The organism is Pedococcus sp. P5_B7, assembly GCF_054049895.1.
On record NZ_JBFULM010000003.1, the window covers coordinates 56,733 to 111,084 of the forward strand.

The 54,352-nt window shown below is 70.0% G+C and carries 60 protein-coding genes (2 of these 60 only partly in view); 28 read left to right on the top strand and 32 right to left on the bottom strand.

The window, feature by feature from the left end:
* Together ACXJKD_RS09300 and ACXJKD_RS09305 are read right to left on the bottom strand one after the other, a co-directional pair.
* Window positions 1-926 carry the 5' end (the start) of an Ig-like domain repeat protein gene (locus ACXJKD_RS09300; RefSeq protein WP_457254229.1) on the bottom strand. The gene continues 2,203 nt to the left of window position 1, outside the view, so 926 of the gene's 3,129 nt are visible here — the first part of the coding sequence; the start codon lies at window positions 924-926; the stop codon falls past the left edge of the window.
* Window positions 927-1,084: 158 nt separating this feature from the next.
* Window positions 1,085-1,741, bottom strand: coding sequence for a hypothetical protein (locus ACXJKD_RS09305; protein WP_457254230.1), 657 nt, complete (start codon window positions 1,739-1,741; stop codon window positions 1,085-1,087).
* 183 nt (window positions 1,742-1,924) lie between these two features.
* Between ACXJKD_RS09305 and ACXJKD_RS09310 the strand changes: the two genes are divergently transcribed.
* Complete coding sequence (locus ACXJKD_RS09310) at window positions 1,925-2,914, top strand: universal stress protein (RefSeq protein WP_457254231.1); 990 nt, start codon at window positions 1,925-1,927, stop codon at window positions 2,912-2,914.
* Window positions 2,915-2,980: 66 nt separating this feature from the next.
* Here ACXJKD_RS09310 and ACXJKD_RS09315 read toward each other — a convergent pair whose 3' ends face one another.
* The 4 genes from ACXJKD_RS09315 to ACXJKD_RS09330 form a co-directional block, all read right to left on the bottom strand.
* Window positions 2,981-3,748, bottom strand: coding sequence for a PIG-L deacetylase family protein (locus ACXJKD_RS09315; protein WP_457254232.1), 768 nt, complete (start codon window positions 3,746-3,748; stop codon window positions 2,981-2,983).
* 756 nt (window positions 3,749-4,504) lie between these two features.
* Window positions 4,505-4,975: a hypothetical protein gene (locus ACXJKD_RS09320; protein WP_457254233.1), complete on the bottom strand. Its 471-nt coding sequence runs from the start codon at window positions 4,973-4,975 to the stop codon at window positions 4,505-4,507.
* Between the two features lie 132 nt (window positions 4,976-5,107).
* Window positions 5,108-5,362 (bottom strand): DUF3303 domain-containing protein, encoded by a 255-nt coding sequence (locus tag ACXJKD_RS09325; RefSeq protein WP_056921920.1) that lies wholly within the window; start codon window positions 5,360-5,362, stop codon window positions 5,108-5,110.
* Between the two features lie 94 nt (window positions 5,363-5,456).
* Window positions 5,457-5,939 (bottom strand): nitroreductase/quinone reductase family protein, encoded by a 483-nt coding sequence (locus ACXJKD_RS09330; protein ID WP_457254234.1) that lies wholly within the window; start codon window positions 5,937-5,939, stop codon window positions 5,457-5,459.
* A 225-nt stretch (window positions 5,940-6,164) separates the two neighbouring features.
* Here ACXJKD_RS09330 and ACXJKD_RS09335 point away from each other — a divergent pair, with 225 nt between their 5' ends.
* Window positions 6,165-8,105 carry a hypothetical protein gene (locus ACXJKD_RS09335; RefSeq protein WP_457254235.1) on the top strand — a complete coding sequence of 647 codons (1,941 nt, stop codon included), beginning with the start codon at window positions 6,165-6,167 and terminating at the stop codon, window positions 8,103-8,105.
* Window positions 8,106-8,262: 157 nt separating this feature from the next.
* On the opposite strand, the gene ACXJKD_RS09340 is transcribed toward ACXJKD_RS09335, so the two are convergent.
* From ACXJKD_RS09340 to ACXJKD_RS09355, 4 genes are all read right to left on the bottom strand, one after another.
* Window positions 8,263-8,910: a response regulator gene (locus ACXJKD_RS09340; protein WP_457254236.1), complete on the bottom strand. Its 648-nt coding sequence runs from the start codon at window positions 8,908-8,910 to the stop codon at window positions 8,263-8,265.
* Complete coding sequence (locus ACXJKD_RS09345) at window positions 8,907-9,815, bottom strand: sensor histidine kinase (protein ID WP_457254237.1); 909 nt, start codon at window positions 9,813-9,815, stop codon at window positions 8,907-8,909. Before ACXJKD_RS09345 ends, ACXJKD_RS09340 begins: the two co-directional genes overlap by 4 nt.
* 308 nt (window positions 9,816-10,123) lie before the next feature.
* Window positions 10,124-11,092, bottom strand: a complete 969-nt coding sequence (locus ACXJKD_RS09350) for a hypothetical protein (protein WP_457254238.1) — start codon at window positions 11,090-11,092, stop codon at window positions 10,124-10,126.
* Window positions 11,082-11,576 (bottom strand): RNA polymerase sigma factor, encoded by a 495-nt coding sequence (locus tag ACXJKD_RS09355; protein ID WP_457254239.1) that lies wholly within the window; start codon window positions 11,574-11,576, stop codon window positions 11,082-11,084. The genes ACXJKD_RS09350 and ACXJKD_RS09355 overlap by 11 nt, the downstream gene beginning before the upstream one ends.
* Window positions 11,577-11,974: 398 nt before the next feature.
* Here ACXJKD_RS09355 and ACXJKD_RS09360 point away from each other — a divergent pair, with 398 nt between their 5' ends.
* On the top strand, window positions 11,975-13,438 hold the full coding sequence (locus tag ACXJKD_RS09360) for a phospholipase D-like domain-containing protein (protein WP_457254240.1): 1,464 nt from the start codon (window positions 11,975-11,977) through the stop codon (window positions 13,436-13,438).
* A 64-nt stretch (window positions 13,439-13,502) separates the two neighbouring features.
* Here the strand turns inward: ACXJKD_RS09360 and ACXJKD_RS09365 are convergent, their stop codons facing one another.
* Window positions 13,503-14,030 carry a TetR/AcrR family transcriptional regulator gene (locus ACXJKD_RS09365; RefSeq protein WP_457254241.1) on the bottom strand — a complete coding sequence of 176 codons (528 nt, stop codon included), beginning with the start codon at window positions 14,028-14,030 and terminating at the stop codon, window positions 13,503-13,505.
* A gap of 136 nt (window positions 14,031-14,166) precedes the next feature.
* Here ACXJKD_RS09365 and ACXJKD_RS09370 point away from each other — a divergent pair, with 136 nt between their 5' ends.
* Both ACXJKD_RS09370 and ACXJKD_RS09375 read left to right on the top strand, forming a co-directional pair.
* On the top strand, window positions 14,167-14,394 hold the full coding sequence (locus tag ACXJKD_RS09370) for a hypothetical protein (RefSeq protein ID WP_457254242.1): 228 nt from the start codon (window positions 14,167-14,169) through the stop codon (window positions 14,392-14,394).
* 60 nt (window positions 14,395-14,454) lie between these two features.
* A complete protein-coding gene (locus ACXJKD_RS09375) occupies window positions 14,455-15,144 on the top strand; it encodes a DUF981 family protein (protein WP_457254243.1) in 690 nt (229 codons plus the stop codon).
* Between the two features lie 99 nt (window positions 15,145-15,243).
* Here ACXJKD_RS09375 and ACXJKD_RS09380 read toward each other — a convergent pair whose 3' ends face one another.
* Window positions 15,244-15,519 (bottom strand): hypothetical protein, encoded by a 276-nt coding sequence (locus ACXJKD_RS09380; protein ID WP_457254244.1) that lies wholly within the window; start codon window positions 15,517-15,519, stop codon window positions 15,244-15,246.
* Between the two features lie 238 nt (window positions 15,520-15,757).
* A complete protein-coding gene (locus tag ACXJKD_RS09385; protein ID WP_457254245.1) occupies window positions 15,758-16,693 on the bottom strand; it encodes an acyl-ACP desaturase in 936 nt (311 codons plus the stop codon).
* A gap of 181 nt (window positions 16,694-16,874) precedes the next feature.
* Here ACXJKD_RS09385 and ACXJKD_RS09390 point away from each other — a divergent pair, with 181 nt between their 5' ends.
* On the top strand, window positions 16,875-17,918 hold the full coding sequence (locus tag ACXJKD_RS09390; RefSeq protein WP_457254246.1) for an NADPH:quinone reductase: 1,044 nt from the start codon (window positions 16,875-16,877) through the stop codon (window positions 17,916-17,918).
* Window positions 17,919-18,010: 92 nt separating this feature from the next.
* Here the strand turns inward: ACXJKD_RS09390 and ACXJKD_RS09395 are convergent, their stop codons facing one another.
* On the bottom strand, window positions 18,011-18,526 hold the full coding sequence (locus ACXJKD_RS09395) for a nitroreductase family protein (RefSeq protein WP_457254247.1): 516 nt from the start codon (window positions 18,524-18,526) through the stop codon (window positions 18,011-18,013).
* A 215-nt stretch (window positions 18,527-18,741) separates the two neighbouring features.
* Between ACXJKD_RS09395 and ACXJKD_RS09400 the strand changes: the two genes are divergently transcribed.
* A complete protein-coding gene (locus tag ACXJKD_RS09400; RefSeq protein WP_457254248.1) occupies window positions 18,742-19,266 on the top strand; it encodes a hypothetical protein in 525 nt (174 codons plus the stop codon).
* Between the two features lie 170 nt (window positions 19,267-19,436).
* Here ACXJKD_RS09400 and ACXJKD_RS09405 read toward each other — a convergent pair whose 3' ends face one another.
* The gene (locus tag ACXJKD_RS09405) at window positions 19,437-20,171 is read right to left on the bottom strand and encodes a hypothetical protein (RefSeq protein WP_457254249.1); all 735 of its coding nucleotides are present in this window, start codon (window positions 20,169-20,171) and stop codon (window positions 19,437-19,439) included.
* 456 nt (window positions 20,172-20,627) lie between these two features.
* On the opposite strand from ACXJKD_RS09405, the gene ACXJKD_RS09410 reads away from it, so the two are divergent.
* On the top strand, window positions 20,628-21,002 hold the full coding sequence (locus ACXJKD_RS09410) for a DivIVA domain-containing protein (RefSeq protein WP_457254251.1): 375 nt from the start codon (window positions 20,628-20,630) through the stop codon (window positions 21,000-21,002).
* Window positions 21,003-21,204: 202 nt separating this feature from the next.
* On the opposite strand, the gene ACXJKD_RS09415 is transcribed toward ACXJKD_RS09410, so the two are convergent.
* A complete protein-coding gene (locus ACXJKD_RS09415) occupies window positions 21,205-22,026 on the bottom strand; it encodes an ABC transporter permease (RefSeq protein ID WP_457254252.1) in 822 nt (273 codons plus the stop codon).
* Window positions 22,023-22,925: an ABC transporter ATP-binding protein gene (locus ACXJKD_RS09420; RefSeq protein WP_457254253.1), complete on the bottom strand. Its 903-nt coding sequence runs from the start codon at window positions 22,923-22,925 to the stop codon at window positions 22,023-22,025. The genes ACXJKD_RS09415 and ACXJKD_RS09420 overlap by 4 nt, the downstream gene beginning before the upstream one ends.
* A 260-nt stretch (window positions 22,926-23,185) precedes the next feature.
* Between ACXJKD_RS09420 and ACXJKD_RS09425 the strand changes: the two genes are divergently transcribed.
* The 5 genes from ACXJKD_RS09425 to ACXJKD_RS09445 all read left to right on the top strand — a co-directional run bounded on the left by ACXJKD_RS09425 (window position 23,186) and on the right by ACXJKD_RS09445 (window position 25,975).
* The gene (locus ACXJKD_RS09425; RefSeq protein ID WP_457254255.1) at window positions 23,186-24,001 is read left to right on the top strand and encodes an NAD(P)-dependent alcohol dehydrogenase; all 816 of its coding nucleotides are present in this window, start codon (window positions 23,186-23,188) and stop codon (window positions 23,999-24,001) included.
* A 53-nt stretch (window positions 24,002-24,054) separates the two neighbouring features.
* Window positions 24,055-24,162 carry a zinc-binding dehydrogenase gene (locus ACXJKD_RS09430; protein ID WP_457254256.1) on the top strand — a complete coding sequence of 36 codons (108 nt, stop codon included), beginning with the start codon at window positions 24,055-24,057 and terminating at the stop codon, window positions 24,160-24,162.
* Between the two features lie 233 nt (window positions 24,163-24,395).
* Window positions 24,396-24,686, top strand: coding sequence for a hypothetical protein (locus tag ACXJKD_RS09435; protein WP_457254257.1), 291 nt, complete (start codon window positions 24,396-24,398; stop codon window positions 24,684-24,686).
* Window positions 24,687-24,699: 13 nt separating this feature from the next.
* Entirely contained in the window at window positions 24,700-25,329 is a 630-nt protein-coding gene (locus ACXJKD_RS09440; RefSeq protein ID WP_457254258.1) for a hypothetical protein, read from the top strand.
* A gap of 52 nt (window positions 25,330-25,381) precedes the next feature.
* Window positions 25,382-25,975 carry a YdeI/OmpD-associated family protein gene (locus tag ACXJKD_RS09445; RefSeq protein ID WP_457254259.1) on the top strand — a complete coding sequence of 198 codons (594 nt, stop codon included), beginning with the start codon at window positions 25,382-25,384 and terminating at the stop codon, window positions 25,973-25,975.
* A 97-nt stretch (window positions 25,976-26,072) separates the two neighbouring features.
* On the opposite strand, the gene ACXJKD_RS09450 is transcribed toward ACXJKD_RS09445, so the two are convergent.
* The 3 genes from ACXJKD_RS09450 to ACXJKD_RS09460 form a co-directional block, all read right to left on the bottom strand.
* Complete coding sequence (locus ACXJKD_RS09450; RefSeq protein WP_457254260.1) at window positions 26,073-27,755, bottom strand: ABC1 kinase family protein; 1,683 nt, start codon at window positions 27,753-27,755, stop codon at window positions 26,073-26,075.
* Between the two features lie 112 nt (window positions 27,756-27,867).
* A complete protein-coding gene (locus tag ACXJKD_RS09455) occupies window positions 27,868-28,563 on the bottom strand; it encodes a phosphatase PAP2 family protein (protein ID WP_457254261.1) in 696 nt (231 codons plus the stop codon).
* 172 nt (window positions 28,564-28,735) lie between these two features.
* On the bottom strand, window positions 28,736-29,377 hold the full coding sequence (locus tag ACXJKD_RS09460) for a TetR/AcrR family transcriptional regulator (protein ID WP_457254262.1): 642 nt from the start codon (window positions 29,375-29,377) through the stop codon (window positions 28,736-28,738).
* A gap of 59 nt (window positions 29,378-29,436) precedes the next feature.
* Between ACXJKD_RS09460 and ACXJKD_RS09465 the strand changes: the two genes are divergently transcribed.
* The 4 genes from ACXJKD_RS09465 to ACXJKD_RS09480 all read left to right on the top strand — a co-directional run bounded on the left by ACXJKD_RS09465 (window position 29,437) and on the right by ACXJKD_RS09480 (window position 33,213).
* Window positions 29,437-30,333, top strand: coding sequence for a glutamate-cysteine ligase family protein (locus tag ACXJKD_RS09465; protein WP_457254263.1), 897 nt, complete (start codon window positions 29,437-29,439; stop codon window positions 30,331-30,333).
* Entirely contained in the window at window positions 30,330-31,319 is a 990-nt protein-coding gene (gshB, locus tag ACXJKD_RS09470) for a glutathione synthase (RefSeq protein ID WP_457254264.1), read from the top strand. The genes ACXJKD_RS09465 and gshB overlap by 4 nt, the downstream gene beginning before the upstream one ends.
* Window positions 31,316-31,714: an MAPEG family protein gene (locus tag ACXJKD_RS09475; RefSeq protein WP_457254265.1), complete on the top strand. Its 399-nt coding sequence runs from the start codon at window positions 31,316-31,318 to the stop codon at window positions 31,712-31,714. Before gshB ends, ACXJKD_RS09475 begins: the two co-directional genes overlap by 4 nt.
* A gap of 128 nt (window positions 31,715-31,842) precedes the next feature.
* Entirely contained in the window at window positions 31,843-33,213 is a 1,371-nt protein-coding gene (locus ACXJKD_RS09480; protein WP_457254266.1) for an NAD(P)-binding protein, read from the top strand.
* Window positions 33,214-33,240: 27 nt separating this feature from the next.
* Here the strand turns inward: ACXJKD_RS09480 and ACXJKD_RS09485 are convergent, their stop codons facing one another.
* Window positions 33,241-34,251 carry an NAD(P)-dependent alcohol dehydrogenase gene (locus tag ACXJKD_RS09485; protein ID WP_457254505.1) on the bottom strand — a complete coding sequence of 337 codons (1,011 nt, stop codon included), beginning with the start codon at window positions 34,249-34,251 and terminating at the stop codon, window positions 33,241-33,243.
* Window positions 34,252-34,334: 83 nt separating this feature from the next.
* Between ACXJKD_RS09485 and ACXJKD_RS09490 the strand changes: the two genes are divergently transcribed.
* The 3 genes from ACXJKD_RS09490 to ACXJKD_RS09500 all read left to right on the top strand — a co-directional run bounded on the left by ACXJKD_RS09490 (window position 34,335) and on the right by ACXJKD_RS09500 (window position 36,597).
* Window positions 34,335-35,270: a patatin-like phospholipase family protein gene (locus ACXJKD_RS09490; RefSeq protein WP_457254267.1), complete on the top strand. Its 936-nt coding sequence runs from the start codon at window positions 34,335-34,337 to the stop codon at window positions 35,268-35,270.
* 88 nt (window positions 35,271-35,358) lie between these two features.
* On the top strand, window positions 35,359-35,895 hold the full coding sequence (locus ACXJKD_RS09495; RefSeq protein WP_457254269.1) for a GNAT family N-acetyltransferase: 537 nt from the start codon (window positions 35,359-35,361) through the stop codon (window positions 35,893-35,895).
* Between the two features lie 147 nt (window positions 35,896-36,042).
* Window positions 36,043-36,597 (top strand): hypothetical protein, encoded by a 555-nt coding sequence (locus ACXJKD_RS09500; RefSeq protein WP_457254270.1) that lies wholly within the window; start codon window positions 36,043-36,045, stop codon window positions 36,595-36,597.
* On the opposite strand, the gene ACXJKD_RS09505 is transcribed toward ACXJKD_RS09500, so the two are convergent.
* Entirely contained in the window at window positions 36,594-37,229 is a 636-nt protein-coding gene (locus ACXJKD_RS09505) for an FMN-binding negative transcriptional regulator (protein ID WP_457254271.1), read from the bottom strand. The two genes, ACXJKD_RS09500 and ACXJKD_RS09505, sit on opposite strands and share 4 nt — an antisense overlap.
* A 4-nt stretch (window positions 37,230-37,233) precedes the next feature.
* On the bottom strand, window positions 37,234-38,226 hold the full coding sequence (locus ACXJKD_RS09510; protein ID WP_457254272.1) for a DMT family transporter: 993 nt from the start codon (window positions 38,224-38,226) through the stop codon (window positions 37,234-37,236).
* Here ACXJKD_RS09510 and ACXJKD_RS09515 point away from each other — a divergent pair.
* Complete coding sequence (locus tag ACXJKD_RS09515) at window positions 38,225-39,643, top strand: aminotransferase-like domain-containing protein (protein WP_457254273.1); 1,419 nt, start codon at window positions 38,225-38,227, stop codon at window positions 39,641-39,643. The genes ACXJKD_RS09510 and ACXJKD_RS09515 overlap by 2 nt on opposite strands.
* Window positions 39,644-39,652: 9 nt before the next feature.
* Here the strand turns inward: ACXJKD_RS09515 and ACXJKD_RS09520 are convergent, their stop codons facing one another.
* From ACXJKD_RS09520 to ACXJKD_RS09530, 3 genes are read right to left on the bottom strand one after another with little or no spacing between them, the layout of a single operon-like run.
* Window positions 39,653-39,844 carry a hypothetical protein gene (locus ACXJKD_RS09520; RefSeq protein ID WP_457254275.1) on the bottom strand — a complete coding sequence of 64 codons (192 nt, stop codon included), beginning with the start codon at window positions 39,842-39,844 and terminating at the stop codon, window positions 39,653-39,655.
* 60 nt (window positions 39,845-39,904) lie between these two features.
* Entirely contained in the window at window positions 39,905-40,603 is a 699-nt protein-coding gene (locus tag ACXJKD_RS09525) for a uridine kinase (RefSeq protein WP_457254276.1), read from the bottom strand.
* On the bottom strand, window positions 40,600-41,178 hold the full coding sequence (locus tag ACXJKD_RS09530) for a DUF6584 family protein (protein ID WP_457254277.1): 579 nt from the start codon (window positions 41,176-41,178) through the stop codon (window positions 40,600-40,602). Before ACXJKD_RS09530 ends, ACXJKD_RS09525 begins: the two co-directional genes overlap by 4 nt.
* Window positions 41,179-41,404: 226 nt before the next feature.
* Here ACXJKD_RS09530 and ACXJKD_RS09535 point away from each other — a divergent pair, with 226 nt between their 5' ends.
* Complete coding sequence (locus ACXJKD_RS09535; protein ID WP_457254278.1) at window positions 41,405-43,279, top strand: acyl-CoA dehydrogenase; 1,875 nt, start codon at window positions 41,405-41,407, stop codon at window positions 43,277-43,279.
* 178 nt (window positions 43,280-43,457) lie between these two features.
* Window positions 43,458-43,640, top strand: coding sequence for a hypothetical protein (locus ACXJKD_RS09540; protein ID WP_457254279.1), 183 nt, complete (start codon window positions 43,458-43,460; stop codon window positions 43,638-43,640).
* On the opposite strand, the gene ACXJKD_RS09545 is transcribed toward ACXJKD_RS09540, so the two are convergent.
* The gene (locus tag ACXJKD_RS09545; protein ID WP_457254280.1) at window positions 43,574-44,347 is read right to left on the bottom strand and encodes a CHAP domain-containing protein; all 774 of its coding nucleotides are present in this window, start codon (window positions 44,345-44,347) and stop codon (window positions 43,574-43,576) included. The two genes, ACXJKD_RS09540 and ACXJKD_RS09545, sit on opposite strands and share 67 nt — an antisense overlap.
* 259 nt (window positions 44,348-44,606) lie before the next feature.
* A complete protein-coding gene (locus tag ACXJKD_RS09550; protein ID WP_457254281.1) occupies window positions 44,607-44,876 on the bottom strand; it encodes a DUF6458 family protein in 270 nt (89 codons plus the stop codon).
* Window positions 44,877-45,178: 302 nt separating this feature from the next.
* Between ACXJKD_RS09550 and ACXJKD_RS09555 the strand changes: the two genes are divergently transcribed.
* On the top strand, window positions 45,179-45,352 hold the full coding sequence (locus tag ACXJKD_RS09555) for a hypothetical protein (RefSeq protein WP_457254282.1): 174 nt from the start codon (window positions 45,179-45,181) through the stop codon (window positions 45,350-45,352).
* Window positions 45,340-46,530, top strand: coding sequence for a DUF222 domain-containing protein (locus tag ACXJKD_RS09560; RefSeq protein ID WP_457254283.1), 1,191 nt, complete (start codon window positions 45,340-45,342; stop codon window positions 46,528-46,530). Before ACXJKD_RS09555 ends, ACXJKD_RS09560 begins: the two co-directional genes overlap by 13 nt.
* Before the next feature lie 26 nt (window positions 46,531-46,556).
* On the opposite strand, the gene ACXJKD_RS09565 is transcribed toward ACXJKD_RS09560, so the two are convergent.
* The 4 genes from ACXJKD_RS09565 to ACXJKD_RS09580 all read right to left on the bottom strand — a co-directional run bounded on the left by ACXJKD_RS09565 (window position 46,557) and on the right by ACXJKD_RS09580 (window position 52,232).
* Window positions 46,557-48,521, bottom strand: coding sequence for a thioredoxin-like domain-containing protein (locus tag ACXJKD_RS09565; protein WP_457254284.1), 1,965 nt, complete (start codon window positions 48,519-48,521; stop codon window positions 46,557-46,559).
* Window positions 48,522-48,569: 48 nt separating this feature from the next.
* Window positions 48,570-49,253: an ANTAR domain-containing protein gene (locus ACXJKD_RS09570; RefSeq protein WP_457254285.1), complete on the bottom strand. Its 684-nt coding sequence runs from the start codon at window positions 49,251-49,253 to the stop codon at window positions 48,570-48,572.
* 127 nt (window positions 49,254-49,380) lie between these two features.
* Window positions 49,381-50,208, bottom strand: coding sequence for a carbon-nitrogen family hydrolase (locus ACXJKD_RS09575; protein WP_457254286.1), 828 nt, complete (start codon window positions 50,206-50,208; stop codon window positions 49,381-49,383).
* Window positions 50,205-52,232, bottom strand: a complete 2,028-nt coding sequence (locus tag ACXJKD_RS09580) for a cytochrome c oxidase assembly protein (RefSeq protein WP_457254287.1) — start codon at window positions 52,230-52,232, stop codon at window positions 50,205-50,207. Before ACXJKD_RS09580 ends, ACXJKD_RS09575 begins: the two co-directional genes overlap by 4 nt.
* 42 nt (window positions 52,233-52,274) lie before the next feature.
* Between ACXJKD_RS09580 and ACXJKD_RS09585 the strand changes: the two genes are divergently transcribed.
* The 3 genes from ACXJKD_RS09585 to ACXJKD_RS09595 all read left to right on the top strand — a co-directional run.
* A complete protein-coding gene (locus ACXJKD_RS09585; protein ID WP_457254288.1) occupies window positions 52,275-53,129 on the top strand; it encodes a maleylpyruvate isomerase family mycothiol-dependent enzyme in 855 nt (284 codons plus the stop codon).
* Window positions 53,130-53,292: 163 nt separating this feature from the next.
* Entirely contained in the window at window positions 53,293-53,844 is a 552-nt protein-coding gene (locus ACXJKD_RS09590; protein ID WP_457254289.1) for a MarR family winged helix-turn-helix transcriptional regulator, read from the top strand.
* Window position 53,845: 1 nt separating this feature from the next.
* Window positions 53,846-54,352 carry the start of an MDR family MFS transporter gene (locus ACXJKD_RS09595; protein ID WP_457254290.1) on the top strand. Its footprint extends 1,215 nt past the window's final position, so only the first 507 of its 1,722 coding nucleotides appear in the window; its start codon is at window positions 53,846-53,848; the stop codon falls past the right edge of the window.

A 54,352-nucleotide genomic window follows, 5' to 3' on the forward strand; every position in this document is an offset into this window, starting at 1 on the left:
GCATATCCACCGATGGTCACGGTCGCTCCCGCGAGCCCGGTGCCGTCGATGGTCACCGAACTACCGGGAATCCCGGACGCGGGCGAGGTCGCGGTGAGGTGTGCGGGGTAGGACAAGGTGACGAAGCCGTCGCCGCCATGGCCGGAGACTGCACCGGTCAGCGTGCCCGCGAAGAATGAGCCTCCACCGCCACCGCCGCCATTGTTGCCGTTGTACCGGCCGCCACCGCCGCCGCTGTAACCACCACCGCCGGCGCCTGCGAACCCAGTCGTCCCGCCGCCACCGCCGAAGCCGCCGGCCCCACGGCTGCCGCTGCCTGCGCCGCCGGCCGCGCCATTCGCGACGGACTGGCCGCCTCCGCCCTGGAAGCTCCCACCGTTGGAGAGCAGGCCGCCGCCACCGCCAGCGGTGCCGGCACCGCCGCCATTACCGCCAGTGCCTCCCGCGCCGCCGCCGTTGAGACCGGGCGTGCCGGAGGTGCCGGTGCTGGCCTCGGAGGGGAACGTGTTCGATCCCGCGCCTCCGCCGCCGCCCGCCGCAGCAAGGATGCCGCCCTGGTCCGCGGTCCTGTAGATGAATGACCCACCGCCGCCGCCGGCCCCGGCCTGGTACACCAGGCCGTTGCGGCCCATGCTGCCGGCGATGATGTGAAGCGTTTCGCCAGGGGTCACCGAGATCGTGCCGGTGAGTTCGGCTCCGCCCCAGCCCCCGCCGTATGCCGCCCCGCCCTGAGCGCCGCTGATGTCGACGTAGACCTCCGTGATACCTGCGGGGACGGTCCAGTTCTGGACGCTCCCGGTGGCGAAGAAGGTCTGGGCCGTGTCAATGGGGGCTGCGAAGGACGGAGTCGCTGCGACGATGGCCGCGGCTGTGATGGTGCTGACTGCGACACCGGCGGCTAGCAGGCGGCGATGAACTGAGTTCATGAAATGTGGATACTTTCGGTCAAATAGCAGAAGTCGGGCTCGCCGAGTAGAGCAGCACTCAGGGCCGCTCGTTGAGTTTTCATGAAGTTGGGGCCGGACGGGTGAGCTTGGATGGCCTGAACGGCAGCTGAACCGGCCGACGGTGGAACAAACCTGGGTCAGGGCGTGCCAGGTCGGTGCGTGAGAAGTCGTTGCAGGGCCAGACCCGTGACCAGGGCGACGGTCGTCGCCATCGCGCCCGCCGCGACCAGTCCGATCAGGACGACCACAGCAGGTCGCTGTCCTGGGTGCCACAACGGCGTGGCGATGAGCAGGAAGGCAACGAGACCTGCGAGCCAAGCAGCCGCTGTGGTCGCGATCCACGTCCAGGCTTTGCCGACGTGTCGTCGGAGCTCCAGCCATTGTGCGGTGCCGATCGACGCGAGCAGGACTGCCCCGGCCACTGTGCCGGCCAGCACGACCGGTACGCGTGGGGCCTCCACCAGCCGCGCCCCCAGGGTGGACGGCAGCATGCCGAGCACGTAGGCGAGGGCAGCGGCGAGGGCCGTCAGGCCCGCGAACCGTGCTGAGCGCAACCCGGGAATGGATGGAGCCAGTGCGTGCGCCTGGGCAGCGCCGAGCATCACACCTTCCACCGCTCCCGCCGCCACCATCGTCGGGATGGCCGCCCTGGAGGACCATTCCGCGCTGACCACACCGAGTACCGCGGGCGCGACGAAGCCGACCAGCTCCCCTGCGACAGTCCACCTCACCCACCGTCCGAGCAGCCGGTCCGCGGAGCCTGGCAAGCGGGCCACCGGCCTGTGCGTGTTCACGTTGACGTCCTGACCTGTCCGGTCCTGCCACTCGTCGTGCGTGCGGCCAGCCTCCTTCTCCCGCCCCCAGCGGCACAGGGCACTAGGTCCCGCCCGGTCACGGCACGGGGACCTATGGCCCTTCCTCCGCATCGGCCGCCCGGGCACGGTGGAGGTGAAGCCCCCGGGAATCAGGAGTGCACCATGAAGACGAACGCCCGCCCCGTCATCGTCGGCGTCGACATGTCCGGCACGAGCGACCTGGCCCTCGACTGGGCCGCCACGGAGGCCGCGCGACTCGGCCGTCCCCTGCTGGTCGTTCATACCTACTCACCGCCGCCCTACCCCGCCCTGCGCGCCGGCGGAGCCGCCGGCGCAGGGATCGCCGACCTGGACGAGGCGTTGAAGGACGTCGCCGAGCATGCCGCGGCCACCTGCGCAGACCGAGCCCGAGCCGCTCACCCGGGTCTGGCAGTCCAAGCGGTCATCGGCGTCGGGCTTCCGGGCACGATCCTGGTCGAGGCCTCCATCGACGCCGAGCTGGTCGTCGTCGGGGCCCGCGGCCTTGGCGCAGTCCAGGGCATGATCTTCGGCTCGGTCTCAACGCAGGTCTGTGCCCATGCCCACGCTCCTGTCATCGTCGTGAAAGAAGCCGCCTCTCACACCCTCACCGACACACGGATCGTGGTTGGCGTGGACGGTTCCGAGACGTCGCAAGCGGCGTTGGCCTTCGCCTTCGCCTTCGCCTCCTCCCGCAGGGCCGGCCTCACCGCCGTGCACACCTGGCAGGTCGAAGGTGACGAAGGAGCGGCCGCCTCGATGACGTCGTCGGTCGACTGGACCCAGCTCGAACAAGAGGAGCGTTCCGTCGTCGCGGAAGCCCTGGCCGGGTATGCAGATCAGTACCCCGACGTCGATGTGCGACGCCACGTCCCCCAGGGTCACCCCGTCAAGGAGCTCGCACGATTGAGCGAGAACGCCTGTTTGCTCGTGGTCGGCACCCGAGGCCGCGGCACGGTGTCGGGGTGGCTCAAGGGATCGGTGTCGCAGGGGGTCCTGCGGGCAGCGCACTGCCCCGTCGCGGTGGTCCACCCGGATAACCCTGAGACCAATGACGCCACGGGACGCCCCGGCGGGGCCAAGGAACGCCACGGCTTGCACCTGCCTGTGCTTCCCGTGCGAGAACCCGTCTGACCCGGCCGCGATCTGCCGGTGCCCGCTATGCCGTGCCCCATGGTGAGGGGCGCGGCATACGCCCGATCAGTCGAGGCCTTCGAAGAGGTCGGTCAGCACCGGATCGCCCGCGGCGCGGGGTGGCCACGCCAGGACCAGGTGCTCCCGCGCAACCATCCGGCTCCAGTGGTCCGTGCCGTCGATCCCGCCGGCGATCACGTGCCGCTGACTGCGGTGTTCCACCAGCCCCCTGACGACCCGGTCGGCGACGGAGCTGGTGTCGACGACGACCCCGATCTGCTCATCGGGGACCCCGCGCACGTGGTAGACGGCGGTCGGGTCAAAGGCCCACATCCCCCGCTGGACCCGCGCGGCGTTCCACCGCTCGAACACTGACTGCGGCAGGGCACCGTGCACGAGGCGCCGCAGCCCGGCTCGGTCGCCGTCGCGAAGCCGATGGAACGCAGCGTCCGTCGCCGCGCCGATCGCGACGTGGTCCGGATGACCCGTGATGCCGTCCGGGCCGAAGGTCGCGACGACGTCGGGCCGCTCCTCAGCCATGATCCGGGCGATCGCAGCCCCGAGCTCCTGCTCGGGCGCCTCAGCGACGCGACCATCGGGCAGCCCCAGCCACTCGTGGCGGTCAGGGACCCGGCCGTGGGCCCGCCAAGCCGCCTCGCACTCGCGTCGCCGGACGACTCCCAGCGACTCCTGGGTGGCCGGGAAGCCCGGCGCGATCTCGCCGGCTTCCCCGAAGGTCGCGTGGACCAGCACGTAGCGAAACCGAGGGTCGGCGTCGTGCAGCGCCACGGACCCGGCCACCCCGTAAGCGTCGTCGTCAGGGTGTGCAACCACCAGCATCAGAGTCCGACCGGCCCCCATGGCATCAGGCTGACACCGGGGACTGCCTGCCACAAGCGATCTGTCCGACGGCAGCTCGGCCCAAGGCGGGTCCGCCCACGGCAACAGGCCGCGTACTGACGAGTATGAGGCGCAGGCTTCCGGCAAAACGGGCTGAGCAGGGGCATAGCGATGGGAAAAGCCATGAATGGGGCCGTTGTTCACCGTACTCATGCTTTTGCCCGATGATGACCTATTCGAGGCTGAGTAGCGTCCAACACGGGCGACGCAACGCATCCGGCAAAGGGCCGGAGCCTACGCACCCTTCTGACAGGAAGGACTCACGATGTCTCGACCCAACTGGCGAGTTCCGTTGGCGATAATCGGTTCCGCTGTCCTGCTCGTGACCGGCACGCAAGCCGTGGCCGCCAAGGCTCCCCCGGCTGTCAACGTTGCCGCCTCGGGCGTCATCAAGGCCTGCTACCAGAAGAACCAAGGGATGCTCCGGCTTCTTCAGGGCAGCCAGAAGTGCCGCAAGTCCGAGGTGCCGATCTCCTGGAACATGACGGGCATCCAAGGGCCTCCCGGACCCGCCGGCCCTGCCGGACCTACCGGACCTGCCGGACCCGTCGGCGCAAGGGGACCTGCGGGCCCCGCTGGACCCGTCGGCGCGACCGGACCTGCGGGACCCGTTGGCCCCATTGGTGCGACGGGACCTGCCGGACCTGCTGGACCCGCCGGACCTGTGGGACCTGCCGGACCGGTCGGACCTCAGGGCGCGCCCGGCATCACCGGGCTGGCTGGGCTGACCTGTCCGGCTGGGCAGTCGATCACGGGCTTCTCGGCGACCGGCACGTTGATCTGCAGCGGGGCGACACCACCGCCCGCCTGCTCCCCCACGACGCTGACGAACACGATCACCGGCGTCAAGGACAGCGACTTCGCGCAGCACTGGCCGGGTGGCACGGTCCTGCTGGGGTCGCCGACCTGCAACGTGACCCTGAAGCGTCCGTCGGGCAGCATCCTGCTGATCGGCACCCTCGGTGACGCCTGGCAGATCACCGCAAGGACAGGCTTCGGCACGGCGGTCCTGACCGTCAACCAGCCGAGCTGCAACTCGCCGTTGGCGATCCCGAACGTCACGGCGAACCGGCCCTCGTGCTCGTCCGCCTTGGTGAGCCCCATCCTCGGTGGCAGTGTCTCGACCGCTTCGGTCTCCATCGCGGCCAGCTGACCGCTCACACCAACCCAACTCAACAGGGGGCCGGTCCTACGGGCCGGCCCCCTCCGTGTTGCCTTGGCCTGAGGGTCGCCAACGACTGGGTATGCCGCGTGCTTGCCGCATCGGGCCCGGCGCCTGGTGCGAGTCCGAGGTCAGTCCTTGGGAACGGGGATCTCGCTCACCGGGGTGATCGTGCTGGTGCAGCGCTTGAAGCCGGGCCAGAGGAACTTGTGCACGGCGTTGACGTCGTCGGCCTCGACGACCAGGAAGAGCGTGTGCTGGGCGTTCGCGCCGTAGCGACCGATCAGCGTGACACCTTCGACGCTGTCGTCGTACAGCGAGTTGGAGCCGCCCTCGTCTCGAGGGCAGAGCTCAGGACTGTGAACCTGCGTGATGTGGAACAGCACTGGTCCTCCTCAGGCAGCCGCTTGATTGGTGCTGTCCATGGTGGACCGACTGGTGGTCCGTGTCATCGGGCAACGCGCCTAGTGCGTGGCGTGGTCAGTCGGGCCCTGGGACGAGCTCGAGGACCACGACCGCCGTCTCGGTCGAGCGAAGCGCGGCATACCCATCGAGCTGGGCGTCGATCTCACGCCATCGCGCCCACAGCCGAGTGCGCTCCTCCCCCTCGGCCGCATGCGCCCGCACCGTGCCCCCACCGCCGGCAATGGAAACGGTTGCCACCGGCTGCTCCTGAAGGTTCAGCCACCACGCGGGCTCGCCGTCGGCCCAGCCATTCATGGCCATCGTGACCAGGTTCGGACCGTCTTCGAAGTACCCGAGGATCACACTTCGCGGCTCACCCGAGTGCCGTCCCGTGGTCGTGAGCCGCAGTGTGCCCCAACGGTTGCGCCTCGGGCGCCACAGACCGACGCGGCCACGCGAGACCCGGTAGATGCCGCGGTGCATGCGCCAAGCCAGGTGGATGAACCACGTCGGCGGCAGCCGCGGTCCGCGACCATGGTCATCCGCTTTCAAGGCCATGGTCCAAGCATCCTCGCCCGAGAGGGGCCAAGCGAAGCCAGGCGTGGGTGCGGGATTGTTGCGGGCACCAACGGAAGCCTGTTACTGCATGCACCTCAGACGGTTTGAGGCTTCCTGCGCCTTTTGGTGGACGCGGCGACCCTGCCTGAGGGCGACCATGGCGGGTGGGCGCACCCGTACACCGACGGCATGGGAGGCCCGACCGGGTGCGCGTTGGGAGGCGTCATGACGTCCAGAACTCTCGTGGCCGGTATCGCCGTCGTAGCGACGGTAGCCCTGGTCAATGTGGCCCCCGCGGAGGCGCGGGACCGGCCGTTCTCCACCTTCCGCATGGTCGTCCGACCCGTGCTCGATCCGGGTGACGGAGGTAGCACCACAGGCGGTAGCGGCCAGTTCAGCAAGGTCGCCATCGAGGCATACCGCTGCACCGTGGCCGCCGGGCCCGGGTACGGCACGCCCGCTGGCGCGATGGACATCTCGTGCAACGACACCGAGCCCTACCGTCAGGACTTCAACCCGGACAACGAGCTCGCGATCGCGGTGAACCCCAAGGTGCCGACGCACCTGCTCGCGGGGTCCAACGACTACTTCTACCGGTTCAACAACTCGACGGGTGTCAGGCAGGCGCTGGTGCCGACCGGGTTCTTCACGTCGATGGACGCGGGGGCGACGTGGGTGGACGGACAGGTCCCGCTGCGTAGCGGGAACGGAGCGGGCGATCCCTCGCCCGCCTTCAACGGCAAGCTGTCTGGCAGCACGGCCACGACCGGTTGGGCGATGATGGCGCAGCTGGAGAACACCGGCGGCCAGGGCGGCCCCTACGTGTCGCAGGGTGATGTCTCGGTGAGCTGGTCCTCCGACGGAGGCATCACGTGGAACGAGCCAGTGACCGTCATGAAGGGCAAGGGAACCGGCATCGGCCCGGCCAACAGCGCACTGTTCTTCGACAAGGAGTGGCTGACCGTCGACAACCACCCGAGCTCGCCGTTCTACGGGCGCGCCTATGTCGTGGCAGCGCGCTACCTCAACGGGCTCCAGGGCTCTTACGACGAGTCAGCGGTGTACTTCGCCTACTCCGACGACGGCGGCCGGACCTGGTCGACCCCCAAGGAGATCTCCGGCACGAACCCGCTGTGCAGCGCGCAGAGCGCGGGACCGGTCGGGGAATGCGACGAGGACAGCTTCCCGATCCCCGAGGTGGCCACCAACGGTGACCTCGTCGTGCACTTCGCCAACGGAAACATCGACGCTGCGTGGGAGACAGCCGGCGAGTACGAGCAGACGTTGCTGGCGGTGAAGTCCACCAACGGCGGCGCCACGTTCAGTGCGCCGGTCGTCATCGCAGCGCTCGAGGACGGCGCGGCCGACACCCCATGGAGCGTCATCGGGCGACAGACCGTGACAGGACACCAGATCCGCTGGCAGTCACCGGGCAACATCACGGCCGACCCGACCAACGCGCAGCACTGGGCTGTCGTCTACAACGACAACGCCGCCGGCGTGCACGACAACGCCCCCGCCAGCTGCCTGAACGACATCCCAGGTGAGGCGCCGGACTACAACCCGTGCGGTGCGGTAACCGACACGAACATCTACCTGGCCGAGAGCTGGAACGGCGGGGCGTCGTGGACACCGCGGATCACCCTCGACGGCTCCGCGGGCGACCAGTGGTTCCCGTGGGCGGACTTCCGCTCCGATGGATCCCTGGCGGTGGCTTACGACTCCAACGAGAACATCGCCGACCCCGGCGGGGACCGCGACGACACCTTCAACCACGTGCTGCTGACCGTCGCGCCACGGACCTCCCCGGGCGGGCCCGCAGTGATCGCTGGCCGTGAGGTGCTGATGCCCAACGGTGCCGGGCGGCAACCCACGGAGCAGGTCGACATCTCGGTGACGCACTGGTCAGGACAGTACGTGCCACAGAGCGCATGGCCTCGGATCTGCGGCCCGGACGGTTACACCGACCCGCCCGTCGCGGACGCAACCGGCAAGGACTGCAATGTGTTCGACGGTGACTACACCGGTCTCGTGGTCGGCTCCGACAACCACGTCAACGTGGTCTGGACCGGGCTGAACCGGTGGGCTGTCTCGCCCCAGACGGACGCCTACACCGGGCTGGCACACGACGGGTACGCCCAGGACGCGATGTTCGCCCGCCGGTAAGGCGCGTCACCGCCAGTGGGGCTGTGCCGAGAACTGATCGCTCAGCCCCACTGGCCGTGGCTGTCCCCGACCGTAAGTCACCCGCCGAAGGCCCAAGGCGGAACCGTCGCTGTGGGTCAGGGTCAACGGCGACCGAGTTCACTGAGGTCCCTGAGGTTTAGATGCGGCCGGTCTCGTAGGCCCACATGGCGACCTCGACGCGGTTGCGGGCGCCGAGTTTTCTCATGAGGCTGGCGAGGTGAGCTTTGACGGTGCTGGGCGTGATGTAGAGCTCGGTAGCGATCTCGCTGTTGGTGCGGCCTTGGGCCACGGGCCGGAGGACCTCTTCCTCGCGGGCCGTGAGCGGTTCCAACGGCTGCCGGGGCGGTGAGGTCTGGGTGTGCGCGAAGGCAGCGAGGAGTCGGACGGTCACGCTGGGTGCGATGAGTGCGTCTCCGTCGGCGGCGGCGTGGATGGCCTGGGTCAGCAGGGCGGGTCCGGCGTCCTTGAGCAGGAATCCGCGGGCGCCGGCTTTGAGCGCTCCGTGGACGTACTCGTCCAGGTCGAAGGTGGTGATGACCACGATCGGCAACGGGTCGATGACTTCGGGGCCGGCCAGTCGGCGGGTGGCTTCGATGCCGTCCATCAGCGGCATTCGGATGTCGAACAGGCCGACGTCGGGGCGCAGCTGGAGCGCCAGGCGCACCGCCTCTCGCCCATCGGCGGCGGCGCCGATGACTTCGATGTCGGGTTGGGCGTCGAGGAGCATCGTCAGTCCGGTGCGCACGATGGGCTGGTCGTCGGCGATCAGGACCCTGATGCTCATCGTGGCGTCCCGGTTCGCGGCAGGTTCGCTTCGACCCGCCAGCCCCGGCCGGCGGTGGGGCCCGCGCGGAAGGTGCCGCCGAGCAGCGTGGCGCGCTCGCGCATCCCTACCAGGCCGTAGCCGGCTGGGGCCCGATTGGTTGGGCCGGAGGAGCCGTCGTCGTCGACGGTCAGGCGTACCTGGTCGGCGTCACCCGTGACGGCCACGGTGACCTGGGTGGCGTGGCGGGCGTGCCGTCGAGCGTTGGTGATGGACTCCTGGGCGAGGCGGTAGATGGCGACCCCGACCGCGGGGCTGAGGTCGTCGAGCTCACCGGCGAGCGTCACCTCGACGCACGGGCGTGTCTGGCCATCGTTGGCGAGCTGCTCGACCTCGGCCACGCCCGGCTGCGGCGCGAACTCGGTGTGCTGCGAGGCGCGCAGCACGCCGACGATGGCGCGCAGCTCGGTCAGCGTTCGGGTCGCCGCATCCTCGATGGTGGCCAGGGCTTCGATGGCACGCTCCGGGTGGGAGGCGGCGACGGCACGTCCCGCTTGAGCCTGGATGGCGATTCCGGAGACGTGATGGGCGACGGTGTCGTGGAGCTCGCGCGCGAGCTGTTCGCGCTCCCGGGCCTTGGCTTCGTCGATGTCGCGGATGCGGATCCTCGCGCGATAGCGGTTCGCGGCGCCGAGCGCGGCGGCGAACAGGAAGAACGCGTATGCCGCGACCCTCTCGGCCAGGCTGGTCGGGTCGGCGACAAGGGTGACGGCCAACCAGACCAGGATCACGCCAAGGCCGCCTGCGGCCTCCCGACCGGAGCCCCACCGGAACAGGGCGTAGGTCAGGACCAGGGTGGCCGAGACACTTGAGGGCGGAGCGCCTTGGGACCCGGTGAGGATTCTGACGATGTCGATCCCGGTCAAGAGGCCGAAAGCCACTGCGGCCGCAGCGAGCGGGTGCGCACGTCGCCACGGCAGGGGGGCGACGCACCTCCCGGTCTCGATCTACAACGCGGACGGGTAGTCCTGGACCTACTCCTACTTCTACGGCCTCTCCATCGGGGTCGAGGTGCTGCTGCTCGCCTACATCCTGCGTTCCGCCTGGACCTGGCCTCGCCGCAGCGCATCACCGCCGGCCCAGGCAGCCAGCCTCGACACCGAGCCGCGCCGCTCGCGGCAGCAGGCGTGACTGCGGCCTGTGAACCAGCTGACGCGAGCGGGTGTGGCGCGGGTCAGCGGACCCGTTCCCAGCTCCCTTCGAGCACCCCGCGATCGGTATCGCTGGCCGGCAGCGGATGTAGTCCTTCCACCGGGACGGCGTTGCGCGTGGTGAGGGTGTCACCCCGGATCGACCATTCGACGGCCGTGGTGCCGTGCTGGACCCAACGCCCAAGGGCGTCATAGGTCACCGGTCCTTGGTCACCGATCTCAAGCCCGCCCTGGTCGTTCTCGAAGAAGATGAACCACCGGCTCCCTGCGAACTCGATGACGAAGCGTCCCTTGCCGTCGGAGAAGCCGTTGGATGTCTTCCAGGCTGCGTCGGGCCAGAAGCGCACGTCGTTCAGCTGCCCCACGGTGACGTCCCGAGCCCATCGGCCATCCGGGATGGGTGGACCGGTGTATGCGGTGACACTCGTGGATATCCACGTCGTCTTGGTGAAGAACTGGACTCGTGACACACAGCGGTCATCAACCGACTCGAAGACGAGCTGGTCACCACGATCTGCGATCCGGTACTTGCCGCCAGGACCGTCGCAGACGAGGTTGCCCGGGTGGAACAGGTCCGTTCCGAACACCCCTTCACGGCCGATCCGCCCGGCCACCAACGGCTCCCCCCTGCCGTACCTGTTAGGAGGCGTGGCGACGACCGTGCCGTCGGCGCTGCGAGCGAGCACCCATCGACCGGACACGTTAGGCGCCTCGGCGAAGGGAGCGACCAGGCCGGCATACCGGTCTAGAAGTATTGCCGTTGTCGTGCCGACTGGCGGGGCGGGCGCCGGCTTCGGCGCCGTCTGCCCCATCAGGGTGACCACCAGCGCAGCGCAGGCGGCTGCTGCCAGTCCGGCGACGCCGGCCCAGCGGCGCGCCTGTCGGCGGCGGTGGGCGGCGAAGGCCTGCCCGAGCAGGATGTCCACGTCTGGTTCGCGAAGGGCCGTGGCATTGGCGGTCAGGCCCACACGCAGGCGGTCGTCAACGGGCATCGGACCCGACCTCCTCTCCGAGGGTTTGGGCTAGCCGCGCGCGGGCGCGGAACAGGTGCTGTTTGACGGTCGACTCCGAGACCTGCAGGGTCCGGGCGATCTCCAGGACCGGCCGGTCCTCGAAGTAGTGCAGCACCACGACGGCGCGCTGCATGGGTGCAAGCTGCCGGACCGCGAGGGCGACATCGTGGTCGGGGACCGCGGCCGTCTGCGGGAACGACTGGGCAGTGGCCTCCTTGACCGGTCGGCGCGCTTCGCGACCGACGTGGCGAACGGCCATCCGGATGGCCACCTTGCGCACCCACGCCTCGGGACGTTCGTATGCCGCGATGGACCCCCACTTCGCGAGGAGCTTGATGAAGGCGTCTTGGGTGAGCTCTTCCGCCGCACCCTGGTCGTGGACTATCAGGTAGACGGTGCGCGTGATCGAGGCGAAGCTGCCGCGGAACACCTGCTCGTAGTCCCGCCGTTCATCGGTCTTCATCGCATCCCCCGGGCGTGGATGGGACACCTCGACTCAGGCTGCAGGAAGCCCTGCCGGCGCACCACCTGCAGATGGACGAGCGGGTCATGGCGTGCCTGCCTCTGAGGGCGTGCTGGCGGCAGCGGCGGTGAGCGCGACGGCGACACGGAGACTGCTGGTGCGGTCCATGGCTTCCTCCAGGTGCCGTGCGCGACAGTCGCACGGTCTACCCATGAACAGACCCAACGAGCCTTGGAGGTTGACGCTTCGCACGCAGGTTCAGGTGAGTCGACCGGACGTGGAGTTCAATGCGGCGGCGTGACGCAGCTCTGCTAGCGCGATCTCGGATGAGCGGATCATCCAACCACTCCGGATTCTCGGCGCTGGTTCCCAGACCGTCCGGCTGGCAGCCTGTAGAGATGAGCGACTGGTTCCTGCCAGAGCGGGATCGTCCGTGGACGGCCGGGAACCTCGTGGTGCCGCACGTTCACGGTCACGACTACTTCGCGCGTCTGGCGCAGCTCGTGGACGGCACCCGTCGGGGGGACCGGATCTTCTTCACCGACTGGCGCGGTGACGCCGACGAGCTCCTCGCCGAAGGCGGCCCGACCATTGGCGACCTACTCACCAATGCCGCCCGCCGCGGTGTCGAGGTCCGTGCGCTCCTGTGGCGCTCGCACAGCGACACGCTTCGCTTCAACGCGCAGGAAAACCGCCATCTCGGCGCGGTGATCAACGAGGCGGGTGGTGAAGCCCTCTTCGATGAGCGGGTGCGCCGGGGCGGATCGCACCACCAGAAGCTGTTCGTGGTGCGGCGTCAGGGCCGCTCACACGAGGACGTTGCCTTCGTCGGCGGGATCGACCTCTGTCACGGGCGGCGCGACGACACCGAGCACCGTGGCGACCCGCAGCCGGCGCCCCTTGACGAGCGCTACGGGCCCAACCCGCCGTGGCACGATGCCACGCTGGAGATCCGTGGCCCTGCGGTGAGTCACGTACTCGATGTCTTCTCCGAGCGCTGGGACGACCCGACGCCACTCGATCACCGCAACCCGTACCGCGCGCTGGTCCACAGGGCCGCCCGGATGCCACGGCATCCAGAGCCCCTGCCGGAACGCTGGGACCCACCGCCCGAGTGCGGTCCGCACTCGGTGCAGGTAGTCCGCACCTATCCTGCAAAGCGACCCCCGTACCCGTTCGCCCCGCACGGCGAGCGGACCATCGCACACGCCTATGAGCACGCCTTCGCACGCGCGCGGCGCTTGGTGTACATCGAGGACCAGTACTTCTGGTCGGAGGTCGTGACTGCCACGCTCGCCGACGCGCTCCGCCGCGAACCCGGACTCCAGGTGATCGCAGTGGTCCCGCGATTCCCCGAACAGGACACTGCGGCGAGCGGCACACCAATGCGCCTCGGCCAGCAACGGGCCAGGGACCTGCTCCTGGAGGCTGGTGGGGCGCGGTTCGCCATGTACGACCTCCAGAACCCCGCCGGCACCCCGGTCTACGTCCACGCCAAGGTCTGCATCGTCGACGACGAATGGATGACCTGCGGGTCCGACAACCTCAACCTGCGCTCCTGGACCCACGACTCCGAGGTCACCTGCGCCGTCGTCGACGCTGAAGGGCGCCTGCCGCGCGAGCTGCGTGCGACTCTCTGGGCCGAGCACCTCGGCCTCCCTCCCGCCGACCCGCGGCTCGCCGACCTCGACCACGCCACGGACCTGTGGGGGGCGCGTGCCACAGAGCCAGGCGCCCGCATCAGGCCCCATGCCCTCAGGGAGATTCGCCCTGCTGCCCGATTGTGGGCCCGACCGGCCTACCGGTTCCTCTTCGATCCCGATGGTCGCCCACGGGCCCTGCGCGGCACCGACAAGTTCTGATTCGAATCCGAGCTGCGGCGGCATGCGGCATCAGTCCCGCCCGGGCCTTGGGGCGGAGCGACGCTCAGGGAGCCGCCGGGCGCACCACGAGGGCCCTGGTGAGCAGGGCGACCGTGTCATCGGTCCAGCCCTTGCGTGGCTCTCCATGGCGCAAGACCTCGCCCAGGTAGGCGCCGAACAGGAGCCCGATCACGGCCTCAGGTTCGACGTGCTCCGCGACCTGTCCAGCGTCGATGTCCGCGGCGATCTGTGCCCGCAGCGGACCGAGCCGCCGCTCCAGGGCTTGGCGCAGGGCCCCGGTGAAGTCTGGGTCGGAGTTGCTGATGATGGCGGCAACTGCCCCCCTGCCCAGCCCGGTCTCGAATAGCTCGGCCACCTGCTCCAGGACCCAACGCACCTTGCCGTCCAAAGCCGGGTCGAGCGGCGGCAGGGGCCGGTCGACGACCGGGTCGATGGCGGCCTCGATGAGCTGTCGACGACTATCGAAACGTCGGTAGATCGTCGTCCGCGCCACGCCTGAACGGGATGCGACCGCCTCGATGGTCACCCCGGCCGGGCCCTTGTCGCGCAGCAGCTCGACAGCTGCGCGCATCAGCCGCGCGTCCGTCTGTGCACGTCGCGGCCGACCACGTGTCGCTGGCCCGCCCATGGTTTCTGCCTCTCGGGAACAAAACGTGACGTCGTTACGCTACATCAACTGTAGCGTAAATGAAAGGAGGTGACACGGCATGACTTCGACTCTGGACCCAGTGCTCCTGGGGCCGTTGATGATCCTCTTCACGGTGCTGTGGTTCGGCGCAATGTCCTGGGCCGGAATGCACGAGGACGACGCGTCCTGGCGCGCGACCCGGCCGCGCTCGCTGGACGAGCCCGGCCCCTGGTGGACCAACCGTGGCTTCGACGGCCTGCCGCAAGCCACCACCATCCCGGTCGAGCCGGGCAACCCTCGCCGCTGAGACGGCTCGAGGCCCTCCATCGCAGGGCCTCCACATCAAGAGAAAGAGAGGTCTGACGACATGGTCGTCTACAACGAGCTAGTGGCCATCACGGCCGGAGCGGGGCTGTTGGGGTTCGGGTGGTTCCTCACCCACCTCGTGCGGGGCAAACGGATCGACAGCGAAGGCTGGGCAGGATTCTTCGGCGTCACCGGCCTGTTGCTGCTGGTGCTGGGACTGCACACCACGGCGACGTGGCCGTTCGGCGGGGACGGGTTCGAGTACGCAAACATCGCCTTCGGCCAGCCGGCCGCAGGATTCGGTGCGCTGTTGCTGTTCGCCGCCCTGTACCTGTGGCGCCACCGGAGCCTGTTCGCGGGTGAAACGGACGAGGCGAACGCCACCGCATTGTCAGCGTTCAAGCCGGTCGGTGTCTTCGTCGGCGCGATGGGTCTGGGTATGGCCGTGCTCGCCATCGCATTCGTGCGGTTCCAACTCGGCGCCGCACCCCCACAAGAGCCGATCAGTGGCCGTTTCGGACACCTGCCCATCCTCGAGGCCCTGTTCCTCGGCGGGCTTTGGGGCGTCATCGCACTGGGCGCGTTGCTGTTTGCGACCGCGACGCTGACCGAACGACCGCACCTGCTGCGCTGGGCCGTGCGGGCCTTCGCCCTCGGTGGCCTGGTCCTGCTGCTGTTCGGTGCCATGAACTTCTACACGCACATCGGTATGTACGTGAACATCGCGCACGGCACCAACTACCGGTGGTGACCCGACCATCCGATGCCGCTGCTGGCCCCGCCAAAGCGGACGCGGCATGCCTCGACGAAAGGGAGCTCCGGCCCACTGGAGCTCCCTTTCGCCTGGCGCTCAGGCCACCTGCGCCGTGAAGGCGGGGTACCCGTCCGCGGCCGTCTCGTCGCGGTGGGCGGAAGCCACCTGGTCGGCGTCGCGCTCGGGAAGGAAGCCGGAGTCCTGGCAACAGTCATGGCATACGGCGACAGCGCGTCGGCCGAGGTGGACGACCTCGATCAGGTGGGGGTGGCAGGTCTGCTCACCTTCGTGGTGGTGGTCGCGTCGATGGACGGCGTCGACGGTGCAGGCGGCCACGGGGTCTTTGGACTGCTGGTGTGTCGAGTCGAACATCGGGCCCGCCTTTGCGGAAGTCGTCGGTCATCCCATTGAACGCCTCATGGCTGCTTTCCCTGATCGGGCAATGAGCCGAACTCCGCCGACGAACGGGTGATGGGCGATCGGGTGATCACCTCCCCCGCTCCAACTGGCTGTCACGCGCTCCGTGCGCCGCGAAGAGGCCCCGACACGGCGGCATACCCGGTCGACAAAGTCGCCGACCGGTGTCTCCTCAGCTGGTCCTGCGGCGAGGCTAGGACTCCTGGCGGGCCGCCAGCTTCGCTGCGCGCTCCTCGCGGCGGGCGACGAACCGGGCGGCCTCCTGGTCGAGGCTGGCGAGGGCGGTCGCGAGCTCGTCCCGGGCTTTCTCGCCGTCGGCGTCGAGGCCCTCGAGCTCCCAGACTCCCCACTGCCGCAGCAGGGGCTCCACGATGTCGTCGTGGTGGATGCGCAGGTCGTAGATCCCGGCCATGGCCATCTGCACGGCCTTGCGGCCGAACCCGGGGATGATCGCACCGGGCATCTGGAACGTGAGGACCTCATCGGTGATCGCCCGCATCGTCTGGCTCGGCGTCAGCTCCAGGGCGGCTTGGACGATGTTCCGGTAGAAGATCATGTGGAGGTTCTCGTCCTTGGCGACCCGCGTGAGCAGCTTCTCGGCGATCGGCTCCTCGGCGTAGCGGCCCGTGTTCCGGTGTGACACACGGGTGGCCAGCTCTTGGAAGGAGACGTAGGCGCAGACATTGAGCAGTGGCTTTTCACCCGGGTCGTAGCCGGTCTCCATCGTGTCCATCCGCGCCCGCTCGAGCTCGTTGGGGTCGACGCCGCGGGTGACGAGGAGGTAGTCCCGGATGCAGAACGCGTGCCGCCCTTCCTCGGCGGTCCAGCGATTGACCCAGGTCCCCCATGCGCTCTCGCGCCCGAAGGCCTGGTCGATGACCCGGTGGTAGCTGGGCAGGTTGTCCTCGGTGAGGAGGTTGACCTCCAAAGCCGTCCGAGCGATCGGCGAGAGCTGCGACTGGTCTGGCGACCACGCCTCGCCCCCCAGCTCGGCAAAGTCGCGGCCGAGCGACCAGGGGACATATTCGTGCGGCATCCACTCTTGCGCGACCGCGAGGTGACGGTTGAGGTTCTCCTCGACCGTCGGCTCGAGGGCTGCGAGCAACTGGGCGCTGTCGAGTGCGGCCATGGGTCCTCCTCGGTGACGAACGCGCAGGTCGCGCCTGCCCCCCTGCCTACACCCTCGGCGGCCACCGATCCATAGCCGCGCCCAGAAGGCGTGGGCCGACTTCCGCCACGACGGATCAGTGGGCTGCGAGGAGAATCAGCGCCAACGGCATCGAAACCAGACCCGGAAGGCTTGAACTGACATGAAAGCCATCGTCTACACCGCTGCCGGCGCGCCCGACGTCCTCCACCTGGTCGACCGGCCGATGCCCGAGCCCGGACCTGGCGAGGTGCGGGTGAAGGTGCACGTCTCCGGGGTCAACCCCACCGACTGGAAGCGCCGCGCAGGCTCACTGCCGGCGGGGATCACTGAGCAGGTGCCCAACCAGGATGGTGCCGGAGTCGTTGATGCGGTCGGGCCAGGAGTGCCCGAGTCGAGGATCGGCCAGCGTGTCTGGATCTGGGAGGCCGCGTGGCAGCGCCCGGGCGGCACCGCGCAGGAGTATGCCGTCCTACCTGAGCGGCAGTGCGTGCCGTTGCCGGACAGTGCCTCGTTCGAGCTCGGCGCCGCGCTGGGGATCCCAGCCGTGACCGCGCACCGTACCCTGACCGTCGCGGAAGGAGGCCCGGAGCGACTGGCCCCGGGCGCCCTGTCCGGCAAGACGGTGCTCGTCGCGGGCGGCGCCGGAGCGGTGGGCAACGCCGCCATTCAGCTCGCCCACTGGGCCGGCGCGCGCGTGATCACGACCGTGAGCGGACCCGCCAAGGCAGAGCTGGCCACGGCGGCTGGCGCAGACCACGTCGTCAACTACCGCACTGGCAACACCGTCCAACAGGTCCACGCGATCGCCCCTGAAGGCGTCGACCTCTTCGTCGAGGTGGCCCCCTACGCCAACGCGATCCTGGATCACGCGGTCGCCGCAGTGAACGCGACCATCGCCTTCTACGCCGACGACGGCGCAGACCAGGTCCGCATTCCCATCCGGGAGGCCATGACCAAGAACCTGCGCTGGCAGGGCGTCCTCGTCTACACGGTTTCCGAGCAGGCCAAGGACAACGCCATCGCCGGCGTCAGCGCAGCCGTCGAGGACGGCGCCCTGCAGGTCGGTGAAAGTGCCGGGGTGCCACTTCACTGGTTTGCCCTGGAGGACACTGCGGACGCCCACGCCGCCGTCGAGAACGGGGTCGTCGGCAAGGTCCTGATCGAGGTCGCGTCCAACACCCGGGGCAGCCGGAACGGCGCCTGAAGAGTCCACCGTCGGGCTGAGTTCCATCCGACGCCAAGCGCGTACTGTTCCCGGCATGGCGAGCTCCGGACGTGCTTGCGGCGTCGCGCTGGTCACCACACTCCCCGGTGCACGACCTCATCGAACGGGCGTCGGTTGAGCCGGTTGATGACGGCCAACGGCTTCTCCGACGGATAACCGACGGAGAGCAGGTAGGCCAGGAATCGTCCCTCCGGGAAGCCCAGCACCCTCCTGGCCTGGTCCTGGTCAGCGGCCGCGGCATGGCCCGTGCCGACACCCAGGTCGGCCGCGGCGACGGTCATCGCATACGTGGCCTGGCCAAGGTCGTACTGGAGCAGCTCCGACTGCCGATCGTCCTTGGGCTCTGGCGCGACGATCGCGATCGCGGCCGCCGCCCCGGCGACATGCCGCGCGCCCTGCCAGACCTTCGCCAGCTCGACCAGCTGCGCCCTGTCCGTGACGAGCACGAAGTCCCAGGGCTGCCAGTTGCCTGCCGACGGGGCACGCCGCCCAGCCTCGAGAATACGGTCCAGCGCCTCGTCGGGCACGGGCTGCTCAGTGAACTGTCTGACGTTGCGTCGCGCCCGCAGGGCATCCCACGTTTCCACGGTCTCATCCTGCGCCTCCAACCCCATCGGTGGCGACCATCTACCGCGCCCGTTGGTTGGTGAGCAGCCCGCCGCACCCTGCAGAAATCTTCCTCAGACCAAGCTGTCTCAGCCCCATCGACAATCCACCCCGCCAAGACGCCAAGGGCAGAGCCTCGCAGCCACACCTTCCCCGCCTCTGGCGTGTCGCCGGGCCGCGACTCTAGGCTTGCACCATGCGCCGAGCACTCGGCCGGGACCACGAGGTCCAAGAGAGTCCGGCCGTAGCGACGGCTCCGGAGATCTCGGACCCGTTCGTGCGCCAATACCGCTACCTGTTGCGCACCGCCCCCGCCGACGCACTCGAGGACGCGCACCGAGAAGCGTTGCCGGAGCTCACGGCGCCACACCGCTCGGCGGTGCTCGACGCCGTCCGGAGCAGCATGGCGTCGGGCGCACACCTGGCTGTCGACGACACCCACCGCCTGGCGCACCTCGTCGTCTTCGCCGAGAAGAACTTCCCGGGGCTGTTCCTGGCCGCATGTCCCCCCGAGGTGTTGCGCGACCTGGCTGACCACGTCCTGGTGGCGGAGGCCTCCTTCGGGCTGCTGGGTGGGTACGCGACCTGGGACGGTGCCGAACCGCCACCAGTGAACGACTCTGCTTGGGCCGACGGCGGCTTCCGCAAGCAGAAGGGCAGCCTCGGCAACGGACGAGACCAGGTTCGCGTCGCCCGCGCTCAGCAGTGGCTGCCGTCTTGAGGCACGCGCGTCCCACTGGCGGCGCAGCGGACTGCACGGTGAAGTGGAACTCGACCACGTCGCTGTCGCGCAGGACGTAGTGCTTGCCCTCATGGGCCCACTGGCGGACCGCCACCCACGCCCAGGCACCAACCAGGCCCGGGCCACGGGTCAGGCGGCCCCATGCACAGTCAGAAGTCGACGCCGTTGATCGGGAGCATGAGCGGTCCGAGCTGCGCGCTGCGCCTGGCCGCGGTCAAGAGCGCCGGGATGTCGCCGTTGAACCTGTTGACGCCCATCGCCATGCAGACCAGCAGCATCTCGACCGACCTCACCGGCTGGGTCCACTTCAGCAGGACGTCGGTGGGCAGCGCGTCACGCATCGCCTCGATCTGCGAGTACGTCGCGCGGTCGCCGTGAAATGACCCTCCTTGGACGAGCGTCGGACCTGCCCCGCCCACCAGGGACGTGCAGGCCCTCAACTGGTCTTTGGACGCGTCGGTCGTGTTGATCAGCACCCGGACCTTGCGGCGCTGAGGTGCGACGGCCTCGACGACGGCCTGTACCTGCTCACGGATCAGGTTCAGGCAGCCGTCGCCGTCGAGCCCGGGTGCGACAACCAACGCCACCTCTGAAGCGCCGGCGCAGACCAGCTCAAGTGCTTCTACGGCCAGGTCGGCGGGGTCCTGCTGCCGCGTCGAGTCATGGAAGGCGAGAGCCGTCACCGCCGCGACGCCGGTCCCGGTCAGCCGCCGGGCGGCCGTGGCCACGTGCTCTGGGCGACACAGGACCGCCCCGAGCCCGACTTCGCCGGCGTAGTCACAACCGCGCTTGAGTTGCCCCCGGTCAACTTCGAGCCCGTACAGACGGTGCTCGAGGGATGCGGCGAGGAACTCGCGGGTCAGCACGTCGCGTTCCAGCAGCACCCTTGACGCAAGCCATCCGCTGTCTAGTGTCAGCACGCGTCACCCTCCGTCCGGTCTGGCCCGGGAGTGGTCAACATGCCATTGACACTGCCCCGGACGCGTGCCGTCAGCTCTTCGACCCCATCTGGGGCTGGGGCATCTCGTTCTCCCTGAAGTCGCCCCCACTGCGGATGAGGCGTCGCGGATGTTGCTGGACATGGTGACCCCCTCGGACCCGGGATTGTCCCGGCACGCTCACCGTCCTCGCCGGTGACTGCCCCGACCAGAGCCAATGGTCCTGAAGGCGCTGCGAACGGCGCGAGAAGATCCAGTCGGGGACTTGGCCGCGGAAGACGCCCTGGGTGGAACAGGCGCCAGTGGCGCAGAACCAACGAACCCTGGTTGCCCGCCTGGTGCTCAGCCGGTGGGTCGTCGCCGACTTCCCAGGCAGAGCCGTCGGGGGCGCATGATGGTCGGATGCTCACCTCGAAGGACGTCATGAACAAGACGCTCACACCGACGCAGTTCCAGACCGGGTATGACGAGCGCGAGGTCGACGACTTGCTGGACAAGGTCGCTGGGGCCTTGCGCTACTACGAGCAGGGCGGTCGCCCGGGGCCACAGGCGCCGGCCTCGCCGACCCTGGGTCACCGCTTCACGTCGACGAAGTTCCGTCGCGGGTACGACGAGCGGGAAGTCGACGACTTCCTCGCTGAGGTGATCGAGACCTTGCACTACTACGAGCAGGGCGGTCGGCCCGATCCGCAGGCCTTGGCATCCCTGGTGGGCTCAGAGCCGGAAGGGCTTGGTCAGCGGGCCCTTCGCTGGCTGCGTGGAGACCCAAGCTCCTGAATGTCGAGGAGCCGCAACAGAGGAGGGAGGACGGTGGAGTGCCTCAGTTCCACCCTCTGACACCCTGTCCATCCTGCGGAACCTCGCAGGATGGACAGGGTGTCTTGATATGCAACTGCTCAGCTCGTGGTCCCGGGGTGGCACTTGGCCGGCATGCACTCGGCTCCACGGCGCCGCCCGATGAACGTGACCGCGGGAGGTCCTACTTGACCTCGGCGCGACGGACGACCAGCAGCCCGACCGCCATCGGGAGGAGAAGCCACAGCCCACCGGTGGCGGCAAGGTGTTGCCACTGTTGGCTGGAGAGGCCGCCGTCAAAGAGGGGGGTCTGCGCGTAGTTGTAGTCCACCCACGGCTGCAGGTCGGCAAACCATTTCTGGTTCGCCGCCAGCAGCCCGAGCAGCGGGGGCAGGACGAGTGTGTACACGAAGTACGTGACGATGGCGCCCGCGGAGTTGCGGATGAGCAGGCCCAGCATGAAGCCGAAGACCATGCCGAGGACGCTGCCCAGGACGATCGTCGCGAAGTGGCCCACCGAGACGTTCCAGACCGGGTCCACGCCGGCGATGGCACTCCCGACGACCGTGCCGAGCACACCGACGACGAGGGCGACGACCATCGACGCGACACCCACCGTGATGGCTGCGAGGAACTTGGCCCCGAGCACCCGACCACGGTGCGGCACGAGGGTGAAGGTGGTCAGCCCGCTGCGCTGGCTCCACTCGCTCGTCACCGCGAGGATCCCGATCATCGGCAGGATGACGGTCATCGGGGCTCCAATGGCGGCCGCGAAGTTGTCATAGGTGAGCTGGTCGTCCGGTGCGAACACGATGATCGCGGCCGTGGCGAGCACGCTCGTGATGACGATGCTGGCCATCAGCCAGAAGCCCGAGCGGGTGTCGAACATCTTGCGCAGCTCGACCCCGATGATGCGGGTCAGTGGGATCCGCGCCGTCGCTGGGCGCGCGCGGGAGGCGGACGTGGCCGACTCGGAGGTCGGGGTCCGCAGGACGGTGGTGGTCATGCTGCTGCTCCTTCGCGCTGGGTGTCTGCGGTGAGCTCGAGGAACATCTCCTCGAGCCCGGCCCCGTCGGCAGTACGGAGCTCGGTGAGGACCACGTGTGCGGCGAGTGCGATCTCGCCGACCTGGTCGGGTGCGGCGTCGGTGTGCACGCTGCCGTCAGGGTGAGCCGTGATGGCCAGGCCTGCGCTCTCCAGTGCCACCGCCAGGGCGGCAGCGTTGCGGGCGCGGACCACGGTGCCGGCCGACGCGAGCAGGTCGGACTTGGTGCCCTGGGCCACGATGCGTCCGTTGCCGATGACCACGAGGTCGTCGGCGATGACCTCGATCTCGTGAAGGAGGTGGGAGGAGAGCAGGACGGTGCCGCCTTGGTCGGCGAATCCGCGCAGGAGGTCGCGCATCCAACGTATGCCGGCGGGGTCCAGTCCGTTTGCCGGCTCGTCGAGGATGAGCACGCGCGGGTCTCCCAGGAGGGCGGTGCCGATGCCGAGGCGCTGACGCATCCCAAGGGAGTAGTCGCGGACGCGTCGGTCGGCCTCGTTGGCGGTCAGGCTGACGCGGTCGAGCATCTCCTGGACTCGGGTCCGGGGCAGGCCCATCGTCCGCTGGGCGAGGGTGAGGATCTCCCGTCCCGTGCGCCCGGCGTGCTGTGCGGAGGCGTCCAACAGGACACCCACCTCCGTGCCTGGGTTGGGCAGGTCGATGAACCGGCGCCCGTCGACCGTTGCGGTCCCCGAGGTGGCCGGCGTGAGGCCCACCAGGATGCGCATCGTCGTCGACTTGCCTGCACCGTTGGGGCCGAGGAATCCGGTGACCCGACCGGTGGCAGCGGTGAACGAGACACCGTCGACGGCGGTCATTCCGCGTCCGTAGCTCTTCGTGAGTGATTCGACTGTGATCATGCCGAGAATCGTGGCTCTAATAGCCCAGCGCCCACATCGGGGAGGCGCCGGAGCCTCACCCTGAGGTGACCCTGACGCGACTCAGGGTCAGCGTCGTGGAACTCGGCCTCAGGTGCACGAAGCAGGTCGGCGAAAGCCAGGTCGTTCGGATGTTCCACGGCTGCTCTCACCTCGGCAACGGACCGACTCGAGGGTTGAAAGGAGAGCCTCATGCCGATCGAGGTCGCAGGTCGTTTGAGCACACCTGACAGGATCGAGGTATGGCGCGGGCTGGAGGGAGCATGAAGGCCGTCGTCCACGAGCGGTACGGCGGCCCCGACGTGCTGCGTGTCGAGGACCTCTCCATTCCGTCCCCCGCTACCGGGCAGGTCTTGCTGAAGGTCACCGCAACGTCGATCAACCTCAGTGACTGGGAGGGCCTCCGAGGCTCGCCTTTCTACGCGCGCCTGGGTGGGCTGCGCTCGCCGCGACGGCCGACGCTCGGATCGGACATCGCCGGAGTGGTCGAGGCAGTCGGCAACGGCGTCACTCGGTTCCAGCCCGGTGACGCGGTCTACGGCGACAACCTGCGGCTGATGGGCGGCTTCGCCGAGTACGCGGTCGCACCCGAATCGGTCCTGGCCCTCAAACCAGCCGAGCTGACATTTGCTGAGGCGTCGACGATCCCGCAAGCCGGCGCGATCGCTCTCCAGGGCACGGCTCGCGTCTCGCCTGGGCTCCGATTGCTCATCAACGGGGCCGGCGGTGGCTCCGGTTCCTTCGCCGTCCAGGTGGCCAAACGTCTGGGTGCACATGTCACCGGTGTCGACAACGCGGACAAGCTGGAGTTCATGCGAACCCTCGGCGCCGATGAGGTGATCGACTACCGCGGCGACGACTTCACCCGGGGCCACGACCCGTATGACCTCATCTTGGACCTCGTGGCTCATCGCTCGGTGTTCGCCTATCGACGCGCGCTCGCTCCTGGCGGCCGGTACCTGTGCGTCGGCGGGTCCGTCCGGGCGCTGCTTCGGGTGCTCACGATCGGTGCGACCGCGGGACTGGTCACAGGCCGTCGACTCGGCGTGCTGGCCTGAAGCCGGGTCCCGCGCACTTCCAGTCGCTGACCGATCTGTGCGTCGCCGGCCACGTGGAAACCCACATCGATCGCACCTACTCGCTCGATGAGGTCCCGGAAGCGCTGGCCTACGTCGGTGAGGGCCGCGCCCTCGGCAAGGTCGTCGTCATCCCAACGTGAACGCGGTTGCCGGCAGTCTGAAACCGCGCCCCAGCCGTCGTGTTCTGGTCCACAACGATGTCGGCCATGCGGCTACACGGACGGCCCGCAGCGCGGATGCGGACGGCTGATGCTGGTCGCCATGCTGCTGGGATCAACGACCCGAGCGACAACTTCTGGAAGCCGAGGAACCGACCATGCAACGACCACTTGTCACACGAGCTCTTCTGGGGTTGACCCTCGGGTTGGGCGGCATGTTCGGCGCAGCCGCCGCGGCATCGGCCGCAGGGACGGTCAGCCAGGTCTCGGTTTCCGACGGGGCTCTCCTGGCGAAGGGTGCTGCGATTACCGTCCCGATCACGTACTGCACCGGGGACGTGCAGTCGACGACCTTGACCGTTTTGCCGGACTCGGGGAGCAGGGCAGCATTCAGGTCGGGCGTGGCGCTGGCGTTCGTGAGCTTGACGGCGTGTGACGACGCGTCATTCACGGGTTGCTCGTCCATGACCCGAGAAGCCGTCGAGTTCCGGCTCGGAAACAAGTAGTCCGGGCAGCGCCATGTCTGATCCCACGCATCCCTCCCGGCTCGAAGCCCCGCTCGCCGCCCCGGCCGTCGTGCCGCCGGTCGCCGCGCCCCCAACGGGGTCGTGCGCGCTCTTCGGCCACGAGATCGACAACCGAACGGTGGTCGACGGCAACCCGCGGTGCCGGCGGTGCGGCCAGCCGTTCCTCTTCGAGGACGGCAGGGTCAGCCACACCCGCCACGTGCTGGGCTGCTTCCTCCGCCATCACACATACATCCGCATCGACCGACGCGCCGGACACAACGAGTACACCTGTGTTCGCTGCGGGCATCCGCTGCTCCTCGCAGTGGACGCCGACCGCCACGAGCCCCTGGCGGCGTTTCCCAAGAGGGTCCGCTATCTGTGCGGCGTGTTCGGCCACTCTGTCCACCAGGTCACCGCCCGGAGCGGCTTCATCGAGTACGGCTGCGTCTGCGGGCACAGCTTCCTGCTCGCGGAGGAGGGCCTCACCCGGGTCACGCACCCGTTCATCTGCCGGGTTTCGGGGCACCGCGTGGCCTTCGTGGAGCAACGAGGCCGGTGCCACGAACACCGTTGTCTCGACTGCGGACACACGTTCGGATGGATGGACGCCGATGCCGGGTTGGTGAGACCCACCGGGTGACCTGGCATTTCCAGCTACTCCAAATCCGTACCCCTAGGCTGCTGCCATGTCGATGGTCCACACCGACGCGGTGTTCTTCGAGGACGACAAGGCGTTCGAGACCTGGCTCGTCGACAACGCGTCGACCGCCACGCACGTCTGGATTCGGATGGCCAAGAAGGGCACCGGCGTCACGTCGATCAATTGGACGACGGCCGTGGACGTGGCGCTCTGCTTCGGCTGGATCGACGGCATCTCCCGGCGGCTCGACGACGAGTGGTACGTGCAGCGGTTCACCCCGCGGCGCGCGAAGAGCGTCTGGTCGAAGATCAACCGGGAGCGCATCGAGCGGCTCACCGCCGAGGGGCGGATGCGCCCCGCCGGCCTGGCCGTGGTGGAAATGGCGAAGGCGGACGGCCGCTGGGACGCCGCCTACGACAGCCCGGCCACCGCGGTGGTGCCCGACGACCTTGCCGCCGCCTTGGCTGCGCGCGACCTCACCGACGTCTATGCGGCGCTGGACGGCCGCAACCGCTTCGCCTTCCTGAATCGCATCCAGACCGCGGTGCGCCCGGAGACCCGCACTCGTCGCATCGAGCAGCTCACCGACGCCCTCGCCCAGGGCAAGACCCCGTTCCCGGCACCGACGAAGAAGTCCGGTACCTAGGGCTCGGACACCACACTGCCGGAACGTAGCCGGATGCACCCCATCAGGCGCCTGAACCTCGTAGCCCGATCTGGGCGAGTCGTGGGGGCGCCGCCGATCAGGGTCTGGGGTCGCGGTCGGTGACCTCGCGCCGCGCAATGCGGCTGTCCGTTCGCACGATCGAGACCACCAGCGCAGCTCCGCCGAGAGCGGCCAGCAGGAAGAACACCATGGCGATGGCGGGATAGCCCAGGATCCGGTTCTGCGTCGGCACCTGCATCATCAACGCCGCCCCGACGACCAGCGCGGCCATCACGATCCCCATGGTGAGCCGGTTGGCGAGCCGCTGGAGCACGTGCAGGAACCTCGCCTCGTCGAGGGCATCGACCCGGAGCGAGAACTTCCCGCCGGCGAGGTTGTCCATGATCGCGTTGGCACGACGGGGGAAGTTCGCCGTGAACTCCTTGGCATCGATCGCTGCAGCCATCAGCCCGGATGCCGACACGTGCAGCCCGCTGCCCATGATGTCGGTGACGTTCTCGCGGATCGCCTCGGCGGGCGCGAAGTTGGGATCGAGGTGCTTGGTCACCTGGTCGAGGTTGAGCAGTGCCTTGCCCACCATGGTCATCTCGGGCGGTGGCCGCAGTCCGTGGACGCCCGAGAGGCGGCTCAGCTCCACCAGGACGGCGCCCGCCTGCACCTGTTCGCCGAGGGCCACGGCCCGGGACACGAGGGCGGCCACTTCGTCGCGGAACTGCCCCGCGGCATACCCCTCCAGCTGTTGGCCCATTGCGGCGAGGACCATCGCCGCCTCTTCGCCGTCGGAGTCGCCGATCGCAAGCAACAGCTTGACGATCTGGTCCTGGACGCGGGGCGGGACGGTCGCCACCATGCCGAGGTCGATGAGGCCGAGCCGGCCGTCGGGGGTGAGCAGGACGTTGCCGGGGTGTGGGTCGGCGTGCAGGAAGCCGTCCACGAGGATCATCCGCAGGTATGCCGCGAAGAGCTCCTTCACGAGCGGCTCGCCGTCGAGGTCGGTCAGGCCCAGCGGGCCGATGTCGGTGACCTTCCGACCGGGCACGAAGTCCATCGTGAGCACCCGACCGCTGGTGTAGTCCGAAACAGGTTGCGGGACAACGAGAAGGGGGTAGCTCTCAGTGAGCTCGCCGAGGCGCACCAGGTTGGCGGCCTCCCGCTGGTAGTCCAGCTCGCCGGCCAGCGAGCGGCGGAACTGCGTGAGCAGCTGGCCGAAGCCGTAGCGACGACCCACGTCGGTGTGGTCGTCCGCGAACGCTGCGATCTTGGTCAACGCCTCCATGTCGTCGCGCACGACTTCCCGCACCCCTGGGCGCTGCACCTTGACGACGACTTCCTTGCCGCTGGGCAGGACCGCACGATGCACCTGCCCGAGGGACGCGGCGGCGATGGGGACCTGCTCGAAGGAGGCGAACGCATGCCTGATCGCGACGCCCAGCTCGTCCTCCACGATCTGCTGGACCTGCGCGTAGGGAAACGGCTCGACCTTGTCCTGCAACCGGGTCAGGGCCTCCGTGTACGCCGGCGGCAGCAGGTCGACGCGGGTCGAGAGGAGCTGGCCGAGCTTGACGTAGGTCGGACCCATCGACTCGAGGTCTTCGGCCAGGGACTCCGCCTCGGAGAGGTCGCCAGCGGGCCGCTCGTCCTCGACGAGGAACTCGTCGAACCCCGCACCGCTGACCAGGTCCGACCGTCCGTGCCGGACAAGCAACCTGGCCAGAGCGGCATAGCGCACGGCGTTGGGCAGGTCGGGCAGCGGGTTCATGGCGTCATCTTGGCAGCCGGGTGGCGCTTGCCCGCTGAGCCCCCCAACCTGATGGACCTGAAACGATCGTCGCGCGCGGCCCGGCCAACCGATTTCTGCTCGTTCGGTGGCATCAGTACTGGCCGGAGTACGCCTTGCGGCGGAGGTAGGCCCAGGCGAGCAGGGCGCAGACGAGGCCGTTGAGGGCACCGATCAGGATGTCGCTGAGGTGGTGCATGCCTCGATAGAGCCGGGCCCACGCGACGAGCACCGGGATCACCAGGAACAGCGTGGTGACCAGTCGTCGTAGCGCCTTGCGTTGGATCGACTGAGCGAGCAGCGCGAACGACACGTAGAGGGCAGTGGCCGCGCCGACGTGCCCGCTGGGGTAGCTCGAGGTCGGCGGTGCGGGATCCAGGTGGGGGACATGGGGTCGCGGCCTGCCGACGACGGCGGTCGCGACGACGAACACCGTGGCCTGGAGGGAGATGGCGATGGCCGGCACCAGGGCGCGCCACCACTCGCGGGTGCGCCACCAGATCAGGGCGACGGCGACCACGCAGACGCCGATCACGATCTCGGTGTTGCCGATGTGGGACCAGACCATCGTGATGGAGTCCCAGGTCTTGGTGCGGGTCTCCTGGACGTCCTTGCTGATGGTGTCTTCGGAGTTCAGCCCCTTGAGCGGGCCCTTGATGACCAAGCCGCCGCCGACGATCGCGACCCACAGGAGGATCGCCGGCGCGACCGCGCGCACCGCGAGGTCGCGGAGGGCGGAGCCGACCGAGGGCGTCGACGGGTCGTCCGAGTAGCGCGTCAGGAAGGCCATCACAGGGCCCCAGGCGCGTCGAGGAGGTTCATGGCTCGAGCAGTGCACATGTCCGCGACCCTACGCCCAACGGGCAGCCTGCAGGCCCCTGACCTGCACTTTTGTCGCACCCTGGGTCTGCATTGTGGCCAAAGGACCAGCGGACCGCGCCCAGCCAACCCCTCGGCGCAGGTCAGGCGAGGAGCTGCTCGGTGGCGCTGGTGATGACCCAGTCCTGGTAGCGCTGCTGGCCCCACCGCCGCTTGCGCCGCAACGTGTTGAATACGCCGGGTGAGCTCAGCGTGAACATGACGTCCGCGGCCGTCGCAGCAGTCAGCCCGGGCCGAAGCTCGCCGCGTGAGTGAAACCGTTGTGCCAGCTGGAGATTCAGCTCGTAGGCAGACTCCGTGCCGCGCGTCACCGTGCGTTGCAGGTCTGGGTCGGCGGCCGGGATGGCATCGCTGACGAGGATCAGGTCGCCGGCCCGGTTCATCAGGTCGGTCGCCAGCCGCAGGTGCGTGGCGAGCGCCTCGTGGGGGTCGTCCATCGCACGAGCGGCGATCGCCTCGGGCCGGTCAGCCGCTCGCACTCGCGACTCGTCGCCCATCGTCAGCATCGCGATGGTGTGCCGGAGCAGGCCGAGCTTGTTGCCGAAGCTGTCGTAGAGCGTGCGCTCCCCCACGCCCGCCCGCTCCGCCACGTCCTTGAGCGTCGTGCCCTGCCACCCCCGCGCGACGAAGAGCTCCACCGCCGCCGCACGGATGCGCGCCCGCGTCTCCTCGGCCGCCGCCGTCCGTGCCGCCGAGCGGTATTGCCTCTTGACACCCTCTTCCACGAGCGTCACTCTATCGGTAATTGACCGCAGTGCAACTGCGGTGAAATGAAGGAGATCCGATGACTGAGTCAGCGCACCTGAGGGAAGCGGTCCAGCGAGCGTTCAGCCCGGCCACAGGACCCCGCACGATCGGCGTCGAGCTCGAGATGCACGTGCGCGGCATACCGGATCTCGCTGGTGAGCTGGCCCGCCGCGGCCACCCGACCCTCGAGCCCGGCGGGCAGCTGGAGCTGAGCCTTCCCCCGCAGCCGTCCATCCCCGCACTGCTCCGCGAGGTCGACTGGTGCCTCGCAGCGGTCCACGCGTCCACGGAGATCGCCCTCACCGGAGTCGACCCGTGGCGCGCGCTCGACGACGTCCCCCTCACCCTCCGGACGCCGCGCTACCTCGCCATGCAGGAGCTGTTCGACCGCGACGGCGACGCGGGCCGCCGGATGATGCGGCTCAGCGCGAGCCTGCAGGTGTGCGTCGACCTGCTGCCCGGCCGCGCCGGCTACGAGCAGTGGCTGGTCGCCAACCTCGCCGGCCCATCGCTGGTCGCGGCCTACGGCGGCGACCGCGAGCGCACCCGCATCTGGCAGGGGATCGACCCGGCCAGGACCGGCTACGACGGGCGCCACCTCGACGTGCGCGACCCGATCGGGGCGTATGCCGCGTTCGCCGGCGCCGCTGAGCGCCTCCCCGTCCCGGAGGCGAGCGATGACGGCTACCACCTCACCACGCTCTTCCCGCCGGTCCGTCCGCGCGGTGGCTACCTCGAGCTCCGCTACCTCGACTCCCAGCGACCGACCGCCGAGCTGCTCGGCACCGTCTGGGCGCTGATGTACGACGCGAGCCTGCGTCGCCGCGCGCTGGACCTGTTGCTCCCCACCCTCCCGACCTACTGGGACCAGTGGCAGACGGCCGACCCGACCGCCCTCCTGGAGGCCGTCAACGACACGGAGGTGGCGGCATGAAGACACTCTTCGTCATCGACCCGCTCGACGGGCTCGACGCGTCGCTCGACACCAGCATCGGGCTCATGCACGCCGCGCAGGAGCTCGGTGTCGAGGTGTGGGCCGCCGAGGCCCGGCACCTCGAGGTCGTCGACGGACGCGCGATGGCCCGGGCGCGTGCGCTGAAGCTGGCGCCCTCGACGCCGGCCGACGGCTGTCGGTGGACCGTGCCGGATCCCTGGTACGACGCCGGCCCCGAGGAGCAGCTGCGGCTCGACGACGTGGCGGCAGTGTTCATGCGCCTCGAGCCACCTGTCGACCTGGACTTCCTCGCGGCGACCTACGTGCTCGACCTCGTCGGCGCTGCCGACACCAACAGCAGCCCAAGCACCGCGATGGTCAACGCCCCCAGCGGTTTGCGCGCCTGCAGCGAGCACCTGCTCGGCCTGTCGTTCCCCGACCTCGCGCCACCGACCGTCGTCACGGCGAGCGCCGACACGATCAGGCACTTCCTGACCGAGCACCAGCGCATCGTCGTCAAGCCGGTTGACGGCTTCAGCGGACGAGGCGTCTTCCTCGTGTCGAGCACCGACCCCAACCTCGCCTCGATCGTCGAATCCTCCACTCGCAGTGGGACCAGAGCGGTCGTCGTGCAGCCCTACCTGGCGCAGGTCGAGGCCGGCAACAAGCGGATCTACCTGCTCGACGGTGTCGCCGTCGGCGCCAGCCTGCGGCACCCGGTGCCGGGGGACTTCCGCATCGTCAGCCCCGACGGGCCGGCCGAGCTCACCGACCGCGACCTCGAGATCGTCGAGCGACTCGCACCAACGCTGAAGCACCACGGCCTGCGCTGCGTCGGCCTCGACGTCATCGGCGACCACCTCATCGAGGTCAACGTGACCTCACCCGGCGCGCTCCGCAAGGCCGACGCCCTCCTCGGCACGACCTACTGCGCCGACCTCGTCTCGCACGTTCTCACCCACCCCACGTGGAAGGAATCGTCATGACCACAGCCATCATCTGCTCCGCCGTCCTGGCCGCCTCGATCTTCGTCCTCGGCTTCAACGTCTCACTCAACCGTGGCTACGCCGCCAAGCGCGGAAGCAGCCAGATGCCAACGGATCCAGCCGACCCGCTGCTGATCGCCCAGCGCGCCCACGGCAACGCGGCCGAGTACGTGCCGACCCTCATCGCGCTGTTCCTGCTCGTCGGCTGGCAGTCCCCGCAGCCGTGGGCCCAGGGCCTCATCGTCCTGGCGACCGCCTCGCGCCTCCTGCACGCCGTCTCGATGCTGCGCAGCCAGACCTTGGCCGCCGAGTCCGCGCCACGGATGACCGGCGCGATGGGCACCTACGCGTTCGGGCTCGCCCTCGCCGTGACCGCCGGCGTCGCGGCGATCTGACCCCTGCCGCTCGACGGCCCTCGACGGATCCTCGACGGTCCTCGACCGACCGTGACCTGATCCTCGGCCCGAACGCCTCATGCATCTGCAGCATGGACGAGCGCGCCGCGCGGTGACAGCGTGGGGGCATGACGCGCATCGTCGAAGCCGACTACCTCGTCGTTGGGGCCGGCGCCATGGGCATGGCTTTCACGGATGCGCTGGTCGACCACGCCGACGTCCGCGTCGCCCTGGTCGACCGGCGCCACGGCGTCAGCGGCCACTGGCTCGCTGCGTACCCCTTCGTCAGACTGCACCAGTCCTCCGCCTTCTACGGGGTCGCCTCGACCCTGCTCGGCGGCGGCCAGCTGCAGCAGCGCGGCCCGGAGAAGGGACTGCAGGAGCGAGCCAGCCAACCGGAGATCTGCGCCTACTACGCCAGGGTCCTCGACCGCCTCGTCGACACCGGCCGCGTCGAGTTCTTCCCCAACAGCGAGTATGCCGGTGACCGCACCTTCACCTCGCGCATCTCGGGCGAGCGGTTCGAGATCAGTCCCGAGTGCCGGGTGGTCGACGCCCGCTACCTGGCCCCGAGCATCCCGGCCGAGAAGGCAGCCCCGTTCGGGGTCGCCGACGACGTGCGGCTCGTCCCCGTCAACGAGCTGGCGCAGCTCGACGAGGCACCGCGCCAGTACGTCGTCGTGGGGGCCGGCAAGACCGCCACCGACGCCTGCATCTGGCTGCTCTCGCGGGGCGTGGACCCTGACTCGATCTGCTGGGTGCGCGCGCGCGAACCGTGGATGTACAACCGGGCGCTGATCCAGCCCGACCCGGCGATCTTCCTGAGCGCGAGTGCCGACATCGTGGAGGCCGCGGTGGGCGCCGAGACCCTCGACGAGGTGATGCTGCGGCTCGAGGAGCGCGGCGTCGTGTTGCGGATCGACCGCACCGTCACGCCGACGATGGCCAAGACGCCGACGCTCGCCACCTGGGAGCTCGACCAGCTGCGCACCCTCGAGAACGTCGTGCGGCTCGGGCACATCCAGACCGTCGACCGCGGGAAGCTCACCTTCGCCGACGGGTCGGTGGCCATCGACAAGGACGCCCTCGTCGTGCACTGCGCTGCCGACGGCCTCAAGTACCCGGGACGCGTGCCCGTCTGGCGCCCCGAGGTGATCACGCTCCAGGCGATCCGGGCCGGCTTCCCCTCCTTCGGTGCGGCCGTGACCGGTTACATCGAGGCGACCCGCGACGACGACGACGAGAAGAACCGGCTCTGCGCACCGTCGGTCTACGGGAACTCGTTGCAGGAGTGGGCCCGGATGATCGTCTTCGGCAGTCGCAACGCCGCCGCCTACACCGCCGAACCCGACATCAAGGAGTGGGCCACGGGGGTCGCCCTCAACCCGGCGCGCACGCCTCCCGGCTATGCCGCGTCGCAGGCCCTCGGCGACGCCACCGAACGACTCGGGAAGTGCGGTCCACCCGGGCTCGCCCGGCTCGCAGAGCTGATGGAGTAGGCGTCAGTCCGGGCGCTAGTCAGTCAGTCAGTCCCCGGGCCGGATCATGACCTTGATCGAGGTCGGGTCGGTGCGTCCGGCAGTGAGGGCGGCTTCGACGTCGTCGAGCCCGTGGTGCCCGGTGACCATGGAGTCGAGGTCCACCCGACCCGAGGCGGCCAGCTGGATGGCGATCGGCCAGGTGTTGGCGTAGCGGAAGGCGCCGGTGATGGTGAGCTCGCGGTCCTGCACGTAGGACAGCGGAAGCTCGACCTTGTCGCCACCCATCCCGACCAGCGCCACGCGTCCGGCGCGCGCCACGACCGACACCGCGTCCCACGTGGCTCGCGCGTTGCCCGAACACTCGAGCAGCACGTCGGGCTCGATGCCGGCCTCGGCCAGCGAGGTCACGCTGACGTCGATCGCGCGGAGGCCGAGCTTCTCGGCGAGGGCGAGGCGGTGTGGATTCACGTCCGTCACGGCGACGGCATCCGCGCCATACGCCCGGGCCGTCTGGGCGGCGATCAGGCCGATCGGACCCGCACCGGTGACCAGGACAGTGCTGCCCGGGGCGACCCGCGCCCGCAGGCACGCCCAGATGCCGACGGACAGTGGTTCCAGCAGGCCCGCCGCGTCGTCGCTGATGGTGTCGGGCACGGCATACACGAAGGACGCGGGCACCGCGACGAACTGCGCGAACGCCCCGTCGTAGGGGGGCGTCGCGAAGAACTTCACGTCGGGGCACAGGTTGTAGCGCCCGGCCAGGCACTGCGCGCAGTTGCGACAGGGCACACCCGGCTCGATCGACACCCGCTGGCCGACGCCCAACGAGGTGACGCCCGTCCCGACCGCGGCCACGACCCCGCCCGCCTCGTGCCCGAGGACCAACGGGGAGTCCACGACGTAGGGACCGATCCGGCCGTGTTCGTAGTAGTGCACGTCGGAGCCACAGACCCCGACCGACCCGACTTCGACCAGCACCTCGTCGTCGCCCGGCACCGGGACCTCGCGCTCCTCCACGCCCACGCGCCCGACCCCGCTCAGCACGCTCACCCGCATCGTCGCCACGCTGAATCCTCCAGACTGCTACACCTGAGCGGCACACGCTTCCTTGGACTCAGACGTTAGCCTCGGCGTCAACCATGGACACCACGCCTGCTCACCCGCGAGATGCCGGCCTGCTCGGCGATCGGGCCCTGGTCCTCGCCGGCGGCGGGGCGGCCGGCAACGCCTGGGAGCTCGGCCTCGTCGCCGGCCTCGCCGAGGCGGGCGTCAACCTGGTGGACGCCGACCTCATCGTCGGCACCTCGGCCGGCTCGACCGTGGCCGCCCAGATCACGAGTGGCACCAGCCCGACAGACCTGTATGCCGCCGTCGTCGCGCAGGCGCCTCGGCCGCGCGTCAGCGACGCCCGGCCAGGCGAGGGCCGACCTGGCGACGGTCGGACTGACCGACGACCCGGTCCGGGGGCCGCGGGTCAGCGCTACGTGGACTGGTCGAACGCGATCATCGCCGCTGCCTCGGACCCGACCGACCTGCGGCGCCGGATGGGCGCCGCGGCACTGGAGGAGGACGACGGCTCCCAGGCGCGCTGGCGCGACGTCGTCGCGGCTCGGCTCCCCAGTCACGGGTGGCCCGAGCAGAGGGTGCTCATCACCGCAGTCGATGCGCGCACCGGCGCGCCGGTCGTGTTCGACCGCGACAGCGGGATCGACCTCGTCGACGCGGTGGCCGCCAGCACCGGCAACGGCTACCCGATCGGGGACGAGCGCTACCTCAACGGCGGCTACCGACGCAGCGAGAACGCAGACCTGGCAACGGGATTCGCCCGGGTGCTGGTGCTCTCGCCCTTCGGCGGCCGGACCCGGATGCCGCTCGAGTGGCGGATGGACCTCGCCAGCCAGGTCGACGACCTCCGCGCCGGAGGCAGCCGGGTCGAGACCGTCTTCCCCGACGCCGGCGCCGGTGACGTGTTCGACGCCAACGCACTGGATCCGGCCACCCGACTACAGGCCGCGCGCGGCGGACACGAGCAGGGCCAGGCGCTGGCGGAGCACCTCGCGGCCTTCTGGCACTGACCGTCGCCTGGCACGGCCCCCTCCACCACCCGACGGGCATGGCACACAATGGACCGTGCCCAGAGAGCTCGCCGACGTCGAATGGCCCGTGTCCACAGCCCGACTGACGCTTCGGAGGGCAACGGTCGACGACGCGGATGCCGTGCTCTCCTATCGCAGCTCGTCGCTGGTGACCGAGTGGCTCGGCGAGCCGCCGGAGGACTTCCACGAGCGGTTCGTCGCACCCGAGCGACTCGAACTGTTGCTCGTCATCGAGCGTGAGGGAGCGGTCATCGGCGACCTCATGGTCAAGATCGGAGACGTGTGGTCACCCCCGCAGCTGGCGTCGCAGGCGAAGGGAGTCCAGGCCGAGCTCGGATGGGCCCTGCGACCGGAGGAGACAGGGAGGGGCTACGCGACCGAAGCGGTAGAGGCCGCCCTCCGGATCTGCTTCGAGGACCTGGGCCTCCATCGCGTGACCGCGGACTGCTTCGTGGGCAACGCCCCCTCCTACCGGCTGATGGAGCGAGTCGGGATGCGACGGGAACAGCACGCCGTCAAGGACGCCCTGCATCCGTCCGGTGAGTGGATGGACGGCTATCTCTATGCCCTGTTGGCCGAGGAGTGGCGCGTCCGCCACCCTTGACCGCGGACCGGGGCAGGGTCATCGTCTGAGTGGTCGGAGCAGGGAACCGCACTCCGCAGGACGGGAGGCCCGAGGACCTCGGCAGCACTGGGCGCCTCTCCTTTCCTGACCTTCCTTCAGGTGGGCAACGGGAGTTCAATCGTCGGCATGGAGACGCTCATAGCGGTGCTCGGAACCCTTGCGGGTACGGCCTTCGGTGCCATTGCCACCTTCGTCACACAACGCGCCAGCTTCGCCAGGGAGTCAACGGAACGTCTGCGCGAGACCCGACGGGTCCAATACGTGGAGTTCATGGCCAAGAGCCACGACGTGTTCCTGGCGATCCGCACGCTTGCAGCAGCCGGGCGACAGCGAGGGTTCGCAACGGAGGGCGAGCGTCTCGACATGCGTGGCGTGCCTGCCGCGGAAGGCCAGAAGGCGCTTGAAGAGCTGCGCCTCGTCTGCGATGACGAGGTCGCGGCGCGCGCCGCGGACCTGTGGCTCCACCTCCGAAAGGAGCACATCCCCCGCGGAGCCAAGCACAACCACGTGGACTTCAATGAATGGAGCACCCGCTATTGGGCGCTGCGGCGGGAGTTGATCAACACGTGCCGAGCTGAGGCCGGGATGCAGTCGCTCGACTGGGAGAAGGCCTCCGTGGCGGGTCGGGAGCCCGGCAAGGCTGACCAGTCGTCGACGCTGACCGACGAGGACGACCGCTAGACCGGCGGAACGACCCCGCCGGTGCGCATCTGCTCCGCGACGGCGTGCGCGTCTGACGAATCCTCCGCCAGCAGCCCGGTGACGACGCCGGCGCGGTCGGCGTCTGACCGGTTCTGGCTGAGCTTGGCCTTGGCCTGCACGCGCTCCACCGCGAACTCGACCCCGACGATCGCACGCAGCTGCCCGCGGATGTACTTCTCCGGGGCGTCCGTGCGGTGCCACGGCGCCTCGCGATGCCCTTCGTGCTGCTCGACCAGCTCGTCGAGCGCGCCCTGCAGCCAGTCGACGTCGTCGCGCACGGTCGCGCGTCCGGCCAGCTGCACGACCGAGTAGTTCCACGTCGGCACGACCCTGCCGTGCTCCGCCTTGGCCGCGTACCAGGTCGGCGAGATGTAGGCCTGCGGCCCGGTGACCACGAGCAGCGCGGGCTGGTCGTCGGCGATCGCCTTCCAGTGCTCGTTGGCCCTGGCGAAGTGGGCGATGACGGTGTCGTCGCGCCAGACCACCGGCAGCAGCGTCGCCAGCGGGTAGCCGTCGGGACCGGTCGTGATGAGCTGCGCCGAGCCGAGCTGCGCGACCATCGCGCGGACCGCCTGCTCGTCGTCGAGGGCGTTGAAGTGCGGCACGTACATGGCGTCAGTCTCCTCTCGATGCCGCCGGCGTCACCGCGATCTCTGCCGCCGCCGTCGTCGCCGCACGCGGCAGCGTCGGTATGCCGAGTCGCACCCGCACCGCCGCGCCGGCACACCCGATCACGACCAGTCCTCCGACGACCGTGGTCCAGGTCAGCGCCTCGCCCAACAGCAGTGCGGCCCACGAGATGGAGAGCACCGGCTGGACGAGCTGGACCTGGCTCACGTGGGCCATCGGGCCGATCGCGAGTCCGTGGTACCAGGCGAAGAATCCGAAGAACATGCTGACGACCCCGAGGTAGGCGAAGGCCGCCCACTGCACGGCCGTCGCCGAGGGTGCCTCGTGCGCAACGGAGAGGCTGGCCAGGAGGACCATCAGCGGCGCGCAGAGGACGAGCGCCCACGACACGGTCTGCCAGGCGCCGAGCTCGCGGGCGAGCAGCCCGCCCTCCGCGTAGCCGATGGCAGCGGCCACCACCGCCCCGAAGAGCAGCAGGTCCGACCAGCGCAGCTGGCCCAGGCCTCCCCACTGGGCCGACGCGAAAACCATCGCGGCGAGCGCCCCCACCCCCGCGATGACCCAGAACGACACGGGCGGCCGCTCGTGCCCGCGCAGCACGGCCATGGTGGCGGTGGCCGCCGGCAACAGGGCGATCACGACGGCGCCATGGCTCGCGGGAACGGTGGTCAGCGCATACGACGTCAGCAACGGGAAGCCGATGACGACCCCGGCACCCACGATCGCGAGCCGCGCCCACTGCCGGCCACGCGGCATACGTTGGCGGGTGGCGGCGAGCGCAGCGGCGGCGAGGACGGCAGCGACGACGGCGCGACCGGAGCCGATGAAGAGCGGCGACAGACCGCCGACCGCCACGCGCGTGAAGGGCACGGTGAAGGAGAAGGCTGCTACTCCGACCAGGCCCCACCAGAGGCCGGCCGAGGCGCCCGCGGGTAGCACACGGGGGGGAGAGAGAGTAGCGCTACTATGCTGCGTCATGACCGACGATAGCAGTTCGCGGATCGCGGCGTCACTCCGCGACTGGATCGCGGACGCTTCGCCGGGCGCCCGGCTGCCCTCCACCCGTGCCCTCGTGGCGCGGCACCAGGCCAGCCCGGTCACCGTCCAGCGGGCGCTGCGCGAGCTGACCACGCAGGGGCTGGTCGAGAGCCGGCCCGGGGTGGGGACCTTCGTGCGAGCCGTCCGGACGGCTCGACCCTCCGACTACGGCTGGCAGACCGCGGCCCTGCGAGCGCCCCAGTCGCGAACCCCGGCTGTCTCGACCGCGATGCGCAGCGCGGCCAACGACGTCATCGCCCTGCACTCCGGCTACCCGGATCGCGAGCTCCTGCCCGAGCGGCTGGTGCGCTCGGCCCTCACCCGCGCGGTGCGCGGCGACACGACGCTGTCGAGGCCGCCGGTCGCAGGGCTGCCCGACCTCCAGTCGTGGTTCGCCCGCGAGCTCGGGGCGGCGAGCCCGGTCGGCGTCACGCCTCCCTCGCCGAGCGACGTCATCGTGCTGCCCGGCAGCCAGAGCGGACTGAGCTCGCTCTTCCGCGCGCTCGTCGCCGCCGGACAGCCCGTCCTCATGGAGTCGCCGACCTACTGGGGCGCCATCACCGCCGCCGCCCAGGCCGGCGTGCGGGTCGTGCCGGTGCCGTCGGGGCCCGACGGGCCGGACCCCGACGAGCTGGCGCGAGCCTTCGAGGAGAGCGGTGCCCGCGTCTTCTACGGACAGCCCAACTACGCGAACCCGACCGGCGCACAGTGGTCGGTCGAGCGCGCGGAAGAGGTCCTCGAGGTGGTGCGCGACCACGGGGCGTTCCTCGTCGAGGACGACTGGGCCCACGACTTCGGCATCACCTCGACTCCCAGACCTGTTGCAGCGCAGGATGATTCGGGTCATGTGATCTACCTGCGGTCACTCACCAAGAGCGTCTCCCCGGCCCTCCGAATCGCCGCCGTCATCGCCCGCGGCCCGGCGCGCGAGCGCATCCTCGCCGACCGGGGCGCCGACTCGATGTACGTCAGCGGCCTGCTCCAGGCCGCCTCGCTCGACGTCGTCACCCAGCCCGCCTGGCAGACCCACCTGCGCAGCGTGCGGGAGCAGCTCAGGGCCCGTCGCGACCTGCTGCTCGACAGCCTCCACACCCACGCCCCGCAGGCCCACGTCGAACAGGTGCCGCGGGGTGGTCTCAACCTCTGGGCCCGCCTGCCGGACGGCACCGACCTGGCCGAGCTCGTGACCCGCTGCGAGCGCGCCGGACTGCTCGTCGCGCCGGGCACCGAGTGGTTCCCGGCCGAGCCCGCCGGGCCGTTCCTGCGGCTCAACTACAGCGGCCCCAACCCTAGCGCCTTCCCCGACGCCGCACGGATCCTGGGCGAAGCCCTCTCCCAGGGGGCCGACGATGCGTGAGCCCTCAGGTCAGGCGGAGCGGCGCAGGGCTGCCACGGCGGGCAGGTCGTCGAGCGCCGAGAAGACCGCAGTGTCGCAGACCGTGCAGCAGAACCCACCGGGCAGCTCGTCGACGACCGGCACGAGGATGCGCTCGCCCAGGCACTCGTCGCACCAGGCCTGGACTGCGTGGAGCAGCAGCACGTCCGAGAGGTGGTCCATGCCCCGAGCGTGACACGGGGCACCGACAGGGCGAAAGACCCACGCCGCACGCGCGCGGTGCTAGTCGAACCGGCCGGTGACCACGAACGGAGCGGCGAGATCGGTGTTGTCGACGACCAGGTCGGCCCGCGTCCACGGGGAACGCTGCTCGAAGTAGGTGCGCTGGGCCCCGACATAGCGCTGCATGGAGGGGTCCTCGGGGTCGGGTGAGGTGCCGTCGCGCTCCGCCATCCGCGCGGCCGTCTCCTCGAACGGCACGTCCAGCCAGATCGCGAACTCGAAGCACCCCTCCAGCTCGGCTCGCTGCAGGAACAACCCGTCGACCAGCACCACCGAGCCGGCCGGCGCTCGGGACACCGGACCGGTCAGCACCTCGTCGGTCTCGAGGTCGTGCCCCCGCGGCCGGTACTCGCGCGAGCCACCCGGCCCGAGCGGCTCGAGCACCTCGGCCCGCAGGCGCGGGTAGTCGTAGGAGTCGAGCCAGAAGCCTTCCGGGGAGGTGCGGCCGCGCGCGTAGCGGAGCTCGCGCACCTGGTGCCAGTCGTCGGCGCTGACCCGCACGACCGAGCGACCCCGGGCGGACAGCTCCGCCGCGAGCTCGTCCGCGAAGACCGTCTTGCCCGACCCGTCGACCCCGTCGACCGCCACCCGCACGCAGTCCTCCCCCACCGCGGCGGGCACGGAGTCGGCCACCTGCGCGACCACGGCCGGGCGCACCAGCGGCGGACCTCCCACGCTGACCGACGGCTCGCCGCTCACCCGGGCACCAGCCAGCCGAGCACGGTGACGAGGCCGATCACGGCGCAGGCCACGAACAGGACTCCCAGCGCGAGCGCGATGACCGTCGCCGCGTCGGTGCCGCCGTCACCGGAGTCGTCTCCGGAACCTGGGTGCGCCTGGCCCGCCCGCGCCTGGCCCGCCTGGGTCTGTCCGGCCGCCCCGCCTGATCCCCCCGAGCTGCCCACCTGCTCGGCGCGGCGACGCAGCGCGTCCACCCGCTTGTTGCCCTCGAGCTCGCGCACCGAACGCGGCAGGCTGCTCCACATCTGCGCGAAGTGGTCGCCGTGCCGCTCGCGCCACGCCTCGACCGACTCGTCGACGTCCTTGCCGCGCCGGCTCGTGCCGAACCACGCCGCACCCGCCGCCGGCAGGTCGCGCATCGCGTAGCTGACCTCGCCCAGCAGCTCCAGCGCCTCCGCGTCGTACTCCGCGGCGAGGTGGCCGACCAGCCGCTCGCGCGCCTTCCACTCCCGACCTGCTGCCAGGTCGGCGCGGGCGCGCTGCACGGCGCCACTGGACGGGCTCGCGGGCTGCTCCTGCGGTTCCTCGCTCACCCTCGTGAGTATGCCGCGTGGCCCCCCACCGGCGCCCGGGCACCTCCCGCGCGCCCGCGGCATACCCGATCGCCCTGCTCGTGGTGGTCCGTTTGGTGGGGAATCCCACAAAGGACTTGATTTCGTTACTCGCGAGTAGCACCATGGAAGTTACCGGCCAGTACGGACTGGCGGTGCACGACGAACGCCCGACACAACGACGTTTCAAGACGTGGAGGTGCCCGCGATGGGCCACTACAAGAGCAACCTGCGCGACCTGGAGTTCAACCTCTTCGAGGTCTTCGGCCGCGGTGAGGTGCTGGGTCAGGGCCACTACTCGGAGGTGGACCAGGACACCGCCCGCGAGATGCTCAAGGAGGTGTCCCGCCTCGCCGAGCACGAGCTGGCCGAGTCCTTCTCGGACGCCGACCGCAACCCCCCCGTCTACGACCCCCAGACCTACTCGGTGACCATGCCCGAGTCGTTCAAGAAGAGCTACCAGGCCTACGTCGACTCCGGCTTCTGGAGCGTCGACGTGCCCGCCGAGCTCGACGGCACCGTCGCCCCGCCCAGCCTCAAGTGGGCCATGAACGAGATGGTGCTCGGCGCCAACCCGGCGATCGCGATGTTCGCGGCCTCCTACTCGTTCGCGAACCTGCTCCACATCCTCGGCAACGACGAGCAGAAGAAGCTCGCCCACTGGATCGTGGCGAAGGGCTGGCACTGCACGATGGTGCTGACCGAGCCCGACGCCGGCTCCGATGTGGGCGCGGGTCGCACCAAGGCCACCCAGAACGCCGACGGCACCTGGAACGTCACGGGCGTCAAGCGGTTCATCACCTCCGGTGAGTCCGACCTGACCGACAACGTCATCCACTTCGTGCTGGCCCGCCCCGAGGGTGCCGGTCCGGGCACCAAGGGACTGTCGCTCTTCATCGTCCCCAAGTTCCAGATCGACCTCGAGACCGGCGAGCTCGGTGAGCGCAACGGTGCCAACGTCACCAACCTCGAGCACAAGATGGGCCTCAAGGTCTCCACCACGTGCGAGATCACGTTCGGCGACAAGGCGCCCGCGGTCGGCACCCTGCTCGGCGACACGCACGACGGCATCGCCCAGATGTTCCGCGTCATCGAGCACGCGCGGATGCTGGTGGGCACCAAGGCGATCTCGACCCTGTCGACGGCCTACCTCAACGCGCTCGACTACGCCAAGGAGCGGGTCCAGGGCGCCGACCTGACGCAGCAGACCGACAAGGCCGCGCCCCGCGTCACCATCACGCACCACCCCGACGTGCGTCGTTCGCTGATGACCCAGAAGGCGTATGCCGAGGGCCTGCGCGCGCTGGTGATGTACACAGCGACGCAGCAGGACACCGTCCACCAGGCCTTCCTCGAGTCCGGCTCCGAGGAGATCGCCGCCGACACCCCGGCCGAGATGGCCAACCGGGTCAACGACCTGCTGCTCCCCATCGTCAAGGGCGTCGGCTCCGAGCGCGCCTGGGTGCTGCTCGGCACCGAGTCGCTCCAGACGCTCGGCGGTTCGGGCTTCCTGCAGGAGTACCCGATCGAGCAGTACATCCGCGACGCCAAGATCGACACCCTCTACGAGGGCACGACCGCGATCCAGGGCCTCGACTTCTTCTTCCGCAAGATCATCCGCGACAAGGCCCAGGCCCTCTCGCACGTGGCCATGCAGGTGCAGGAGTTCGCCAAGGACCTCGGTGCCAACGGCGGCCGCCTCGACACCGAGCGCGAGCTGCTCGGCAAGGGTCTCGAGGACGTCCAGGGCATCCTCGGCTACATGGTCGGCGAGCTGATGAAGTCCGACCCGCGGCAGGAGGGTGGCGACGTCACCAACCTCTACAAGGTCGGCCAGAACACCTCCCGCCTTCTGCTGTCCGCCGGCGACCTCGTCATCGGCTGGCTGCTCCTGCGCCAGGCCTCCGTGGCCGCAAAGGCCCTCGAGGGCGACGTCTCCGCGAAGGACCGCGACTTCTACGAGGGCAAGATCGCCGCGGCGTCGTTCTTCGCGCGGAACGTCCTCCCGAAGATCGCGGCGGAGCGCCAGATCGCGGAGTCGACCGACAACGCGCTGATGGACGTGCCCGAGTCCGCGTTCTGACGCGTCACCCACCCCACCACGCGGGTATGCCGGGTGGTCCCGGCACGACCGAAGGGCTGGCTTCCCCTGGAAGCCAGCCCTTCGGCATACCGCGCTCTGCGTCTGGTCAGAGTTGTGGTCCCGCCCTCCCCTCCGGGGACGAGCGCACGTACCTGGTTCGGATCAGCGAGCCAAACGGATGTCCCGCTACCGCGGGCTGATCCGGATGTCCCGCTACCGCGGGCTGATCCGGATGTCCCCCTACCGCGCGCTGATCCGGATGTCCCCCTACCGCGCGCTGATCCGGATGTCCCGCTACCGCGAGAAGCGGATGAAGTCGCTGAACTGCTCGCTGCCGGTGCCGCGGGTGGCGCGGCGGTAGCTGTAGGTGTCGGAGCGCACGTGGTTGTACTCCTCCACCATGAAGCTGCCGTCGCTGTTGACCTTGGCGACGTAGGCGACGTGGCCCCAGGTGCCGCTGCTGCGGACCGCGATGTCACCGACCTTCGGGGTGGAGTAGACCGGGATGCCGGCAGCGCGGGCGGCGTTGTCCCAGTGCTCGGCGTTGCCCCAGTGCTGGCCCTTGTAGGAGTTGGAGAAGGCGACCCCGAGGTTGTGGCGCACCCGCCAGGCGGCGAAGGAGGTGCACTGGCCCTTGTAGAAGTTCCACGGGTCGACGCCCGAGGTGGCACCGCGGTAGGGGTAGTCGTCCTTGATCGCGCCGGTCGGGGCCGGGGTGCTGCCGCCGCACTTCGGGGCGACGAAGCCGTCCCGTCCGGTGTAGACGTAGGCGTCCGAGACGTAGCGGCCGGTGCCGATCTTGTCCCAGATGTTCGAGGTGCCGTAGGTGCCCTTCACGGTCGTGCCGTAGGTCTGGCAGCTGATGGTGACCCTGGTGCCCTTGGCGATCGTCGTCACGGCCTGGTAGCCGGTACCCGGGCCGGAGCGGACCGTGAGGGTGGCACCGCTCGTCCGGATGGTGCCCGTGGCCGCGTCGGCGATGGCCGCGCCGCCGGCGACGACGGAGAGGCCGAGGGCCCCTGCGACGGCCAGACGGACCGGCTTCTGGCTGAGGTTGAGTGTGCGCATTGCGTTCTCCTGCTTCGTGTTTCGGATCCGCCCGTCCCCCTGGTGGAACCGGCTGCTGATGACGAAGGTAGGAACGGGCGGCACCCGCGTCGATGGGGAGGACTACCCGCCAGGGCCGCTCAGGCACGGGTCAGCGCAGGGGAGCTCTCCCCTCGGGTCGACGTGGCCCCCCCGGACATGCGACAGGGCGGGCCGGGTCGTCCCGGCCCGCCCTGGGCGGAGGCAGCGCGTGGCTGCCGTGCTGCGGTGGTGCGTGAGGTCAGACGCGAGGGTCGCGGTCCACCTCGACCTCGTCGACCTGCGTGCCGGTGGCCGGGTCGGTGTGGCTGACCCGGCGGGACGAGTAGCCGCCGCCGGCCACGCCGCGACGGTTCGTCATGACGAGCGACAGCAGGATCGCGAGAACGCCGGCGATCATGCAGATCCAGCCGATCGTCTGGAGGTCGACCCCGCCGACCGAGGACGCGTCGATGGCGAAGGTGAGGATCGCGCCGACGACGATCAGGAAGATGCCGAGTCCGATGTACATGCTTCACTCCTGGGGGATTGCGGGCACTGGTCGCCCGTTGCCTCAACTCTATCGGCCGGAGGGCTCTGACCTGCGGCAACGCGGCGCATTCTTCGCAAACCGGCCTGCGCTGCCGCGACCGTCGGTGGGCCGCGACGGGCCTGCGACGGGCCGGCGACGGGCGTGCGACGGGCGTGCGACGGGCGTGCGACGGGCGTGCGACGGGCCGGCAACGGTTCCGCCGCGCCGGATGACCATCTTTCTGGTCATTATCCTGTGGATCATGCTTGTGCTCGAACACTTGTTCGACTATAGTTGCCTACATGACCGCAGCCCCCTCCCTCCACCCCGGCTCCACGGGGACGGTCGAGGTGCTGCGCGAGATCGACGAGCTGCTCGACCGCCACACCGGCACGAGCTGCTCGACCGCCACACCGGCGGAGACGTGGTCGGGGCCGCGGCCGCCGGCGCCGCCCTGGGGGCGGTGGACCGGGTGATCACCCGGTTGCAGGCGGTGCGGCTGTCCGTGGTGGCCGAGGCCGATCGGGCCGAGGTGGCGTCCGCGTCGGGGATGACCGGCACGGGCGCCTGGCTCGCGGCCCGCACGAGGCGCGAGGGCGGTCAGGCGGCCCGCGACGTGCGCCTCGCGACCGCCCTGGACGACGGCCTCGAGGCCACGCGGGAGGCGCTGGCCGCCGGTGACGTGTCGACGGAGCACGCCCAGGTCATCGCGACCGCCACGGCTCAGCTGCCGCAGGGTCTTGGCGCCGAGGAGCGCACCGCGATCGAGACCGCCCTGGTGCGCCGGGCCAAGCTCGTCGACCCGGGCACCCTGCGACGCGACGGCCGCCGAGCGCTGGCCGCCGTCGAGCGGTCGCAGGCCGAGGTCGACGCCCACGAGGACCGGGTCCTGCGCACGCAGGAGGAAGCGGCGCTGGCCAAGTCGCGCCTGACCTGGCACCAGAACGGCGATGGCACGACGAGCGGCCACTTCACCCTGCCCACGCTCGCCGCGGCGATCCTGGTCAAGACGGTCCAGCAGATCGCCTCGCCGCGACGGTTCGCCCAGCAGGCTGCCAAGGCTGCGAAGGCGGCCGGGGCGACGACCGCGACCGAAGTCGCGGACGCCACCTGGGACGCCTTCCGCGCCGCCGACGGCGACTGGGCCCACCGCTACGGGTCCGCCTTCGTGGAGCTGCTCGAGCACCTGCCCACCGACACCCTCTCGGGCAAGGTCGCGGCGACGGTGGTCGTGACGGTCGACCACGACCAGCTCAAGGCGGCGCTCGGCGCGGCCCACCTCGACACCGGGCACGACCTCTCCGCCAGTGAGGCGCGACGGCTCGCCTGCAACGCCGGCATCGTCCCGGCGGTGCTGGGGGGCAGGTCGGTGCCGCTCGACCTCGGCCGGCAGGAGCGCTTCTTCACCGAGGCACAGCGGGTCGCCCTCGCGACGGTCTACGACACCTGCGCTGCTGAAGGGTGCGACCGGCCCTACGCCTGGTCCGAGCTGCACCACGAGGACCCGTGGGCGAGAGGCGGTCACACCGACCTCGCGCTCGCGGTGCCGTTGTGCGGACACCATCACCGCAGAGCCCACGATCCCCGCTACTGGCACCGCGTCGACACCGGTGCCCAAGGGAAGAAGTCCGTCATCTACGCACTTCGGAGCTAGCTTCCCTCCGCAGCTCGCTGTGCTCTTCAGGTGCCGCGCAGGTCGAGGTCGAGGCGATCGGTCGCGCCCTCGACCAGGACGACCGGGATGCCCCAGTCCTGTTGGTAGAGATGGCAGGCCGCATGCTCGGGCACCTCGCCGGTGACCGGGTCGCCGTCGCACGAGGCTGCCCGCACCGAGATGTGCAGCACCCCGTCCCCGGCTGCGGGGTCGAGGACCAGCGTGCGGGTCAGTCCTTGTGCGCTGCCGGCGCCGTCGCGCAGCAGCCCCTCGGGGGTGGCCGAGACCATCAGCCGGGTCGGGTCGCCGTAGCGGTGGTCGAGCTTCTGCCCGGTCGGCGGGGTGAAGTGGACGGTCAGGGTGAGCGGGCCCGGAGCGACCTCGGTGCGCGGGCGCTGGGTCTGGTGCGCGAGGCCGTCGACGCGCTGCGCCTTGTCGGGCAACGGGATCCGCACGAGCTGGTGGGCCGCGGACTCGACCACGACGAGCTGGCTGCGCTGCGCCTGGCTCTCCTCCCCGAGCTCGCCCCGCTCGCCCCGCTCGCCCCCCTCGCTGGCCTCGTTGACCTCGTTGACCTCGTTGACCTCGATGACCGCGTCCGAGGGTTCGAGCAGGCCGGTGGCGAGCGTGCTCACCTCGGACGTCACGGGGTCGAAACGGCGGATCGCCCCGTTGTAGGTGTCGCTGATGGCGACCGACCCGTCGGGCAGCACGGTGACCCCGAGCGGGTGCTGGAGCAGGGCCTGGTCCGCGGGGCCGTCCCGGTGCCCGAAGTCGAACAGACCCTGGCCCACGTGGGTGGTCACGACGAACCCCTCGTCGGTGACGTCGAGCGATCGCAGCGCCGAGGTCTCGGAGTCGGCGACCCAGAGCCGCGAGCCGTCCTGCGACGCCGCAAGACCCGACGGCTGGGCGAACCACGCCTCGTCCGCGGCCCCGTCGCGAATCCCTTCTGCCGACGTGCCACCCAGCACCGCGACGGTGTTGTCGGCGGGGTCGGTGGCCAGGTGCAGCGCCCACAGCTGGTGGGTGCCCGCCATGGCGATGACCACCCGGTCGATGAACCAGGCGAGGTCCCAGGGTGTGGAGAGGTCCTGCTTGAGGGCCGGGCCGCTGCCCGACCGCTCGCGCAGCTGCCGCCCGGTGCCCGCGAGCAGGGTCCACTCGCCGTCGGCCAGGCGAAGTCCCTTGACCTGGTGGTGCACCGAGTCGGCCACCACCACGTCGTACCCGACCCGCTCGGCCGTGGCCGCGGGCAGCACCAGCACGCCCTGCGGCTCGGCCAGCCCGGCCAGCCCGGCCAGCTCGGCCAGCTCGGCCAGCTCGGCCAGCTCGACGAGATCGTTGCTCGGTCCGCCGAACCGCCGTCGCTCCGTGACCAGGTCCGCGTCGAGCCAGACCAGCTCGTGGTGCGCGGTGTCGGACACGAGGAACGACCCGTCGTCGAGGACCGCCGCCTTGCCGGGGAACCGCAGCGCGGTCTCGGGAGGTTGCGGCGCGGCATACGGGGAGTCGCCACGACGCAGGGTGCCCTGGGCGGTGTGCTCGGCCACGAGCTCCTCGATGAGGACCGAGAGCCCGTGCGCGTGCCCCTCGCCGGACATCGAGGCGACGATGTAGCCCTCGGGGTCGATGACGACGAGGGTCGGCCAGGCCCGGGCGGTGTAGGCCTGCCAGGTGACCAGGTCGGGGTCGTCGAGCACCGGGTGGTGCACCGAGTAGCGCTCGACGGCGGCGGCCAGGGCGTCAGGATCGGCCTCGTGCTCGAACTTGGGCGAGTGCACGCCGATCAGCACGAGCGAGTCGCTGAACTTCTCCTCCAGCGGCCGCAGCTCGTCGAGCACGTGCAGGCAGTTGACGCAGCAGAACGTCCAGAAGTCGAGCACGACGATCCGGCCCCGCAGCTGTTCCAGCGTGAGGGCCTCATCGGCGGTGTTGAGCCAGCCGCGCCCGACCAGCGGTGGAGCCTTGAGGCGATGACGCGCGCGCATGCCCTCCAGCCTAAGAGGCCGCCTCGGAGCCCCCGCGCGGACCCGGGGTCAGCTGAGGTTCCGCTCGTCGACGAGCTCCTGGGCGACGTCGCGCAGCTTGAGGTTGGCATGGGACGAGGCTCTGACCAGGAAGGCGAAGGCGCGGTCCTCGTTCATGGCGTGACGCTCCATCAGGATGCCGATCGCCTCCCCGATGATCTTCCTGGTCTGGATCGCCTCGTTGAGGTTTCGTCGCTCGTGGGCATGTCCCAGCGCGATGGCCGCGTGGCTCGCGAAGAGCCGCGCCAGGGCCTGGGCGTCATGGGTCACCTCGTCGGAGCTGGTGGAGTAGAAGTTCATGCCGCCGAGGGCGCTGTGGTCGAGGTAGAGCTTGACCGCCATCTGCGACCGGACCCCCGCGGCCCGGGCCTGGGGCACGTACCGGGGCCACCGGTCCTCGCGGTGGAGGCTCGACACCGACACCTCCTCGGTGCCCTGCAGGGCCGCCGAACACGGGCCCTCACGCAGGGAGTACTGGATGTCGTCCATCCGCAGGACCAGGTCACCGGTGAAGGCCCGCGTCTCCACCACGCCCTCCTTGGCGAGCGTCGCGATGCCCACCTGGTCGAAGCCGGGGACGGAGTTGCAGGCGACCTCGACGATCGTCTGGAGGGTGTCGTCGAGACCTCGAGGCCGGTTCAGGGTCCGCGCTGCTTCGGCGATCGAGTCGGTGAAGGCAGATGCTGTCTGCATGAGGGCGCTCTCGTGTGCGTTGTGAGGCACACAGAGAGGCGCTCATCACGAGACGCTGCAGACCTGTACAAACCGGCAGTTCAGGACGAACTACGCGGTGACACCTCGACGGTACACCCCGGCAGGGTCAGAGTCGTCGGTCTCGCAGCACCGGGAACTGCTCGCGCCAGGTCGTGATGGCATCGAGGTCGACGTCGACGCTGAGCACCGCTTCGCCCGACCCGGCCATCGCGAGCGCCTCGCCGGTCGCGGAGATGACCTGGGAGTGGCCCCCCATCTCGGTGCCCGCGTGGGTGCCGCCGGTGTTGCAGGCGATGACGACGCACTGGTCCTCGATCGCCCGGGCGTGCGCGAGCAAGGTCCAGTGCCGCACCCGCGCGGCCGGCCACGCAGCGGGCACGATGAAGACGGTGGCGCCGGCGTCGAGCTGGCGACGGTAGAGCTCGGGGAACCGCAGGTCGTAACAGGTCGACAGCCCCGCGCGGTGAGCGCCCGCGTCCCCGGGGAGGTCGACCAGGACGATGTCCTCGCCCGCGTCGAGCAGCTTGGGCTCGCCCGAGCCGAAGCCGAACCGGTGGATCTTCCGGTATGCCGCGACGAGCGCGCCGTCCGGACCGTAGACCAGCGAGGTGTTCCAGAGGCCCCGACCGTCGGAGCCCATTTCGCTTGACTGGGAACCACCTGGCTCTGCTCGTTCGATGATCGAGCCGGCATGGAGCAGGACCCCGGCGTCCCGGGCCGCATCAGACATGGCCGACCCGATCGACCCCTCGATGGGCTGCGCACGGTCCGCCCACTCGCGGTAGGAGAACCCACCCGGCGCCCAGAGCTCGGGCAGCACCACGAGGTCGTGGCCGGCTTGGGCGCGCACCAGCGCGGCGACCCGCTCGACGCGCTCGTCCATCGGCTCGTCGTCGCCGTACGCGACCTGCAGCACCGCGACCCGCATGGTCATGGCTGCCCACCGTCTTTCTCTTTGCGTCGCTCGTCCTGCTTCTTCAGTCGTTGCAAGTGTGCGTTGTAGGCCGCCAGCTCCGCATCCCCGTCGCGGTCGGCCTGCCGGTCCTTCCGCTTGCTCTCTGCGCGGTCGGTGCGCACCCACGCGACGGCGACGAGGAGGGTGAGGATCACGGTCGGGGCCTCCCCGATGCCCCAGGCGATCGCGCCGGCCTCGTGCTGGTTGCCGAGCGGGTCGGTCATCCACGGGAGCCGGACGAGCTCGAAGAAGCCCGGCGCGAGCAGCGTCGAGCTGCCGGTCATGACGACCCCGAAGAACGCGTGGAACGACATCGTCGCAAACAGCACGACGAGCAGCATGAGCGGCGGCCACCTCTTGGGGCCGGGGTCGATGCCGATGAGCACCCAGGTGAACAGGTACCCGGTGAGCAGGAAGTGCACCATCATCAGGACGTGCCCGGTGTGGGTGCGCAGGGCGAGCTCGAACAGCGACGAGTAGTAGAAGATCGCCAGGCTGAAGAAGAAGAGCGCAGCCGCCACCACCGGGTTGGCGAACACCTTGAGCAGCCGCGAGTGGACCACCTGGAGGACGAGCTCGCGCGGGCCCCAGGTCTTGTCGGGGCGGGACGGGAGCGCCCGCAGCGAGAGCAGGATCGGCGCCGCCGGCACGAGCAGGAGCGGCACCAGCATGGCGACGACCATGTGCATCGCCATGTGCATCGAGAAGAGCACCCGACCGTAGACACCCGGCGCCCCGGAGGTCGCGTAGACGAAGACCGCCCAGCCGAGGACCCACACGACGGTGCGGTGCAGCGGCCACGCGTCGCCGCGGCGGCGCAGCGTGAGGACGCCGGCGACGTAGAGCCCCACCGCGACGACCGCGAGGCTGAGCCACAGCCAGTCGGTGGTCCACGTCGTCAGCCACGAGTCACCGGTCAGGGGGCCGGGGTCCGGGTAGCCGGTGAGCGCGAACGCCGGGGAGGGGTCCTCGACCGCGGTGTCCGGCACCGGCGGGGCGCTGCGCGCGAGGGCCACGGCGGTGCCCATCGCGATGCCCATGACCACGAGCTCGGCGACGACGAGCCGCACGAACGCCGTCGACCGGCCGGCCCGCAGACCGGCGAGCAGCGAGCGGCGGTGGCGCCACCCGGCATACCCGAGGAGCAGGAGGGCCGCCGTCTTGACCAGGAGCAGCACGCCGTAACGGGTGCCGAGGTCGCTGACCGGGCCGATCCGGATCAGCGCGCTCTGCAGGCCCGACAGGGCCACCGCCCCGAAGCACCAGCCGGCCAGCGTCGAGTACCGCGACGCGGTGGCCGCGACGTCGTCACCGAGGAGGGGCCGCAGCAGGGCGAGCGCCAGCAGGCCGCCGACCCAGACGGTCACCCCGACGAGGTGCACCGCGAGCGCGTTGACGGCGGTGCCGTGGTCGGTGGCGCCCGCCGCGTGACCGGCGAGGGCGAGGGGCAGGACGCCCAGGACGGCGAGCAGGGACAGCCAGGCCATCGTGGCGCGGCTGTTCGCGACGAGCGCCCCGAGCGAGATCACGGCCGCGACCCCGGCTGTGATGAGGGCCACCCGGGTCGGCTCGTAGCTCCACGCGAACGTGGTGAACTGCTGCCCGAAGGCCGGGTCGGTGAGCGGGATGCCGATCGAGGCCGCCATCGTCAGGGCCGCGCCCGCGGCGCCCGCGAGCGCCCACAGGCCCGCGGCGATCCCGGCCAGGCGGGTGGCGATGAGGCGGCGGTTCGTGCGGGTCGTCTCCGGCACGAGGTATGCCGCGTGGACCAGCAGCCCGATCGTCACCGCCGCAGCCACGTCGTGGACCACTCGCGCGTAGAGGACGCCCCAGCGGACGAACGCCCCGGGGTCGGCGACGACCGGTGCGGTCGCTGCCTCGCCGATGACCGCGGCGAGCGGCAGGGCGAGCAGCGCCGCGACGGCCAGGGCGGTGAGCGGGACGCGGGCCGGCGCCGGAGCCTGGTCCGTCGTCGCCACCGGAGCCGCGACAGGGGTGGTCATGGAGACAGCCTAGGTAGCGCTCGCACCTCGTAGGGTGGGGGCATGCCCCTCCACCCGGCAGCACCCGAAGACCTGGCCGGACTCGTCGCCGCCTACCAGCAGACCACCCAGGCGGTGGTCGACCTCGGGCACTCCTGCTCGGACGCCGACTTCGACCGGCCCACCGCCTGCCCGGGGTGGACGGTCAAGGACCAGATCTCGCACGTCGTCGGCCTGGAGTCGTGGCTGCACAGCGGTGCCAACCCGCGGGTCGAGCTGCCCGACTACGACCACCTCCACAACGCCGAGGGGAAGTTCCTCGAGCGGGCCGTGGAGATCCGGCGGCCGATGGTCGGGGCGAAGGTGGTCGCCGAGCTGGAGACCATTGCGGCCCAACGGGTCGAACAGTTCACCGCGCCCGAGGTCACCCTCGACACCGTCGTGCGGGGCGCCTGGGGGCCGGCCCCGTTGAGCGAGAGCCTGCCCACCCGGATCCTCGACATCTGGACGCACGAGCAGGACATCCGCCAGGCGCTCGGTCGTCCCGGCGACCTGGACTCCGGTGGCGCCGTCGTCTTCATGCACCTGCTCTTCGCCGCGCTGCCCAAGCTCATCGCGCGCCAGGCGCAGATCCCGCCGGGCAACGTCGTCATCATCGAGAGCACCGGCCCCGTGCTCGGTCGGGCCGGCGTGTGGGTGGAGTCGCACGACGACGGCAAGCCCCGCGGCATACCGCTGTTCTCGGGCATCGCCCACGACGGCGACCCGGACGACGTCTTCACGACCATCACGCTCTCGACCGATGCGCTGACGCGGCGCGCGGCCGGGCGCGGCAGCGTCGACGACATCCACTTCACCGTGCAGGGCGACGAGGCCGTCGCCCGCCAGGTGCTGGAGAACCTCGTCTTCGTCCCCTGAGAACTGCCAGCTCCCCGAGACGCTTGTTTGCTGCACACAACCATTTCGTGATACTTGTATGTCGCAAGCAACTTTACTGAGCAACCAACTTTCTGAGCAATGAGCAACAAATTTCTGAGCAAACTGAGGCGTCTGCCGCCTCCGACACTTCCTAGGTCCTCTCATGTCGCAGCACCACCTCGACCGCGAGACGGCTGAACGCGTCAGCGTCGGCCTGATCCGGTTGATGAAGCTCCTGCAGGCCATGCGCCAGCACGCACCACGGATCCACCCGGCGGTCGACGCCACCGCGTACCCGATCCTGTTCAACCTCGCCGCCGAGCCGCGCCGCGTCTCGGTCCTCGCCGAGGTCGTGCACTCCGACGTCTCCACCGTGAGCCGTCAGGTGAGCACCCTCGAGGGGCACGGCCTCGTCGACAAGGTGAGCGACCCCGCCGACGGACGCGCGCAGGTCGTGCAGCTCAGCGAGGAGGGGACCCGCCTCCTCGCCGACATCACGCAGCAGCGGACCGAGTGGTTCCGCGAGCTGATGGGTGACTGGACCCCCGAGGAGGCCAGCGACTTCGCCGGCCACCTCGAGCGGTTCGGCGCCGACCTCGAACGCGAGCGGGTGCAGCTCCTCGCTCGCCGCCCCAGCCCCAGCCTCAACCCCAGCCCCAGCCCCAGCCCCAGCACTCCCAGCCCTTCTCTTTCAACTCGCACCTCGGAGAACTGACATGGCCGCCGCCGCCCCCGCCCGTCCCGACGGGCCCCTGACCCACCGACAGATCATCACGATCCTCGTCGGACTGATGATGGGCATGTTCCTCGCCGCCCTCGACCAGACCATCGTGGCCACGGCCATCCGCACCATCGCCGACGACCTCAAGGGCCTCGACGAGCAGGCCTGGGCCACCACCGCCTACCTGATCACCTCGACGATCGTCACGCCGCTGTACGGCAAGCTGTCCGACATCTACGGCCGCAAGAAGTTCTTCTCGGCCGCGATCACGATCTTCGTCGTCGGGTCCGTGCTGTGCACGCTCTCCCAGTCGATGCTGCAGCTGGCGTTCTACCGCGCCGTCCAGGGCCTTGGCGCCGGCGGGCTCTTCTCGCTCGCGCTCGCCATCATCGGCGACATCGTCCCGCCGCGCGAGCGGGCCAAGTACCAGGGCTACTTCCTGGCCGTCTTCGGCACCTCGAGCGTGCTCGGCCCGGTCATCGGCGGGTTCTTCGCCGGTCAG

Coding starts and splice junctions, on each gene's coding strand:
- ACXJKD_RS09310 (WP_457254231.1), top strand. CDS start 1,925: ATGAAGACGAACGCCCGCCCCGTCATCGTCGGCGTCGACATGTCCGGC.
- ACXJKD_RS09330 (WP_457254234.1), bottom strand. CDS start 5,939: ATGGCCTTGAAAGCGGATGACCATGGTCGCGGACCGCGGCTGCCGCCG.
- ACXJKD_RS09335 (WP_457254235.1), top strand. CDS start 6,165: ATGACGTCCAGAACTCTCGTGGCCGGTATCGCCGTCGTAGCGACGGTA.
- ACXJKD_RS09340 (WP_457254236.1), bottom strand. CDS start 8,910: ATGAGCATCAGGGTCCTGATCGCCGACGACCAGCCCATCGTGCGCACC.
- ACXJKD_RS09350 (WP_457254238.1), bottom strand. CDS start 11,092: ATGCCCGTTGACGACCGCCTGCGTGTGGGCCTGACCGCCAATGCCACG.
- ACXJKD_RS09355 (WP_457254239.1), bottom strand. CDS start 11,576: ATGAAGACCGATGAACGGCGGGACTACGAGCAGGTGTTCCGCGGCAGC.
- ACXJKD_RS09360 (WP_457254240.1), top strand. CDS start 11,975: ATGAGCGACTGGTTCCTGCCAGAGCGGGATCGTCCGTGGACGGCCGGG.
- ACXJKD_RS09365 (WP_457254241.1), bottom strand. CDS start 14,030: ATGCGCGCAGCTGTCGAGCTGCTGCGCGACAAGGGCCCGGCCGGGGTG.
- ACXJKD_RS09370 (WP_457254242.1), top strand. CDS start 14,167: ATGACTTCGACTCTGGACCCAGTGCTCCTGGGGCCGTTGATGATCCTC.
- ACXJKD_RS09375 (WP_457254243.1), top strand. CDS start 14,455: ATGGTCGTCTACAACGAGCTAGTGGCCATCACGGCCGGAGCGGGGCTG.
- ACXJKD_RS09380 (WP_457254244.1), bottom strand. CDS start 15,519: ATGTTCGACTCGACACACCAGCAGTCCAAAGACCCCGTGGCCGCCTGC.
- ACXJKD_RS09385 (WP_457254245.1), bottom strand. CDS start 16,693: ATGGCCGCACTCGACAGCGCCCAGTTGCTCGCAGCCCTCGAGCCGACG.
- ACXJKD_RS09390 (WP_457254246.1), top strand. CDS start 16,875: ATGAAAGCCATCGTCTACACCGCTGCCGGCGCGCCCGACGTCCTCCAC.
- ACXJKD_RS09400 (WP_457254248.1), top strand. CDS start 18,742: ATGCGCCGAGCACTCGGCCGGGACCACGAGGTCCAAGAGAGTCCGGCC.
- ACXJKD_RS09410 (WP_457254251.1), top strand. CDS start 20,628: ATGCTCACCTCGAAGGACGTCATGAACAAGACGCTCACACCGACGCAG.
- ACXJKD_RS09415 (WP_457254252.1), bottom strand. CDS start 22,026: ATGACCACCACCGTCCTGCGGACCCCGACCTCCGAGTCGGCCACGTCC.
- ACXJKD_RS09420 (WP_457254253.1), bottom strand. CDS start 22,925: ATGATCACAGTCGAATCACTCACGAAGAGCTACGGACGCGGAATGACC.
- ACXJKD_RS09425 (WP_457254255.1), top strand. CDS start 23,186: ATGGCGCGGGCTGGAGGGAGCATGAAGGCCGTCGTCCACGAGCGGTAC.
- ACXJKD_RS09435 (WP_457254257.1), top strand. CDS start 24,396: ATGTTCGGCGCAGCCGCCGCGGCATCGGCCGCAGGGACGGTCAGCCAG.
- ACXJKD_RS09440 (WP_457254258.1), top strand. CDS start 24,700: ATGTCTGATCCCACGCATCCCTCCCGGCTCGAAGCCCCGCTCGCCGCC.
- ACXJKD_RS09445 (WP_457254259.1), top strand. CDS start 25,382: ATGGTCCACACCGACGCGGTGTTCTTCGAGGACGACAAGGCGTTCGAG.
- ACXJKD_RS09450 (WP_457254260.1), bottom strand. CDS start 27,755: ATGAACCCGCTGCCCGACCTGCCCAACGCCGTGCGCTATGCCGCTCTG.
- ACXJKD_RS09455 (WP_457254261.1), bottom strand. CDS start 28,563: ATGGCCTTCCTGACGCGCTACTCGGACGACCCGTCGACGCCCTCGGTC.
- ACXJKD_RS09465 (WP_457254263.1), top strand. CDS start 29,437: ATGACTGAGTCAGCGCACCTGAGGGAAGCGGTCCAGCGAGCGTTCAGC.
- gshB (WP_457254264.1), top strand. CDS start 30,330: ATGAAGACACTCTTCGTCATCGACCCGCTCGACGGGCTCGACGCGTCG.
- ACXJKD_RS09475 (WP_457254265.1), top strand. CDS start 31,316: ATGACCACAGCCATCATCTGCTCCGCCGTCCTGGCCGCCTCGATCTTC.
- ACXJKD_RS09480 (WP_457254266.1), top strand. CDS start 31,843: ATGACGCGCATCGTCGAAGCCGACTACCTCGTCGTTGGGGCCGGCGCC.
- ACXJKD_RS09485 (WP_457254505.1), bottom strand. CDS start 34,251: ATGCGGGTGAGCGTGCTGAGCGGGGTCGGGCGCGTGGGCGTGGAGGAG.
- ACXJKD_RS09490 (WP_457254267.1), top strand. CDS start 34,335: ATGGACACCACGCCTGCTCACCCGCGAGATGCCGGCCTGCTCGGCGAT.
- ACXJKD_RS09500 (WP_457254270.1), top strand. CDS start 36,043: ATGGAGACGCTCATAGCGGTGCTCGGAACCCTTGCGGGTACGGCCTTC.
- ACXJKD_RS09505 (WP_457254271.1), bottom strand. CDS start 37,229: ATGTACGTGCCGCACTTCAACGCCCTCGACGACGAGCAGGCGGTCCGC.
- ACXJKD_RS09515 (WP_457254273.1), top strand. CDS start 38,225: ATGACCGACGATAGCAGTTCGCGGATCGCGGCGTCACTCCGCGACTGG.
- ACXJKD_RS09510 (WP_457254272.1), bottom strand. CDS start 38,226: ATGACGCAGCATAGTAGCGCTACTCTCTCTCCCCCCCGTGTGCTACCC.
- ACXJKD_RS09520 (WP_457254275.1), bottom strand. CDS start 39,844: ATGGACCACCTCTCGGACGTGCTGCTGCTCCACGCAGTCCAGGCCTGG.
- ACXJKD_RS09535 (WP_457254278.1), top strand. CDS start 41,405: ATGGGCCACTACAAGAGCAACCTGCGCGACCTGGAGTTCAACCTCTTC.
- ACXJKD_RS09540 (WP_457254279.1), top strand. CDS start 43,458: ATGTCCCGCTACCGCGGGCTGATCCGGATGTCCCGCTACCGCGGGCTG.
- ACXJKD_RS09545 (WP_457254280.1), bottom strand. CDS start 44,347: ATGCGCACACTCAACCTCAGCCAGAAGCCGGTCCGTCTGGCCGTCGCA.
- ACXJKD_RS09550 (WP_457254281.1), bottom strand. CDS start 44,876: ATGTACATCGGACTCGGCATCTTCCTGATCGTCGTCGGCGCGATCCTC.
- ACXJKD_RS09555 (WP_457254282.1), top strand. CDS start 45,179: ATGACCGCAGCCCCCTCCCTCCACCCCGGCTCCACGGGGACGGTCGAG.
- ACXJKD_RS09565 (WP_457254284.1), bottom strand. CDS start 48,521: ATGCGCGCGCGTCATCGCCTCAAGGCTCCACCGCTGGTCGGGCGCGGC.
- ACXJKD_RS09570 (WP_457254285.1), bottom strand. CDS start 49,253: ATGCAGACAGCATCTGCCTTCACCGACTCGATCGCCGAAGCAGCGCGG.
- ACXJKD_RS09575 (WP_457254286.1), bottom strand. CDS start 50,208: ATGACCATGCGGGTCGCGGTGCTGCAGGTCGCGTACGGCGACGACGAG.
- ACXJKD_RS09580 (WP_457254287.1), bottom strand. CDS start 52,232: ATGACCACCCCTGTCGCGGCTCCGGTGGCGACGACGGACCAGGCTCCG.
- ACXJKD_RS09585 (WP_457254288.1), top strand. CDS start 52,275: ATGCCCCTCCACCCGGCAGCACCCGAAGACCTGGCCGGACTCGTCGCC.
- ACXJKD_RS09590 (WP_457254289.1), top strand. CDS start 53,293: ATGTCGCAGCACCACCTCGACCGCGAGACGGCTGAACGCGTCAGCGTC.